The following is a 57,671-nucleotide window of genomic DNA, read 5'->3' as shown; positions in this document are numbered from 1 at the left end:
TTCATCTCGCTATGGGTAACAAATCCTCCCAGTTCCTGAACCGATTTTTCGATGGAAATGGTTGCCTCATAGACATTTTTTACTTCCATATTGACATGGGCAGTAGTAATGAACTGTTTGTCTTTAACTCTGATGGAAACTGCTGAGGAGATGCTGTCTGGTGCTACTGCTGTTGCAGAATCTGCTGTTGCGTATGCGTTGCGCTCTGCTTTTGAAGCTTCTCCTTTCTTGCAGGAGTAAACGGCTGAAAGGATGGATGCTGCAAAGATCAGTCTGATGTACGTTGTTTTCATAGAATTATTGTAAGGGTTTATATCTTTCAAAGTTCAGCCCGGATTTTTTGTAACGTTTGAAAATCTCCTATAAAGGTATTGTAAACAATAAATTCGGAATAACTGATTAACGATCAATGTTTTGTAAAACAAATCTCGGTAAAGACCTCTGTTTTCGGATTAATTTTTGCTACCATTCCATACAACAAGCACAACCTATTATTATGTCAAAAACTTTTTCTAAAATCAGAAATGCCATAGAATTATTCAGGTCAATTGATTTTGATCAGCTCAGCACCATCTCTCAGAAAGTCAATCTTCCTAAACTGATGGAAAATTTTTCAAAGCTTGATGATAAGCAGCTGAAAGGGATGATGAAGATGCTGGATCCTAACAAAGTAAAAAAAGAACTTCCGGCCATTGATGGAGATTTTTACGATATGTCACATAAGCTTTCCCCGGAGCACAGGGAAATCCAGCTCAGGGTGCGGGCGTTTATGGAAAAAGAGGTGAAGCCTTTGGTGAACCATTACTGGCTGCGGGATGAGTTTCCCCACGAACTGATCCCGAAATTCCAGAAACTGGGGATTTGCGGAGTTACCTATGAAGGGTACGGATGTCCGGGAATGCCCTTCCTGATGGAAGGCATTATCGCCATGGAGATGGCACGGATCGATGCTTCCATTGCTACTTTCTTTGGCGTACAGTCGGGCCTCTCCATGGGATCCATCTACATGTGCGGCTCGGAAGAGCAGAAACAGAAATGGCTGCCGCAGATGCAGAAGTTTGAAAAGATCGGGGCTTTTGGGCTTACGGAACCTGAAGTAGGCTCCGGTGCGGCAGGTGGTCTTACCGTAACCTGCAAGAGAACTCCGGAAGGCTGGATCCTGAACGGACAGAAAAAATGGATAGGAAATGCCACTTTTGCAGATGTTATCATCATCTGGGCCAGGGATCTTGATGATGGAGAAGTGAAGGGGTTTATCGTGGAAAAGGATAATCCGGGCTATGCTGTGGAAAAAATTAAAGGGAAAATGGCTTTACGGATTGTACAGAACGGACTTATTACGCTGAAAGACTGTGTGGTTACTGAAGAGAACCGCCTGCAAAATGCTCATACTTTCAAAGACACGGCAAAAGTGCTGCAGATGACGAGGGCAGGTGTCGCATGGATGGCTACCGGCTGCGCAAGGGGTGCCTATGAAAGCGCTTTGGATTATACCCGGAAAAGAGAGCAGTTCGGCAAACCGATTGCTTCTTTCCAGATGATCCAGGGACATCTGGTGGAAATGCTGTCTAATTTAACTGCCATGCAGACTATGGTTTTCAGGCTTTCAGAAATGCAGGATGAAGGCGTCCTGAAAGATGAGCATGCCTCGCTGGCCAAGGTATTCTGTACGCTCAGAACACGGGATATTGTATCAAGAGCACGTGAGGTATTGGGCGGCAACGGCATCCTGCTTGAATATGATGTGGCCAGATTTGTCGCTGATGCCGAAGCTATTTATTCCTACGAAGGCACCAAGGAAATCAATTCCCTGATTGTGGGAAGGTCAATTACAGGCTTTAGTGCTTTTGTGTAGAAATCATAGTAAGTTTTGCTTATAGCTTTAATACAGGTCAATATATGCCACAGCGCCTAGAGACATTCAGCGGTCTCAATGCAAATAATCTAATTATAGCTAATATTTTCGATAATGCAAATATTAGGTAATCAAATATTTAGTGTATTTCAAAAAATAAGTCATAAAAAGCAAATGATATAACGTGTTGATATTTAGTTTATTGATTGTTATTTTTCGTTGTGTTGTGAATTATAAAAATGGTGATTTATTTAATCTGAATTACATATATTTTATAATTATTCAATAATTTTAATAGAATTATTAAAATTTTAAATATATTTGTAAAAGATATTTAAAGTCTGAAAAGCCGAAACAGAGACTGAAAAAAACTGAAAGTAGGCAATAAATTAACTAAATCAATCATTATGAAAACAAAATTAATGTTTTATGGATTACTAGGCGCAATCGTTATAGGATCCTTTTCTTTTTCAAAAATGGACGATTCTAAAACATCGGATGTTTTAACTGCTGCACCAAATTTTGATGCATCGGATGAAATACGACCTCCTGCAGAATTGCGTGAAGAACGATATGAATTAATGGAAGCACAAGCGGAAGTTAACACACCCTAATTAAAATCAAGAGGCTGTCGAAAAAATTTGGGCAGCCTCTATTTTATAAATTTTGTTCATATCCCTCCCTATACGACAAGTATAGATAAATATTTTATTCCAAAGAGTATTGTCTTGCTTTCAAGATGTTCTCTTTTAAACTTTCAAACCATGAATACTCTTGTGAAAATAGTAGATAATTTTTTCATATGTTTTGTTTTAGTATTTGTTGCATTAGTTCAAATTTATGATTCCCAATTTGATCGATTAACCCCTTGGAAAGGTGGTGGATTTGGTATGTTTTCTACTAATAAAACTTCAAATATCACAGCTATTGGATATACAAAAGACGGAGATTCAGTATTGATAAAAGTGGAAGGTAGTAAATATGATATTCCTATTCCCAGAAATTTCTTAAATCAAACCAAACAGTTTCCGGATAAAAATAGACTGAATAAATTAGCAACTTTAATTGTAAATTCTTATTTGAAACCTTCTTCCCTTACGCTTCCTCAGCATCTAGATGAAAAAAGTACAAATTATATCAAAAACAATAAAAAATTTTATAGTAAAATATATACTCCTAAGTATTACCAAGGTTTGAAGAATGCTAATTTAGAAGGGGCAATCAATATAGAAAAGGTGAAAGTTATGTTGTATGAAACAGATTTTTATGAACAAGGTGTAAAAGTTCAGAAACATTATATAGGTAAAGAAGAGTCCGTTAAATTTTAAAACATGCACATTGACAAATAAAATTATTGCATTTATAAAACATTATAATGTTGTACCTCAAACTTTTCAAGAGAATCTCATATTAAAGTTTTCGCTGATACTATTGGTACTTGATGGGAGTACAGGATGGGGATTAGATGTTTTTATGCGCATAATATGCGTTATAATGCTTGCTTTTAATAATTATATAGCCAATAAATTACTCTGGTTATTAATATCATTTTTTCTGATTTTTTTCAATAGTTTACAATTTTACAGCTTAGATAATCATAAAATTCTCTTCACTTATTGGATATTGCTGATAACAGTTTATTTATGGACTGGGAAAAATATTGGGTATATTAAAAATAATGCAAGGCTGATGATAGGTCTCGTCATGTTTTTCGCAGTATTGCAAAAATTTCTGAATGGATTTCATACTCCAGGGTTTCTACACGGACGCTTCCTTATTGACGGAAGATTTATGTTGGTTACGAATTTTATTACTCAAACACCTTACGAAGAGTTATTTGAAAATCAGAAAGATGTCAGCTTACTAAATTATTTACCTATAGATAACAGCTATATAAACTTAACCAACTCTTTATATCTCAGTAGGATTCTTTATTGTTTCCAAATATTTGGATTGATATTCGAAGCAATTGTAGCCGCACTTTTTCTTTTTATAAAAAAAGAAAATACCATAAAAGATATTGCCTTGATTACCTTTTGTATTGGAACATATTTTATTTTTCCGGTTCTAGGTTTTTCCTCTATACTTTTATTGTTAGGAATAGGACAGACTAATGTCAAATATTCAATATATTATATAATAGCTTTTATTCTTCTTCAATTTATTATGGTTCCTTGGCAAGAATCTATTTTCTATTTTAAAAATTCTTTATAACTAATATTTATGAAATTAAAAATTAATAAAAGTCATCATATAATATATCTAGCCATATTTATAATTGCTATTTTTAGTTGCTCGGATAAAAATAACGATTGCCTTGTAAACAATACTGAAATTATATCTGAAATTGAGCATATTAAAAAGCTTCTTTTGGAAACATCTCCATATATAGACATAAAAAACTCAGGTGTTCTGGATTCATTAGATATATTGTCTTCCAAAGCTTTATCTGATAAGAATGGTAAGATAAAAAAAGAGGAATATTCAGACAATTTACGTAAAATATTATCAAATTTAGGAGATAGACATTTCCATTTAAATTATATAGGGAATTGTAAGGAAAATAGTAAATATTATTTACCATTTGGTTTGGCACCTTGGAAAAATAACCAGGCGGTTGCAGTTGTCAAAGCAGGAAAAGGAAAATTCTCTTTATTCATGAAAGATTTTCCATACCTGAGTCGTATTGACAATTATAGTTTAATAGACTTTATTCATAAATATGATCCGGAAAACAAAAAGGCACCTGAATATTCTTCCTTAGCGCATGGAGTGGATAAATTAAACGAACTATATAAAATAAAAAAAGGATTACGGATTGGAGATAAATTGAAGTTAACTTTTTTAAGTAAGGACCTCAAAAAAGACTCTGTTATTTTTATTAAAGTTGTTGCATCAAAAAATAAATGGCGTGACATTGATAACTATATAAACGATAATAAAGAGGAACCAATAATTAAGTTGGATGATAATAATATACTATACTTTAAAATTCCTAAAATGTATAGTTATTCAGAAAATCCGAAATATTTTCAATTATTAAAGGAAAAGTTAAAATTATTGAAAAACTCTGATGCCCTGATTATAGATGTTCGAAACAATTCTGGAGGAAGCAGAGATTTAATAGATTTTTTTTCAAGTTATTTTTTAAAACCAGATGAATATAAAGTTGTTAATATAGCTAAAAATAAAGGATCCCTAAATGCGGAAATTATTAAAGATTTAGAGGCGAAGTATCTTTATCCATATAGCAGATTTAAGAATGCAAAATCAAAAGAGGCAATTGATAATTTTCTAAAAACATTTCATCCTGATGTGCAGATTGATAATAAATTATATAGCGAATATTTCTATATGGTATTAAATAATAAAAATGCCAGGCAAACAGATAATTTTTATTTTGAAAAACCTGTTTATATATTAGCTAATGAGATGACTTTTAGCTCTGCCAGCATATTTGTTTCTGTTTTCAAGGGAATTGGGAATATCAAAATAGCAGGAAGCCCTACTGATGGATCCAGTGGCATGCCTATGACCTATAACTTAAATCAATCTCAAATACAATTTACCATTTCACAAATGATTTCATTTCAAAAAAATGGAAATTTATTTGACGGAATAGGAACCGATCCCGATATTCAACTGCCAAGAACAATATCTCAAATACTATGCAATAGCGATGATCAGATTCAGCAGCTTATAAAAATTGCAAAAAAAAGTGACTAGTTGAGTGCATCTACATTTTACTGTTGTTTAGGTTCTTGTATAAGTAAGAAAGATATGAAATCATCAAAATACGCAGATGGCCTTTCTGAAAAAATACTATTTCTTGTGAAGTTCATCAGAAAGGACTCGTGATTTAACACTTCGTTTTTTTACTTATTCAAATATGGATTTATCACTTTTTAAACCCGGAAATGTTTTGTTAGAATGGACTCGAAATCATATACATTATATTATACGACTGCCTGTTTAAAATTTATCCATGGCTGGAGGAATACCATTCTATCTATAAAATAAAACATTAAGTTCTTCTTTTTTCCTGTTATAATAGCTAATTTTTTTTAATTTTAAATATTAGGCATGTCTACAATTAACAATTAATTTGGATTAGCGAGAAAAGGACAGAATTCGGAATCTAAGATATTACATTTTTTTAATATACTTATTATATCTTTACATAGAAATAGGCTGGAAATTAAGGTAGCTTTTAACAATCAAAATACCTTGAATTACAGCCTGTTTCAGTAGAAAAATTAAAATAACTTAAATTTATATTTAACCTTATGAATCAATTTACTTGAATTTCAATAGGATTTTCATTTTTACGATTTTCCAGTCTGGTTTTTTGCGATTTTTCATAACTTGCCCTGTTTTCAGGTGTAATCTTTATTTGTCCGTTTGCTTCTGCTGTACGCAGTGTACGCATAGGGTCATCATTGTGCTGTTTTATAAGCTTAGCATATTGATTAACTGAAGCTTTTACTTCTTTATTATCTGCAATATTTTTTATTTCAAAATTTTCCGGCATATTCTTCACTTCTTTTAAAAGGAAAACGTGGCTTTTCGTCTCATCTTCCATTTTAACAATAAGTCCAGGCAAACCATAAAATTTATAAGGCCCTTCCTGCAAAGGAATTTCTGTTGTAAACCACGCTGTCCATTTTCTTCCAGCAAATTCCGTTTTTGCTTTTTGTGTTGACCATAACCCTATATTTTCTTTTTCATTAAGAATTTGCCATTTTATCGGTCTGCTTTCTTCTACTTTGAGCTTATCACGACCTATGGAGGTATGCGAAAAAATCTCAAATTTCGGATAAGTCTTCGATATTTTATCTTTAAAGTATCTTTTTCTTGAAGCTGCGTCTGCTTGGGATATGTTCAAATTTTGGGAAAATTCCAGTTGTTTTTCATACTGAATTCTTCTGATTGAATCATTATAAGCTGTTTCATAACTGTAAAAGGAAGAACCTTTTGGAGATGTTTCCAGACGCATAGTCTGTACAACAGTATCATTTGGTTTGGAAAAATCCGGCACTGAACGGTATTCATAGCTGAATCTTTGATTCTGAGCAAAAACAATAGATATTAATAAAAGAGAACCAAGGCTAAAGTATTTTTTCATGTTAATAATTTTAAACCAATTTACAAAAAAATGTATTATTAATAAACTTTTATTAACATCATTTTAATGATAATTGTATATAACACAATATATTGCATTATAACATTTTTATTATCTATAGAAAATTTGATGTGAAGCTCTACTGAATTGCTTTTTAATAACCTGATAACACAAAAAATATAAATATAGCAAGTATAGAATAGATTTTACTTTAATCCATTTCTTTGAGGGTAATATTTTTCGAAAGCTTGTAGGTCTTTTTTACTTTTCCGGGTTTCTCCTCTTCACCCAAAAGTTTTCCCCATGGCCTTAAACCGTCAACCCGCTCAAAAATTATTTTGATGATGGCAATAGCCGGGATGCAGAGAAACATGCCTGCAATTCCCCACAAATGTTCCCCGATGATAATGCCGAGGAAAGAAAATAAGGCATTGATCTTTACTTTCGACCCCACAACAAAGGGCAGAATGATATTCCCGTCAATGGCATGCACTCCAACATATCCGATCAGTACGTAGATACAGGTAGAGGGCACAGAGGTGGCAAAGGCGATGAAACAGGAAATTAACAGTGCGATGCAGATGCCCAGATAAGGGATTACATTCAGCAGACCGGTAAGTACACCCAGCAGGACCGCATACTTTACACCTAAAACCGTAAGCAGGATAGAAGTTAAAGTAGAGACGATCAATACCTGAAGGCAGAGCCCGATGATGTATTTTTTGGTCATTACCCTTACTTCACTGACTATTTCTAGCACGCTTGCTTTATGTTTTTCGTTAAAGACCGTGATGATGAAATTATTCAGTACCCTTCTGTAATTCAGGATGAAAATAAAAAACAGGATAAAAAAAGCAATAAACCCGAGTCCTGTAGAAAAAATGCCTAATGTGAAGCCCAGGATGACTCCTGAGGAAGAAAGCAGTTTATTCAGTCCCTGGTCAATATAAGTCAGTTGTTCATTGATCTTTACGTGGAATGTCTTGGAAACCCAGTGCTGGAGATCACCGAAAACTTTGGTAAACTGTATCCTGAGATGAGGGATGTCCTTGCTGAAATCTGAAAGCTGGGAACCGAAGAAATAAACCAGTCCGGTGAGAATCATCAGCATAATCATCAGTGAAGCAATTGTAGACATTGAGCGGGTGAACTTCGGTTTCTTTTCCATGAGGTTGGCGGCAGGCAGGAACAGCATAGCCATCAGGAAAGCAAAGAAAAAAGGCGCCAGAATACTCTGCCCTAATGAAAGGAGATAACCGAGACCCAGAATACAGATGATCACAAGCGTGAGCTTGACAAGGAAAGGAAGCTGAAGTAGATTCATAATGCTAAATATTGTATAAACAATTACCTTATAATAAATCACAAGATAAACTGCCGGCTGTTTCGTGGTATCAGAAAATTCCGTGCCATGTTTCCGGGTTAAGAATATGAAAAACACGCCGTATCTACAGCGTGTTTTACTAGATTCAAAGCAGATTTCTCTGCCATATTATTTTTCAAGCGCAAGTTCCAGTACTTCGTTCATCCAGCTGACGTAGTGGACTTCGAGGTTTTTAAGATAATCCTTCTTGATTTCCTCAACATCCTTACGGTTGGCCTCACAAAGGATGACTTCCTGGATTCCTGCTCTTGTAGCTGCCAGGAGCTTTTCTTTGATTCCTCCTACCGGCAGCACTTTTCCCCTCAGGGTTATCTCGCCGGTCATGGCAAGATGAGGTTTTACTTTCCTGTTCTTGAATGAAGAAACCATCGATGTCAGCATGGCAATACCGGCAGACGGTCCATCTTTAGGCGTAGCACCTTCAGGAACATGGACGTGGATATTTTTCTTTTCGATATCATCCTGCGAAATTCCCAGTTCGTCATGCTTTGCCTTGATATATTCCAGGGCAATGGTGGCAGATTCTTTCATTACCGTTCCCAGATTGCCGGTCATGGTAAGGGCACCTTTCCCGTTGCTGATAATGCTTTCGATAAACAGGATGTCTCCTCCTACGCTGGTCCATGCAAGACCTGTTACCACACCGGGAACATCTGTAAGTTCCGACAGGCTTTTCGGTCTCGGGACTCCTAAGATGTCATCTATCTTTTCAATGGAAATCTTGGCATCGTAATCTTTTACCAGGGCGGTCTGTAAGGCAACCCATCTGGCTATCGAAGCGATTCTTTTTTCCAGCGTCCTTACTCCGCTTTCCGAAGTATGGGCCTCAATGATATGTTTTAATTCCGCATGTCCGAGTTTGAAAGACTTTGAGTTCAGCCCATTTTCTTCCTGCTGCTTCTTAATCAGGTGCCTTCTGGCAATTTCAGACTTTTCTTCCAGCGTGTATCCTGCAATCTGAATGATTTCCATCCTGTCCAGTAAAGGGGTCTGAATGGTGGAAAGTGAATTGGCTGTCGCGATAAACATCACTTTAGACAAGTCATATCCCATTTCGAGGAAATTGTCATAAAAAGATTTATTCTGCTCGGGATCAAGGACTTCAAGGAGTGCTGAGCTTGGGTCGCCATGCATCCCTTTTCCTACTTTATCAATTTCGTCCAGTACGATGACCGGGTTTGAAGTGCCTGATTTTTTAATGGATTGGAGAATCCTCCCTGCCATGGCTCCGATATACGTCTTCCTGTGCCCGCGAATTTCGCTTTCATCATGCAGCCCGCCAAGAGAAACGCGTACATATTTTCTCCCTAATGCATCTGCTACCGATTTTCCGAGAGAGGTTTTCCCGACTCCCGGAGGGCCTACCAATAACAGAATCGGTGACTTCATATTGTTCTTCAGTTTCAGGACAGCCATATGTTCCAGGATCCTTTTCTTGATGTCCTCCAGTCCGAAATGGGCCTTGTCCAGGATTTTCTGGGCCTTTTCGATATCGAAAGTATCTTTGGTAAAGGTGTCCCAGGGAAGATCGGTGAAGAAATCCAGGTAATTCCTCTGGACATTATAATCCGGGGAATTCGGGTTTTGCCGCTGGAGTCTGTTGATTTCCTTCTGGAAGTGCTCTTCCACATCTTTATTCCACGTTTTTTTTGCGGCTTTGGCGATAAGGTCTTCCACATCGCTTTCCGGTCCGCCGCCGAGTTCTTCCTGAATGGTCCTGATCTGCTGGTTCAGGAAATATTCACGCTGCTGCTTATCCAGGTCCTTGGACGTTTTCTGGTGGATCTGGTTTCTGAGTTCCAGTTTCCTGAAATCCTCATGCATCATTTCATAACATTTATGCGCTCTTTCCATCAGGTTCTTCTCTTCCAGCAGCTTCTGCTTTTCCGAAGACGGGAAATTGGCATTCGTACAGATAAAATTCAGCAGGTCATCGTTGTTATTGATGTTCTTGATGGCAAAATTGGCTGCATTAGGAATGTTCGGATCAAGCTCGATGATTTTCAGTGCCAGATCCTTTACGTTTTCAAGCAGGGCTTCATACTCATCTGCATCTTTAGGTTTGGCATCTTTCAGCTTAGAGATCTCTGCTTTGAAATAAGGCTGGCTTTCAACCATTTTTTTTACTTTAAAGCGGTAAAAACCTTTGGTAATGGCAGTGATATTTCCTTCAGGAAGCTTAATGATTTTAATGATTTTCGCCATGGTACCGATCTGGTAAAGATCTTTTTCCTCCGGCTGTTCGAGATCAGATTTTTTCTGGCTTACGATTCCTATAAGATCGCCGTTGCTCTGGGCTTCTTCCAGCAGCTGAATGGATGTTTTCCTGCCTGCAGTAATGGGAATCACCACGTTAGGGAACATTACCATATTTCTTACAGGAAGGATGGGGAATATTTTCTGGCCGGAATTTTTTTCGCTCTCCGAAAGATCAGAAAGGCTGATCTCTTCTGCTACAATATCAAATCCGTCGCCTATCATTTCTTCTAAACTTATATCTTCAAACTCTGTCATAGTAGATTGAATGACAAATTGTCATTACCATTTTAATTCGTTAACGTGAAATTCCATAACATGTTGTATCCATGAAGAACACAGTATGGGTGGTAAAATGGCACAAGACTTATGCCATTCATTTTTTAGTAAAAAATACGGTCAAAATTTCCTTTTTCGTAAAATTTAAATTTTAAAAATTAAAAAAAGGCCTTCGATTTCCGTAATTTCTTAAAAATGTGTATTTTCGCAAACTGATAAAAAACTATAATATATATAATGGCAATTTTAGGACAAATTAGGAGTAGACCTTGGCTTTTGATGGGAGTAATTGCACTGGCGCTTTTGGCGTTCCTTGTAAACCCCGACAGTATTGAGAAGGTTTTCGGTAAAAATCCTGATGTTTTAGGAAAAGTGAATGGTGAGAAAATTACCCGTGAAGAGTTTAACGATCAGCTTTTCGTACTGCAGCAGCAGGCAGACCAGCAGGGCCAGCCTAAAACAGGCCTTGAAGAGCAGGCTTGGCAGTTGTTGGTACAGTCTAAACTGATCAAGCAGCAGTTTGAGAAGCTGGGCTTTGAAATGACAGAAGATTATTTCTGGAACCAGCTCCAGTACGATCAGATGTTTGCGCAGCAAAAGCAGTTCTTCGACGAAAAAGGCAACTTCAAAACCCAGGAGCTTAAAAAACAGATCGAAGACATGAAAGCGTCTTCTCCGGAAGGGTACAACCAATGGCTGAAAAGCCGTAAATCCATCGAATACAGGCTGATGGCCAGACAGGTGTTCGCCAATCTTTCGGCAGGGATTACTACCGGTAAAAAAGAAGCGGAGGAACTGATGAAAGAAAGGGATCAGCTGGCAGATATCGACTTTGTAAAAATTGATTATGCTGCTTATCTTCAGAAAAACAACATCAAAGTAACGACTGAAGATCTTGCCAATTATATCAAACAGCATCCGGTCATGTTCAAGGCGGAAGCCAGCAGGAACCTCGGGGTTGTCTATTTCCCTTCGCAGCCGAGTGCGGCAGATGATGCAGCAGCGCAGAAGGAAATCAACAAACTCTATTCAGGAGGGACCGATGCCAGCGGAGGAACCGAAAATTTCCAGAATACCAAAAACGACTCCATGTTCGTTATGGCCAATTCAGATATGCCTTTCAATGCGCAGTATGTAAAGCCGAATCAATTGCCTCAGACTATTCAGGCCCAGATTCCGGCAGCAGCCATCGGACAGACTTTCGGACCTTATAAAGAGCAGAATTTTTATGTGGTTTCCAAATTGTTGGACAAGAAAACTTCGGATTCCACTTTATCAAGGCATATTCTCATTGCATTCAAAGGCAGTCCTGCCGGAGAAGGGGTGACAAGATCCAAAGAAGCGGCTAAGAAGCTGGCAGACTCCATCGGAGCTGTCGTAAAGGCAAATCCTGCCAGGTTTACCGACTTCCTGAAACTGTCAAACGACCCGAGTTCTGCAGCACAGGGCGGAAGTTTAGGATGGACAACTCCTGAAACACCTTTCGTTCCTGAGTTCCTGACTTACTTAGCAAACAATCCTAAAGGAGCCACAGGTGTTGTGGAAACCCAGTTCGGGTACCATATCATCAATATTGAAGACAAAAAACCGGGAGCCATGAGCTATAAAGTAGCCAACCTGGTAAAAGCCATCAAGCCTTCCGATGCTACGGAAGCGGATAATGATAAAAAAGCAAGACGGTTCATTCAGCAGGTTCAGGGGAAATCTTTCAATGATTTCGTGAACATTGCCAAGAAAGGGAACTATCAGTTCTCCAATCCTAAGCAGGCGAAGAGATTCGACGGTCAGCTCCAGGGGCTAGGTACTGAGAAAGACGGCGACATCCTGGCATGGGCCTTCGATAAGAAAAGAGAAAAAGGAGATACCGAATTCTTTACTGTAGACGGTACCGGTGATAAGATTGTAGTTTATCTGAACGGGAAGCAGGAAAAAGGAAGCGCCGACCCGGAATCAGTAAGAGATCAGATTGAAGTGGTCGTAAAAAACAAACTTGCTGCTAAACAGATTTCTGAAAAGATCGGGAAGGCAGGAAGCCTGGATCAGATTGCAAAACAATTCGGTGTGACAAAACAATCCGCGCAGGTAAACATGCTGAATCCTTCGGTAGCCGGTTCCATGGAGCCAAAAGTAGCCGGAGCGGCATTCGGGGTTCAGAAAGGAAAACTTTCCAACCCTGTTGAGGGCGGTACCGGAGTATATGTTCTGATCAAAAAGAATGAAACCGTAAACAAACAGCCTGGAGACCTTAAGCAGTTCACGGAATCCGTAACCCAGAGAAATGCGGGAATGTTCGGACAGGCATGGTTAAAAAGCCTTCAGGACAATGCGGATATCGATGACTACAGAATCGAAATCTGGAATAAAGTCGGTGCTCAGCAGTAATACCCTATTATTTTCCATCAGGATAGAAAAGCGGCAAAGTTTTTGCCGCTTTTTTTACGTTTAACAAGGAGCGGTACAAAAAACACTCATAAATGTGTTATATTTGCTCATTAGAAAAATTTAGCAAGTGAAGTTCAGTAAAGAATTAAAAGCTGGTGTAATCGCACTGATAGCCATTGTAGGCTTTGTGGTGCTTTTTCAATTTATGAAAGGCAGAAGCCTTTTTACTACCGATAATATATTTTATGCACAATATGACAACGTTGAAGGATTGGCGCAATCTTCGCCTGTGTCCATCAATGGCCTGAAAGTCGGACAGGTAGATAAAATTATTCCTCATACCTCAAAAGATGGTAAAATCGATTTTCTGGTAAAAATTACCGTGGATAATAATTTCGAGTTTTCAAAAAATTCAACCCTTGAGATTTTTGAGCCGGGGATTATGTCCGGAAAGGAGATGAGGATCAACCTGATGTATGGCGGCCCTACTGCCAAGGATGGCGACACCTTGAAAGGAGCATTCAAGCTGGGAACACTGGGGAGCCTTTCTTCCCAGGTTGGACCGGTAAAAGATCAGTTGCAGACTGTTTTATATCGTGTAGATTCATTGATGTCAAGTGCCAATCAGGTGGTGAATGCCCAAAACCGGGAAGAGATCCGTTTGTTACTGGCTAATCTGAATAAAACCGTATCAGCACTTCAGACTACAGCCGGAAGCGTGAATTCCCTTGTAGGTCACAACGATCCTAAGCTTCAGAAAGTACTGGACGAGGCAAGCCTTACGATGCAGAGCGGAAAAACAACGCTTGATAAGTACGGAAACCTTGCAGAAAGCATTGATACCCAAAAACTGAATGCTACCATCGCCAATCTGGATGTTACCGTAGGTAAGCTGAATAATGTTGTTGACGGAATCAACAGCGGACAGGGAAGCTTGGGGAAAATCATGAAGGACGACCAGCTTTATAATAATCTGAACGCCGCTTCTACCAATCTTAATACTTTACTCGAAGATGTAAAAGCGAATCCGAAGCGATATGTAAATTTCTCCGTATTCGGTAAGAACACTAAAGACTAATCCATACCTTCGATATGCAATATATCAGTGCCATTATTTTTCTTATTCTATTGATCACAGGTTTCGGGCTATTTGCCAGGAGCTTGCAGAAAATTTACAGAAACATCAGACTGGGCCGGGAAATCAACCGCAGCGACAGAAAAGGGGAGCGTTGGGAAACCATGGCCAGGGTAGCAATGGGCCAGAGTAAGATGGTGAAACGCCCTATCGCTGCAACCCTGCACCTTTTTGTATACGTAGGATTTATTATCATTAATATAGAGCTGATCGAGATTATCATAGACGGGATCTTCGGAACCCACCGGTTCCTGTTTTCCGTTATCGGAAACGGAGGCTACAGCTTTTTTACTGCCACCTTGGAAGTCCTGGCTCTGCTGGTTATTATCGGTGTGGTTTTATTCTTTATCAGAAGGAATTTCTACGGTGTGAAGAGGCTGACGATGAAAGAACTTCTGGGATGGCCGAAAGAGGATGCCAACTGGATTCTCATTATTGAATTTGCTCTTATGATGGCTTTTTTCACCATGAATGCCTCAGATTCCATTCTGCAGATGAGAGGGGCGGAAGGTTTCCATCTGGCAGGGACATTCCCGGTAAGCCAGGCGATTTTCGTACCTTTCCTTGAAGTTTTCAGTTTCAGTGACGGTTTTCTGGTATTTGTTGAAAGGTTTGCCTGGTGGTTCCATTTTGTAGGAATTCTGTTTTTCATGAATTACCTGTATTATTCCAAGCATCTGCATATTATTCTGGCCTTTCCAAGCACATGGTACGCCAATCTTGAAAAGAAAGGGAAATTTAACAATCTTGAGTCCGTTACCAAAGAAATTAAACTGATGATGGATCCGAATGCAGATCCTTATGCAGCCCCTGCAGAAGTAGAAGCCGAAGCACCTTCAAAATTCGGAGCAGAAGATGTATTCGATCTGAATCAGGTTCAGCTCTTAAACGCTTATTCATGTACGGAATGCGGCCGGTGTACAGCCGTTTGCCCGGCGAATATTACAGGAAAAAAGCTTTCTCCGAGACTGATCCTGATGAAAACCAGAGACCGTCTTGAAGAAGTCGGAAGGAACATTGACCAGAATGGCAAGTTTGAAGATGATGGCAAAAAATTGCTGCACGATTATATTACGAAAGAAGAGCTGTGGGCGTGTACCACCTGTAATGCCTGTACGGAAGCATGTCCGGTATTGCTGGACCCGCTGTCGATCATCAATGACATGAGACGATTCCTAGTAATGGAACAATCAGCGGCACCACAGGAACTTAACCTGATGATGGCCAACATTGAGAACAATGCCGCTCCATGGCAATACAATCAGGCAGACCGTCTGAACTGGGCAAAAGATTAATTAATCAATTACGAGATTTAAAAATTTGAAAATTTATCGTATATTTTCAAATTTCCAAATTCTTACATTTTCAAATTGAATAAAGAATGGATTTCACTATAAAAACAATGGCAGATTATGCTGCCGAAGGAAAATCCCCGGAAGTCCTGTTTTGGGTAGGATGCGCCGGAAGCTTTGATGACCGTGCTAAAAAAATCACAAAGGCATTCTGTAAGATCCTTAACAAGATAGGCGTTGAATTTGCTGTTTTAGGACAGGAAGAAAGCTGTACGGGAGATCCTGCCAAACGTGCCGGAAACGAGTTTGTATTTCAGATGATGGCTTTAACGAATATTGAAGTACTGAATGCCTACGAAGTGAAAAAAATCGTTACGGCCTGCCCGCACTGTTTCAATACCCTTAAAAACGAATACCCAGGCCTTGGCGGAAATTATGAGGTGATTCACCATACCCAATTCCTCAGAAACCTGATGGAAGAAGGGCGTTTAAAAATTGAGGGTGGTGCTTTCAGCGGTAAAAAAATCACTTTTCATGATCCTTGTTACCTGGGAAGAGGGAATGGCGAGTACGAAGCACCGAGAATGCTCCTGGAAAAGCTGGATGCTGAACTGGTGGAAATGAAACGCTGCCGGACCAATGGCCTCTGCTGCGGAGCCGGTGGCGCGCAGATGTTCAAAGAGCCTGAAAAAGGAAGAAAAGATATCAATATCGAAAGAACGGAAGAAGCACTTTCCTTTGAGCCGAAGGTTATCGCTACCGGCTGCCCGTTCTGTAATACCATGCTGACGGACGGGGTAAAACATTTCAATAAAAATACCGAGGTTGCCGTTAAAGATATTGTGGAACTCCTGGCAGAAGCGGATGATCTCTGATGTCCCCGTCTTTTGTCTGTCCTAATGGATTGTTCCTTCTATGAAAATAAACTGGAAGATCTCATTCCTGCTCACGGTAATCTTTCTTTTCCTGTTAAGCTGCTGGAATTACAGAAACCGGGTTTTCGACTGGGATATGCCGGGCTATATCGGTTGTTTGTATTCCCTGAAATTTCCACAGCAGCCGGATAAAGTCCGTATACTTACTTACCGGGATATCCGGAAAGAAGCTCCGGAAATTCAATACCAAGATATTCTCGGACTTCAACCGGCCGATAAAGCACGGCAGGCCTTTGCTAACAATACGAAAGCATTCCGTGAACAGCTTCCCTATTACCAGATTAAAATAGGCTATACCAGTGCTGTTTTGATTTTATATGAACTCGGCTTTACTTCTCCGCAATCGGTCTTGCTGTTAAGCAGTATTTCCTATTTTGTCTCAGGAATCCTGTTTTTTTTTCTGATGAAGATCATCTTTCCCAAAAATGCAGTTCTGGCTGCATTTCTTACGGCAGCAGTCCTGTTATTACCGCCTATGATACATATGGCCAGGATTCCTACGCCGGATATGTTTCTTTTCCAGTTTATGCTTCTGTTTATGTTGGGTTTACTCAAAAAAGTGAATCAATGGGCTATTTTTGCCATTCTTATAATGATTGTTTTCGCCAGACCGGATTATATTCTGTTTGCCCTGACTTATCTTGCCGTGAGAATAGGGCTGCATTATTTTAACAATGGGAAATTAAACGGTTATTTTTTCCTGCAGGGATTAGTGCTTGTTCTTTTCTATATGGCGATTATCCGTTTGTGCCATTATCCGGGATGGAAAAGTCTTTTTTATGATTCCTTTATTTACAGAAGACCGGTAATTTCCGCACAATCTCCGGATTTCAGCTTTCATGATTATCTCGATATTCTCTTTCATAGAATTATCTATTTCAAAAGGGTATCCGTTATGTCGCTTACACTATTAATCCTTATCTTTTCTTGCTCAAAAGATCTTGAGAACAGGATTTTTGCCCTGTTGATTTTTGTTAATATCTATATTAAATTTTTATTTTTTCCGCATGCGGCCGGAATGAGATTCTTCTTCATATTTATCATCATGCTTCTTGTGATATTCCTTAACACAGTCAGTCATAAATATAATGGTTTCAGACTCAGGAAAATTGCGTAATTTTATACTTTAAATTTATTCCAATGAAGATTGAAGAATCAGATATCGTAGAAGCTAATGATTACAGGGTAATTATCTATCCGGCATCAAGACCTTTTACTACCAAAGAAGCCAAGACGATTACTGAAAGGCTTTATGATTTCCTTGCCGGATGGGCAGCCCATGGAAAACCGCTTTCATCATCTTTTAAGATAGAGAAAAACCAGTTTATTATTATCTGTGTGGATGAAGAAAAAGAAATGGCTTCCGGATGCAGCATCGACGCATTGGGAAAAGTAATGCGGGAGATAGACGAAGAATACCAGCTGGGACTTTTTGATCGTATGAAAGCCTCCTATGTTGAAGACGGACAAGTGAAAACCCTTAAGCTTATTGATTTTAAATCTAAAGTCAGAAGCGGTGAAATTGCTAAGGACGTTGAGGTTTTCGACTTTTCAAAAAATACCTACCTGGAATTTTTGGGTAACTTCCTGCTTCCTTTTGACAGAAGCTGGGCCGCAGGGATCAAATAATTTGAATGATCATTGATAAAACAGAAAAGCGGAGCAGTCCGCTTTTCTGTTTTTAGGTATATTTGCAATATTTTGATCCTGAGATTCCGGAACCTATGTCTGATATTCTTTTTTTAACCACTGCACACCATTATAATGATGACCGGATTTTTTTTCATCAGGCAAAAGCATTACAGGAATCGGGACATAGGGTGAAAATCTGCAGTCTCTCTTCTGCATTTCATGGGACCATTGACGGTATTGAAGTTGAATCCTACTCAGTACTTCAAAGGAGCACCGAAGATAAGAAGCGAATATTTGAGACTATCTGTGAAAAATTCCGGCCGGACTGTATTATCTGTTCTGAGCCCCTTGCTGTTATTGCCGCCCGGAAATACCGCAAAAAGAAAAAAACAGAAATCATCTATGATATCACGGAATGGTACCCTTCCATGCGGATGGTAGAAAATTTCAGGTTTCCGATGAATATATTCCACGCCTTTAAATTCTTTCTGGTACAGTTGTATGCCGGCTTTCTGAGTACCGGTTATATTTTCGGCGAGGACGCTAAAAAATTTCCGTTGGCCTATTTTTTTCCATTTACCAAATCCCTGCTTCTCCCTTATTATCCGGATGAGCAATACATCCATCCGCACCTGAAAAAACCGGAAAAAAATAAGATCACGCTCTGTTATACCGGACAGTTTTCTGAAGAGAAGGGAATCGGGAATTTCTTTGCCGCTGCAGATCAGGTGAGAAAGAAGAAGCCGGACCTTGTCGTTTCCCTGCTGCTGATCGGAGGCTGCCGGAAAGAAAAGGATGAGCAGTATTTCTCCGAATTACTCTCAGAATACCGGTTTGAAAGGATCACCATCAGGAAATCCGCTTCTTTTGAGACCTTTACCGAATCCTATGCAGAGGCCGATCTCTGTTTCGATCTCAGAACCCTGAACTTTGAAAATGACCACTGCCTGCCGATCAAGATTTTTTATTATGCGGCTTCCGGAAAACCGGTGATTTATACTGATCTTAAAGCAACAAGAAAGCATGTGAATGTTTCAGAATTCGGATATCTGGTGGATCCTGAGGATTCCGGGAAAATTGCAGACCTTATCATAAAGTATGCTGAAAACCCTGATTTATATGAGTGCCACTCCCGCAATGCAAGGCTTTCTTACGAACATAAATACAACTGGAAGAATATAAGAGAACCTTTTGTCCGCTTCATCCAAAATTCCTTGCCGTAAGATGAAGCAGAAAACTCTCCTTACAACTTTTTTCTCCCGTTTTTTTATTCTGTTCCTGAATTTCGGACTGGTTATCTACACAACCAACTTCTGGGGAAGCGAAGGAAAAGGATCGATTTCCATCGTGATCGCAGATCTTACCGTGATCAGCTTTTTTGCCAATATTTTTGTGGGCAGCAGCATGAGCTATTTTGCTTCCAGATACAAGATCGAAGAAATCCTGCCTTTTGCCTACTTATGGTCAGTAATCACAGGAATTTCCATCCCGTTGCTTTTCAGTTTCAGCCATGCAGTGCCATATTCAGGATATCTGATCTCCCTTTCGGTACTCACCTCACTGCTTACCGCCAATGTGAATCTCTTTGTAGGGCAAAAGAACATTACCATGTTCAATATATACACGATTCTGCAGCAACTTATCCATATCATTTTTATTATCATCATTGTTTATCTGATTAACATCAGTTCCATTGAAGCCTATTTTATGGCCCAGGCCGGTTGCTTAGGGCTTTTATTCCTGACCAGTATATTTCAGATCGTAAAGCCGGGAATGCTGAAGAGAATTTCCTTTTCAGGAGCTACCGGGAAAAAGCTGTTCAGCTATGGCTGGAAAACACAGCTGAGTGCATTTCTGCAGTTCCTGAATAACCGGCTTTCCTTTTATTTCCTGGAATATTTCAGGGGAATGGTAAGCGTAGGTGTTTTTTCAGTGGGAATTGCCGTTTCCGAAGCCGTCTGGACCATAAGCCGCAGCCTTTCCGTTATCCTGTATGCCGATGTCATCAATACCGCCAGCCCGCACCAGGCTATAGAAAAAACCAAGATTTCACTAAGAATCAGCTTCTTAATTACCTTATTATTCATAGCGGTCATGCTGATCATTCCTGCCCGTGTTTACTCTTTTATATTCGGTAAAGATTTCAGCCAGACCAAGGAAATCGTACTTCTGTTGGCTCCGGGAATCCTTGCTATTGCTGTCAGCAATATTATAGGATACTATTTTGCAGGCATCAATAAGCTTCGCATCCTGAATGTGAAAGCGCTGATCGGATTGATTTTTACTTTGGTTTCTTCATTCCTCATCATTCCGAAATGGGGAATCCGGGGAGCCTGTATCATAACATCACTTTCTTACTGTCTCTCTTCGGGGCTTCTGTTCTGGAGATTTTACCGGATTACTGAATTCCGGTTCCGGGATTATTTCCTTTCCAAAGCTGAAATGGGGATTTTGATGAAAAAGCTTCAGAAAAAGTAAACTTGCATGAACTTACCGGGGCTTTCTTCAATTTCAGCCGGCGAATCCATTTGAAAATTAAAATAAGTTTTTATCTTTGTTGGACATGAAGAATATTGTTTTTGGACTGCTGATTATTTTCTTTGCCTTGCTGAGCTGCCGGACAGGTGATGAAGACGTGCGGAGAATCGATCAGATTTTAAATATCTACATGAAAAATAAAGCCGGACGCGACGTTCTGCACAGCAGGAAAGACAATACCTATTTTACGTACTCGCTGAATGACGTCAATGGCGTTTCGGATATTGCCCCGGTAAACAGTACGCTCAGGGCAACTGCAGATTCCACACTCTTCATTGAATACATTGCGGGAGCTAAAAGAGTAGGACTCGATACACTGAACCCCGATGATAAGATTTACCATTCGGTCATTACGGTTTCGCTGATCAAGAGGCTGAACAATACGATTCTGGATACCATTAATGACAAGCTGGAGATCCAGTACCGGATGACGCCCCAGGTCTTCGAAGTCTCGAAAGTACTGTATAACGATACCCTGCGGTTTACCAAACAGGCCGGCGCACCGAATGTAGTGACGATCATAAAATAATGTATACCTTTGCACAACTGTTGACATGCTGATGCTCAACTTTCTAATAACTAACATCTAAATACAATGTTACAAGTCAATTTTTTACGCGATCACAAAGAGCGCGCTGTAGAAGGTCTTAAGAAAAGACAGTTCAAAAATCTTGAGTTGGTAGACGAAGCAATTGCTGCCGACGAAGAACGGAAAAAAATCCAGTTTGAACTGGATTCCCAGCTTTCGGAAATCAATAAGGTTTCCAAAGAGATCGGAATGCTCATGAAAGAAGGGAAGAAAGAAGAAGCGGAAGCTGCAAAATCTCAAACCTCCAGTCTTAAAGAATCGACATCAGCATTAAAATCGCAGCTGGAGGATAAAGAAAAAGAACTGATCAACATTTTATATCAGTTGCCTAATATTCCTTACGAAAAAGTAAAAAGCGGCGCTTCTGCAGAAGATAATGAGATCATTTACCAGTCCCACGATGTGGAAGGGCTTGGTGAAGGAGCAATTCCGCATTGGGAACTGGCTAAGAAATACAACCTGATCGATTTCGAGCTGGGGGTAAAAATTGCCGGTGCCGGATTTCCTGTCTATTTTGGAAAAGGTGCCAGGCTGCAGAGGGCATTGGTGCAGTACTTTTTAGATAAAAACGTTGAAAAAGGATATACTGAAGTCAATCCGCCTCATGTGGTGAACGAAGCTTCCGGATACGGAACCGGGCAGCTTCCGGATAAGGAAGGGCAGATGTACTATATCCAGGCAGACGAACTATATCTTATTCCAACCGCTGAAGTTCCGGTAACCAACCTGTACCGCGATGTTTTGCTTGATGAAAAGGACCTTCCGATTAAAAATACAGCCTTTTCCCAATGTTACAGAAGGGAAGCGGGAAGCTACGGAGCCCATGTAAGAGGGCTGAACCGTCTTCACCAGTTTGAAAAAGTGGAAATCGTAAGGATAGAAAAGCCTGAAAACTCCTATGCCGTGCTGGAAGAGATGGTAGAGCACATCAAAGAGATCCTGAGCGATCTTGAATTGCCTTACCGTGTACTGAGGCTTTGCGGCGGAGACACCGGCTTTGCTTCTGCTATGACCTACGATTTTGAGGTATGGAGTGCTGCCCAGGAAAAGTGGCTGGAAGTGAGTTCCGTTTCCAATTTCGAAACTTTCCAGGCCAACAGGCTGAAATGCCGTTACAAAACGGAAGGCAAATCCCAGCTGGTGCATACGCTGAACGGCTCTGCTATGGCCTTACCAAGAATTATGGCTGCCTTGCTGGAGAACAATCAGACAGCAGAAGGTATAAAGCTTCCGATGAAAATTGCGGAATATGCAAGATTTGATATAATTGATTAATATATAGAGAGATACCCTTGCAAGAGGGTATCTTCTTTTTAAAGTATATATTTAACTAAAAACAAATAATTATGAAAACACCACTCAGCATTTTTCTTTGCCTTTTCTGGGCTGTTATCTTTGGTATGCCGGCATCTGCAACTACCTGCAAACTTTCATTTCTAAGAACCGTTCATATTGCAGGAATCATTACCGATGCCTCATCTTTTTCTCCGATTGATAATGCCAAAGTATATGATGATAAAGGATTAGTTATTGCCAATACAGACGCTAAAGGGTATTTTAAAGGGACTTTCAGTATTGCCGACAAAGGAGAAGTCCGATTCAGGATAAAGATAGAGAAGAAAGGCTATTCTTCTTTTATACAAACCGAACACTGGCAGATTCCGGAAATTCCGTCAGCGGAATATATTATATTGGAATGAAAGCCGTTAAAAGTACATCCGGTATAAAAGCCTTTTCCGAAATGAGGCAAGGCAGGAACCTTTCATACGACGGTATGTACGAAGGATTACAACCTGTAAAAGATAAAATAAGGATGGAAAATATGCTGGAGGCTGCCAAGGCAGATAATCAAGATATCCTCTTTACAGTAAACGGTTCCTATTACCTGATGAGCGACACCGGCTGGCTGAAGATCAATTCTCCGGATGAACTGGTTTCAGTAGACGGGCAACAGCCTATGAAGGCTTCTGCTATCAATCCGTTATTAAAAAGAAAACAGATTAGACGGATGACGTCTTCCGGATCCGGAGCGCTTTTTTATGAGCTTTATACAAAGTAAGGAGTAGAAAGTTTAGTGCAACTTGCTCTGCACCAGATGTATACAACAATGAAGTTATTATTGATACATGATCTGAAATGTAACGCAAATAAAAACAGACCAGCATAGCTGGTCTGTTTTTATTGTTCTTATTAAATTATATTAATGGCAATTCTGATTTACATGCTCATGTGAGCTGTGATCTCCCGGTAAATGGCAGTCGCCCTGATTATCTTTGGAAACTGTCATTGCTTCAGCTCTCGGGGAAACATAAGGGATTCCCAGTTCCAGTCCGCGGATAATAAATAATCCTCCCAGAATGATCATAACAACCGGTATGACTTTGAGCACCTTTATCCTGAACGCCTGGTTCATGAGGTTTCCGGCCAGAACGACCGCAAACATGAACGGCAGGGTTCCTAATCCGAACAAAGCCATGTAAAGGCCTCCCTGCCATATCCCTCCGCTGGCCAGGCTGGCAGTTAATGCCATATAGACCATTCCGCAGGGCAGGAATCCGTTCAGGATGCCGGTGGTAAACCTTGACCGGTAATCCGACTTCTGCAAGAGCTTTCCCAGATTTGATTTTACCTTAAAAAGAAACCGGGATATAAAAGGAATCTTTGAAGCAAAATCTTTACCGCCGAAAGAGAAAACAGCCATTACAATCAACAGAATCCCTACTGCAATCGTCAGGTATTTCTGGAAACCGGCCATTTCAAAACCTTCACCGATAATTCCCAGCAGTGCTCCCAATAAGGAATAGGTAAAAATCCTTCCGAACTGGTAGGTGAGGTTCTGTAAGTAAAAGTTCGTCGCCTGCTTTTTCGTCAGTCCCATGGAAAGGGCAATCGGTCCACACATCCCCACGCAGTGGAAACCGGAAGCAAAGCCCAGCCCGATGGCCGACAAGATAAGTGCTACTTCCATATCACATCGTAATCCAGGCGGTAATCGGTCTTATCTTTAGTCCAGCTTAATCTCAGAGTATAATTTCCCATTTTCAGCACCTGTGCAGGAATGAGAAAAGATTTACGGGCATCCAGCTGGACGGCTTTATGCACATCCAGATTCTGGTCATCGGTTCTGTTCATCACAAACTTCACCGTGGTATTCGAATTATTATAATCCTGTGGGAAAGTAATCCTGATCCCTTCTTTATCCTGACTATACACAGGCTTTTCCTGCAATTCATCTGCCCTTTTCTTGGCATCGATGACATCCTGGTATTTCAGTTCTTCTTCATAATAATTATCTGTTACCATTTCCGAATTTTTCTGTCCGTTCGGAAAGAGAAACAGCATGGACAGGATAAAAATGATAAATGCGCCCAGTGCGATCACCATTCCATGTCCCCAATTAAAGTTTTTCATTATAAGATTAAAATTGTAGTTTAAACGGTCCCTCAAAATACGTCTGGTAAGAATCGATGAGATTTCCTTTCATGTCATACACCCCGATGGTAATATTCTGCTTGGAAAGGTTCATTTCGCTCTCAGGGAAACTGATATTGATGGTTCCTTTTGTTATTTTATCCCGGTCTACCGGAATTTTGCTGGATCCGCTGTAGATGATCTCTCCGTGTGTCGGTTCAATTACCTTGATGGTGACCAGCTTTTTATCATTTGTCTTGTTAAGGAAGGTATAATTATACGTATTGGTAATTTTTCCGTCCCTTACAAAGAAGGTGCTTCCTGCAGGCTTGATGAATTTTGCCTCCATTTCACCCCTGTTGTAGAGAAGATAACCCAGGAATCCCATGAGCAGGATAAGAATCAGGGCAAAGCCTTTCATTCTTCCCGTAAACTGGAACTGGCTCTGCCGCTCGATTTCATTCTCAGAGGCATAGCGGATCAGCCCTTTAGGAAGACCCACCTTTTCCATTACTTCATCACAGGCATCGATACACGCGGTACAGTTGACGCATTCCAGCTGCTGTCCGTCCCGGATATCGATTCCGGTAGGGCAGACTACCACACACTGGTGACAGTCAATACAGTCTCCTTTTCCTGCCGCTTTACGGTCTTCCCCTTTTCTCCATTTGGCTCTGTTTTCCCCTCTTTTAAAGTCATAGAAAACATTGATGGTATCTTTATCGATAAGAACGCCCTGCAGCCTTCCGTAAGGGCAGACTAATGTACATACCTGCTCCCTGAACCATGCAAATACAAAGTAAAAAGCAGAGGTAAAAAGTACCATGACGATAAAATTGGTAGGGTGGGCAAATGGCCCTTCGGAAATAATTCTGAATATTTCTTTGTATCCCACTACATACATCAGCATAAAGTGGGTGATAATTAATGAAATGATGACGTAAATCGTCCATTTCAATCCTCTTTTCCAGATCTTTTCAGTATTCCATTCCTGCCGGTCGAGTTTCATCTGTTTGTTTCTGTCTCCTTCAATGGCATATTCTATTTTACGGAAAATCATTTCAAGGAAAATTGTCTGCGGACAAATCCATCCGCAGAAAATTCTGCCGAAAGCAATCGTAAATACAATAATGAATATCAGCGAGGCAATAGCACCGAGGGTCAGGATAAAAAAATCCTGTGGAAAAAACGGCTGGCCAAGAATGTAAAATTCCCGGTTGATCACGTTAAATAAAAGAAACGGATTTCCATTAATGGTAATGAAGGGCACCGTAAAATAGAACAGGAGTAAACCTGCACTTACCAGATACCGGTAATTGGTGTATTTTCCTTTAGGCTTTCTGGGATATACCCATTTCCGCTTTCCGGACTGGTCCATAGTTCCTATAGAATCCCTGTATGTTTCAGGTTCTACCACCTGACCCTGTCCGCCGCGTACTTCTATTTCTTCTATGTCTGACATATCTATCAATATTTGAAAAAAGAAAAAACATAATTCGTTACTATCTTTTCATCTAATAACAAATTATGTTTTTTCATATGATTAATTTTTATTTAAAATTATTCTTTCTCCCAATTGGCTTCCGTTCCCTGAGGAGCGGCACCGCCCTGGGCTTCCGTTACCGGAGGCAGTTCCTGGTTGATGTGGTATACGTACGCTGCTATTTTTTCAATCTCAGCTCCCGAAACCTCTCCGTTTTTACCAAAGGCCCTCATCGCAGGATTATTTGGTGAACCGTTCCAGTCCATATGGAATACGTTTTTGAATAACGTTTTCTCAGGCTGGTTGATCCAGTATTTATCGGTAAGGTTAGGTCCGATACCCCCGCTACCGTCTTCTTTATGACAGGATGCACAATTGGTTTTAAACAATTCTTTACCTTCTGCAATGTTATCTGCTGAATATTTAGCAGTTTCAATCGTTACAGGAGGCTGGGTCTTGTTATAGATTTCAATAGCGGCAATCTGCTCTTTGTATTCCTGCTCATACTCATTAAGAGGATGGGCGAAATCAGTGAAAGAATACGCTGCTATATAAAGAATACAAAAAGCAGTCCCAAAATAGAACAAACCTACCCACCATTTCGGTAACTGGTTGTCCAGCTCCATGATTCCGTCGAAACCATGGTCGATAAGGATGTCTTTTTCTTCCGCTGCCGTCTGTTTTTTGAAAGCGGCATTGTATAATCTTTTGAAGTAAGGCACTCTCTTTTCGGCAAGATAAGCTGCTTTTTCCTCAGGAGATAATTTCTTGAATTTGTTGTTCTCCACCAAATCCCCGATGGCTCCGTGGATGTATGCCAGGATACCGGCGATCACCACGGTTCCCCAGAAATAAGGAGATCCCAAAAACGCATAGCTCTGTACAAACAGATAGTAAAAAACAATTAAGAGTCCTACTATGATTCCTATATTTACAACAACCGGTGTTCTTTGTTTCATAATAAATTAATTTTTTAAATTAAAATCATCGTCTTCGTCATCCTGCAGAGGGGCTTCTTCTTCTTCCTTGTAATATTTTTTAGGCCTGCTGAAAACATAGATCACAAGGGCAACGAAGAAAAGCATAAAGAAAATCAGAGCCAGGGTCTGGTAGAAGCCAGCATTGTCCGTATTGGATAATATATCTTTAAAATTCTGAGGTATCATAAGACAAATCTTTTACTATTAGTTATTACTTGCTGTTTTAATTTCAGTTGTCTTAATATCCGTTCCTAATCTCTGCAGATAAGAAATAAGCGCTACAATTTCTTTCTTCTCCAGTTCGCCTTTCGGTCTCTTGGCATAAGCTGCTTTAAGATCAGGTGCTTCAGACATGATATCTTTTACGATTTTCACGGCCTGATTATCTGCCCATGAATTGGCTGAGTCGATTTCAGATTTTGTATAAGGCACTTCAAATGCATTTTTCATCAGCTTCATTTTATCTACCATTTTAGAACGGTCTAAGTTGGTAGCAATCAGCCATGGGTAACGAGGCATGATAGAACCTGCAGACGTTGATCTTGGGTTATACATATGCTTATAATGCCATGAGCTTGGGTTTTTCCCTCCTTCTCTATGTAAATCCGGTCCGGTTCTTTTTGATCCCCAAAGGAAAGGTCTGTCGTAAACGAATTCTCCTGCTTTGGAGTACTGTCCGTTTTTACCGTTAAATCGTACGATCTCATCTCTGAATGGTCTTACCATCTGTGAATGGCAGGCATTACATCCTTCTCTGATATAGATGTCTCTACCTTCCAGTTCCAGCGGAGAATAAGGCTTCACTGCGGAAATGGTCGGTACACTTTTCTTCAATGAAAGCGTAGGAATGATTTCTACCATACTACCGATGGAAATGGCGAACAAAGACAGGATTCCCAGCAATACCGGCGTTCTTTCCAGCCAGAGGTGGGTTCCTTCCCCTTCTTTACGTTTTCCGGTGATATTAGCCAAAGCAGGTGCTTCAGCAGGCACATCTTTCTGGAAAGATCCTTTTCTTACCGTAGCGATAAGATTCACTACCATGAAGAGACCTCCGGTAAGATATAACAATCCGCCTACAAATCTCATTTTATAATAAGGGATGATGGCAGTTACCGTATCCAGCCAGTTTTTCCAAACCAGCGTTCCGTCCGGGTTGAATTGCTTCCACATCAGTCCTTGGGTAAATCCTGAGATATACATCGGCACGGCATAGAAGATAATCCCCAAAGTTCCTAACCAGAAATGCCAGTTAGCCATTTTTACGGAATATAATTTCGTTCTCCAAAGGATCGGGATCAGGTAATAGATTACCCCGAACGCCATGAAACCGTTCCATCCCAGTGCACCTACGTGTACGTGACCGATTACCCAGTCTGTAAAGTGACCGATTTTATTGATGTTCTTGGTTGCCAATAAAGGACCTTCGAAAGTAGCCATCCCGTAGCAGGTAACCGCTACAACGAAGAACTTAAGGATCGGGTTTTCCCTTACTTTATCCCACGCTCCCCTTAAAGTAAGGAGACCGTTAAGCATTCCTCCCCATGACGGGGCAATCAGCATGATGGAGAATCCTGTTCCCACTGCCTGAGCCCATGCCGGTAAGGCAGTATACTGAAGGTGGTGAGGACCAGCCCAGATATATACGAAAATTAATGACCAGAAGTGAATGATTGACAGCTTATAAGAGAATACCGGACGGTCTGCAGCTTTTGGTAAGAAGTAATACATCAAACCAAGAACCGGAGTCGTCAGTACGAAAGCTACCGCATTGTGGCCATACCACCATTGTACGATGGCATCTTTTACCCCTGCGTAAGCTGAATACGATTTCCAGCCGGTGAAGGATAAAGGAACTTCCAGATTGTTGAAAATGTGAAGCATGGCTACTGCAATCCATGTTCCGATATAGAACCATATGGCCACATACAAGTGTCTTACTCTTCTCTTGGCAATGGTAAGGAACATGTTGGCTCCGAAAATAATCCAGGAGAAAGCGATCAAAATATCAATCGGCCATTCGTGCTCTGCATATTCTTTGGAAGTGTTGATTCCCATAAAGAACGTAACATACGTCACTAAAATCATAATCTGCCAGGTCCAGAAATGGATCCATGACAGGGTGTCGCTGTACATTCTTGTCTTCAGAAGACGCTGCAGCGAGTAGTAAACCCCCACGTATACAACGTTCATTACAAAGGCAAAAATTACAGTTGTGGTGTGCAGCATCCTGATTCTACCGAAACCGAATGCCCCATGTGTGTTTATCAACCCCTGGATGCTGCCGCCCATACTGTTTATGGTAGAGTCATCCGTTCCGAATAAAAATTCCGGAAGTTCAGGGTAGAAAAGCATTAATGCAGCCGTAAGACCGAACAAAAACCCTATGATCCCGAAAACGACGGTCGCATAAAGGAAGGCCCGGACAATACTGTTGTCATAACTAAACTTCTGTGTTTCCATATCAACTATTCACTTTTTTCTTCAATTTTTTTATTATTTTCTCCTGTTTCATTCTTGTTTTCTTTGTCGTCTGCATCTTTATTTTCCCTGATTTCATCGGAGTCAAAGAGGATTCTTACAGCCGGAGATTCGTCATCTTCAAACTGTCCTTTCCGGGCGTAAATAATAAACACCACCAGGAAAACTGCAGCTAAGGAAACACTGCACAGGATCATTAAATAGAGAATATCCATTAGACAACAAAATTAACCTATTTTCGGGGTTCAAATTTAATGAAAAATAATGACATTCGTCACGAAATACGGCATTCAGCTAATTTAAAATCAGTCTAAATAAGTGGATTTACGGGCGGTTTTTGAAATATTTCCTCCCCAGGATCCAGGTCGAAAAAGTAGTGAACGAAACCACGGTAATGGAACTGGCAGGCATGATCAGTGCTGCGAAAAGCGGATGCATATGTCCGGTAACCGCGTAGCTCAATCCGACAATATTGTAAAGAAAACTGATTATAAATGTCATTTTCACAATTTTGATAGAGCTCTTGCAAACGTTCAGATACCGGTCCAGCGTCACTACCTTTTCGCCGTCCATAATGACATCCGAGGAAGGGGTGAAGCTATTGGTGTCATCGGCGATGGCAATGCCTACATTGCTCTGTTTCAGAGCGCCGGCATCGTTGAGGCCGTCACCCAGCATGGCAACTTTCAATCCTTTTTCCTGAAGTCCCCGGATATAATTCAGCTTGTCTTCCGGACTCTGGTTAAAAGCCATTCCGCTGTACTGAGGAATCAGTTCTCTCAGCTGGTTTTCTTCCGAAGCATTGTCACCGCTGAGGATAAAAACCTTATAGCCTGTAAGTTTCCTGAACAGGTTCTTCAGGTTTTCACGGTATTCGTTCTTAAAGATGAACTTTCCTGAAAATTCACCGTTCTTGCTGATGTATACTGCTGTTTCAAGGTTTCTGGGTTCCTGGTTGTTGTATTTTGCGGAACCGATTCTGTACACGTTTCCCCTTACGACCGCTTCGTAACCCTTTCCTGAAATTTCGCGGAAATTTTCAACGGTATAGTAATCATCTTTCAGCTCAATAAAATCATACAGTGATTTGGAAAGCGGATGATTGGAATTTTTCAGTAGTGTCTTGATATTCAGCAGGTCGAAATCTTCAATTCCGGAGCCTTCATACCGGATATTTGATTTTTTCCTATGGGTGATGGTGCCGGTTTTATCAAACACTACCGTGTCCAGTTTTGCAATTTTCTCAATGGTAATGGTGTCCTTTACATAGAACTTATTCCTCCCCAGGATCCTCATGATGTGTCCGAAAGTAAACGGTGCTGATAAAGCCAGTGCACAGGGGCAGGCAATAATCAGGATGGCAGAAATTACCTGGAACATCTTGTTCAGATCGATGAAATACCAGTAAGCACCGGCAATCAGGGCAATTCCCAGAATGATAAAGGTGAAGTACTTACTTACACTGTTCGTAAGAGTGTCCAGTCCGGTTTCATGTTTTTTGAAAGCCTCTTTATTCCACAATTGTGTCAGGTAACTCTGGTCTACATTTTTAATCACTTCAAGCTCCAGGGAAGATCCGATCTGTTTTCCGCCGGCAAAGATCTTATCGCCGGGCTGTTTGCTGATGGTGGCGCTTTCTCCCGTAATGAAGCTGTTGTCGATATTGCCTTCCCCGTTAATCAGAATGGCATCCACCGGGATGATTTCCTGATTTCGCACCAGGATGCGGTCCCCGATTTTTACTTCAGACAATAATATGTTGTCCTGCTTGCCTTCAAAATCTACTTTTGTTACTGCAATCGGATAGAATGATTTGTAATCCCTGTCGTAAGAAAGGGCGCTGTAGGTGCGTTTCTGGAAAATTTTTCCGAGCAGCATGAAAAAAAGCAGGCCGCACAGCGTATCAAAGTAACCCGGCCCATAATTGGTGGCTACTTCATAAAGGCTGCGTCCGAAAAGGACGATAATTCCCAGTACGATCGGGACATCAATGTTTACGATCCCGTTCTTCAGCCCGTACCAGGCGGATTTATAATAGTCCGAAGCGGAATAGGTGACTACAGGGATCGCCAGGAAGCACATCAGTGCCCTGAAAAGCCCTTTGTAATGTTCCATCCAGTAATCTTCTCCCCCGATATATTCAGGGAAAGCCAGAAACATACCGTTCCCGAAAGCGAAGGCGGCAATGGCAAACTTTACCAGCAGCGATTTGTCAAGGTGCTCTATATTCTTATCAGCAGTTTCAAGGCTGATGACAGGCTTATATCCGAGGTTGGTCAGGAAATACGCCAGTTCGCTCAGTTTGAAATCATTGTGGTTGAAAGATACCTGCAATGTTTTTCTGGTGAAATTCACCTGTGAATATTTAATGTCCGGGTTCAGGGTATGGAGGCTTTCAAGGAGCCAGATGCATGAAGAGCAGTGGATCACCGGAATTTTGAAGGTCACCAGGCTGGTGTTGCCCTCGGAGAAGTCGGTTACCTTTTCAAAAATTTCAGGCGTATCCAGGTAATCGAACTGACCGGATTGATCTTCTCCCGGACGGATTCCCGCCCTTTTATTCAATTCGTAGAAATTGGATAAATTATTGGCATTCAGAATCTCATAGACCGATTTGCAACCGTTGCAGCAGAAAATCTTCTCATCAAACGAAATTCTTTCCTTCTCGATCCCTTGACCACAATGAAAACAGTTCTCGCTCACCTCCATAAATTATTGAACTACAAAATTATAACAAATTTTTTTGTTTATCGGGTTTAAAAGTTCTATTTTTGTGATAAATATCATGTAAAATGTCGCAGGAACAACAGATTGCCATTGAAGACAGGTTCGCCAGGGTTTTTAATGATAAATCATTCAAAGAACGACTTTCCAGTACTGATTTTGAGAGATATATCAATGCTAAAAAGAAACTGAGTTTCCAGAAGCATGAAACCATTTTTGAAGATGGTGAAGCTCCGAAAGGTGTGTATGTTCTGGAAAAAGGGGCTGCAAAATTATCAAAATCAGGGGCCTTCGGTAAAGACCAGATTTTAAGATTTATTAAAGAAGGGGATATCATCGGCTATCGTTCTTTGCTTTGCGGGGAAAATTTCCAGGCAAAGGCAGAAGCAATGACCGATATTGAAGCTACTTTTCTGCCTGCCGACGTATTCATGTCACTGCTGGAGGTGGATCCCCAGCTTTCATTTGTCATGCTTCAGAAGATTTCCTATGAACTGGGAGAATCTTCCAATACCATTACCTTTCTTGCCCAAAAGACGGTACGGGAAAGACTGGCGGAAATCCTGTTGCTGCTGGAACAGAAACTTGGCGTAGACCCTGAAGGCTTTATCAAAATCTCTCTGACAAGGGAAGAGATCGCCAACATCATCGGAACCGCTACCGAAAGTGCCATCCGGCTGATTTCCGAATTCAAAGGTGACCAGCTGATTGAAGTAGACGGCAGAAACATCAAAATCCTCAACCACGATAAACTCATGAAACTCGGTCACGTAGTTTTATAAATCATAACAATTCCAAGTCGGCCCGGTGCCGACTTTTACCTTTTTAATACCTCAATACATTATGTCTGTTCACTCTGAAATTAAGAAAGTTACAACGGAAACCCTGCGTAAAATGAAGTTCGATAAGGAAAAGATCACCATGCTTACGGCGTATGACTATACAACGGCAAAGATGGTGGATGCTGGCGGAGTGGATGCCATCCTTATCGGTGATTCCGCTGCTAACGTAATGGCAGGCTTCGAAACCACGCTTCCCATTACCCTGGACCAGATGATCTACCATTCCCAGAGTGTGGTAAGAGGAACAGACCGGGCTTTGGTAGTAGCCGATCTTCCGTTCGGGACGTACCAGAGCAATCCTGAAAAGGCGCTGGAATCTGCGGTAAGAATGATGAAAGAAGGGGGTGCCCATGCCGTAAAGATTGAGGGCGGAAAAGAAATTTCAAAATCCATCAAAAAGATCATCAATGCCGGCATTCCGGTGATGGGGCATCTGGGCCTCACTCCCCAATCCATCTACAAATTCGGAACCTATAAAGTAAGAGCCAAGGAAGATGCAGAGGCTGAAAAACTGATTGCCGATGCGCAGCTGCTGGAAGAACTGGGATGCTTTGCTGTAGTCCTTGAGAAAATTCCTGCCGAACTGGCTAAGAAAGTAACGGAAGCCATCACCATTCCGACCATCGGAATCGGCGCTGGAGTAAACTGTGACGGGCAGGTACTGGTGTATCATGATATGGTGGGCATGAACCAGGGATTCAGCCCGAAATTCCTGAGAAGGTACCTGGATCTTTATACAGAAATCACAGGCGCCGTATCCCAATACGTTAAAGACGTGAAAAGTGCGGATTTCCCTAACGAAAAAGAAAGCTATTAATGAGAAACCAGCAATCCATACAGGGAATATTATCCATTGCTGCCTTGCTTTGCCTGCTGGTAGGGTGGTTCAACCTGTTTTCTCCTGAAGTCAACCGTTTACTCTCCGCAAAAGTATTTTATATTCTTATCGGAATCAGCTTCTTTCTGCAGGCGCCTTTCATGAAGAATAAAAATTTCACTTACGGCATGTATGCTGCAGCGGCAGTCTGCGTGGCCGGGGCACTGATTCCTGAAGAAGCAGGACTTTCAAAAATAAAAACACTGGGCCTGCTGGCAGGGATTATCCTGTCTTTTGCAAGCCGGCCTACCTACCGTCAGTAAGCTATGGAGGAGCAGATTGTATATGAAGACAACCATCTTCTGGTGATCAATAAAAAAGTCGGCCAGCTGGTGCAGGGCGATAAAACGGGGGACGAATCCTTACTGGAATCCATCAAAAATTTTATAAAAATAAGAGATAACAAACCGGGTAACGTCTTTCTGGGGCTCGTACACCGGATCGACCGCCCGACTTCAGGACTGGTGATTTACGCCAAGACCTCGAAATCATTATCACGGCTGACCCAGATGGTGAAGAACCGCGAGATCAAAAAAACATACTGGGCCGTGGTGGGGAAAGAAATGATCCCGCAGACCCAGAGGCTGGTTCATTACCTGAAGAAAAACGAAAAAAATAATAAAGCTATCGTTTTCCCGAAAGTGACGGACGGTGCAAAGGAAGCTGTTCTTACTTATCACGTAATCAAAACCCTGGACAATTATCTGCTGCTGGAAATCGACCTGGAAACTGGAAGGCACCACCAGATCCGTGCGCAGCTGTCCAAAACCGGAGTGCCGATCAAAGGAGACCTGAAATACGGCTCGCCACGGTCAAATCCGGACGGAGGCATTCATCTCCATGCCCGCAAACTGGAATTCATTCATCCCGTGACCAAAGATAATATCGAAATCACAGCGCCCGTTCCACAGCATGATGCCATCTGGAGGGCTTGTGAACAATAATTTGTTCTGCTTTATGCCTTCAGGAATACTAATGTCCTGAAGGCCTTACGGAAATCCCCCGCCCTGTTTTCTTTTTCCTTACCCACAAAAAATTTTGCCTGTTCCGGAAAAATAGCTACCTTCGCCTCAGACTTTAGGGGTGTCTGTTGAAAAACAGGCTGAGATTTACCCTTTGAACCTGATCCGGATCATACCGGCGTAGGGAAAAGTGCAATGACTTTGCCGTACATTCTCTTGTACTGTCATGGGCATTCCTAAAGTATGTAAAAATTTAGGAATGGAACTCACAATCAACCACACCCGGAAAATTTTTGATGTACTTCCCGCCACGCTGGAAGCATTATTGGCTATGGAACTTCCCCAAAAGCGGAAAGGCATCGCTGTAGCCCTCAACAACCATATTGTTCCGCAGCATTTCTGGGCGGAAACATTGCTCAATGACAAAGATTCAATTTTAATCATTACTGCCACTCAGGGCGGTTAATCCTCATAAAAACAAAATTGTATGGCTCATAACATCACCCGTTCGCCGTTTCCGAACTCAAAAAAGATCTATGTGGAAGGGAAAATCCACCCCATCCAGGTAGCGATGCGTGAAATAGAACTCAGTCCGACCAAGCTTTCCAACGGAACGCTGGAACACAACCCGCCGGTTACCGTCTACGATACCTCGGGACCGTATACCGATGAAAATTCTGAAATCAATATTGAAAAAGGGCTTCCGAGAATCCGCGAACAATGGATCCTGGACCGGAATGATGTAGAAATTTTAGATGGCATCACGTCCGAATATGGAAAAGCCAGGTTGGCCGATTCCAAACTGGATGAACTGCGGTTTTCGTATAACCACAAACCGAACGTGGCGAAAGAAGGAAAAGAAGTTACCCAGCTGTATTACGCCAAACAGGGGATCATTACCCCCGAAATGGAATACATCGCCATCAGGGAAAACCAAAGAATCGAGCAACTGGAGACCGTTTCCAAAGAAATGGCTTTCCAGCATCAAGGCAACAGCTTCGGGGCAAAGACGCCTAAAAATAAGATCACCCCCGAATTTGTAAGGGATGAAATTGCCGCGGGTCGAGCGATTATTCCCAACAACATTAACCATCCGGAAAGCGAACCGATGATCATCGGACGGAACTTTCTGGTGAAAATCAATGCCAATATCGGGAACAGCGCCGTTTCCTCAAGCATTGAGGAGGAAGTGGAAAAAGCAGTATGGGCCTGCCGTTGGGGAGCCGATACGATTATGGACCTGTCTACGGGAAAAAACATTCATGAAACAAGAGAATGGATCATCCGGAACAGCCCGGTTCCGATTGGTACCGTTCCGATTTACCAGGCACTTGAAAAAGTAAAAGGCGTTGCGGAAGATTTAACCTGGGAGATTTTTAAAGATACACTGATCGAACAGGCGGAGCAGGGCGTTTCCTATTTTACCATCCATGCCGGTGTTTTGCTGCGGTACATTCACCTTACGGCAAAAAGGGTAACGGGAATTGTTTCCAGGGGCGGCTCGATTATGGCGAAATGGTGCCTTTTCCATCACAAAGAAAATTTCCTGTATACCCATTTTGAAGAGATCTGCGAGATTATGAAAAAATACGATGTTGCCTTTTCCCTGGGAGACGGGCTGCGTCCGGGTTCCATTGCCGATGCCAATGATGAAGCCCAGTTTGCCGAGCTGGAAACTTTAGGAGAGCTGACAAAAATCGCATGGAAGCACAATGTTCAGGTAATGATTGAAGGTCCGGGCCATGTTCCGATGCATATGATCAAGGAAAATATGGACAAGCAATTAGAAGAATGTCACGAAGCTCCTTTTTATACGCTTGGTCCGCTGACAACCGATATTGCACCAGGGTATGATCATATCACTTCAGGAATCGGTGCGGCGATGATCGGCTGGTTCGGCTGTGCGATGCTGTGCTACGTCACCCCGAAAGAACATCTCGGACTTCCCAACAGAGATGATGTAAAAGTAGGAGTCATCACTTACAAGCTTGCGGCCCACGCAGCAGATTTAGCCAAAGGACATCCCGGTGCGCAGTACAGGGACAATGCACTGAGCAAGGCCAGGTTTGAATTCCGTTGGGAAGACCAGTTCAATCTTTCTCTCGATCCCGAAACGGCAAGATCGTATCATGATGAAACCCTTCCGGCTGACGGAGCAAAAGTCGCTCATTTCTGTTCCATGTGCGGGCCGAAATTCTGCTCGATGAAAATCACCCAGGAAATCCGGGAATCTGCTGAAAAAGGCATGCTGGATAAATCCCAGGAATTCATCGAAAAAGGGAAGGAGATTTATATATGATCATCGTCATCACGCCTGAACAATCCGTCCGGAATGAAAACGAAATCATTAATGAACTGTTTAAAGAAGGTCTTGAGCTGCTCCATATCAGAAAACCCGCAATGGAAGTAGAAACCATGAGGAAATATATACACAGCATCCAGTCTGATTACCATGAAAAGCTGGTTTTGCATAATCATTATGTACTGGCTGAAGAATTCAGTATTTCCGGGATCCATTGTAAAGAAACTAAAAGACCGGATATTCCGGATTATTTTCTTGACACATATAGAGTATCGACTTCGGTACACGGTATCAATGACTTCAATACGCTGGATTCCCGATGGGAATATGCTTTTATAAGTCCGGTATTTCCAAGTATTTCCAAAGCAGGGTACGGAACGGATACAAAGATTCTGGAAAGTATCCGGCAGAGAGAGAATGATCATTCAGGACTTATTGCTTTGGGAGGAATAAACCAATATAATATCAAAACGGTTTTTTCAGAAGATGTTGACGGAGCCGCTTTGTTGGGAGCCGTTTGGCAAAGTGAACAACCGGTAAAAACATATATCCAATGCAGGAAGAACGCCCTTACGTTATGACAGTTGCCGGTTTCGACCCAAGTGGCGGAGCCGGAATCCTGGCCGATATCAAAACTTTTGAACAGCTGAAAGTCCAGGGATTGGCGGTGTGTACAGCGATGACGATCCAGACCGGTTCCCAATGCCTGGGCCTGGAATGGCAGCCGTTGGATGAGATTGTATCAACAATGGAAGTGCTGATGAAAAGTTATCCTGTCCAGGCAGTAAAAATTGGGGTGGTAAAAGACGCTGCATTTTTAAATGAGATCTTAAAAGTAACTGCGATCAACGCTCCTCAGGCTAAAATAGTCTGGGATCCGGTGCTGAAAAGTACGTCTGAGTTTGCTTTTTTTGATTTGAATACGATTTCAAACGTAAAAAATATGTTAAACAGGTTTGATCTGATTACCCCCAATTATCATGAATATCAGGTTTTGCAAAAGAACGGACTGTTTGAAAACCCGGCGTCTTCATGCGCTGTGCTCATCAAAGGAGGACATCGGGAAGATCTTTTAGGAACGGATATTCTGGTCAATAACGGAGAAGAGATTTCCCTTCGGCCCGGTGATACGTCATCCGTCTATTATCCGAAACATGGTTCAGGTTGTGTGCTGTCATCTGCAGTGGCGGCGTATCTGGCGAAAGGAGAAGACCTTGAAACGGCCTGCCGAAAAGGAAAAGATTACATCGGGCATTTTTTAACGGGCACTCCCGGCTTACTGGGATTTCATTCCTGAAATAAGCGGTTGAGAAATCAGGTGCCTCTTTACAGTAAAAATAAAAAAATGGAAAAATTACAATACATATCCCAGGGCGTCACAAAAGCCGAACAGGAATTCAATATTAAAAAGGCCTTAAATAACGGTGTACAATGGGTACAGGTCCGCTGGAAAAATGCTTCTCAGGAAGAGCTGACAATTCTCTGTGAACAATCGATGAAACTCTGCTCAGAGTACAATGCCGTGTGCATCATCAACGATCATGTTCAAGTAGCAAAGGATATAGATGCGGATGGCGTCCATCTCGGGTTGAAAGACACTGCTGTGGAAAAGGCCAGGCAGATTCTGGGCGAAAATAAAATCATCGGCGGTACGGCTAACATGTTTTCGGATGTACTTCAGAGAATGGCAGAGTCCTGCGACTATATTGGCCTGGGACCTTTACGTTTTACCTCAACCAAAGAACATCTGAGCCCGATCCTGGGTTTCGAAGGCTATGAAAAAATCATTCGGGACCTTCGGGAAAAATCAATAGAAATTCCCAAAATATTTGCCATCGGCGGTGTTCTTTTAGAAGATACCGAACGGTTACAGCAATCCGGGATTTACGGAGTAGCGGTTTCGGGACTGATTACTTCCCGGCCATCCCTCGTCAGTGCATTCAGGACTGCATTGTACCAGGATTCCATGACTTTATAAAACAGATAAAATTTACCTATGAATAATCAGAATTTAATAATTGCCGGCCGGACTTTTGAATCGAGACTGTTTCTGGGAACGGGCAAATTCGGAAACCTTTCGGAAATGACGGATTCCATCATTGCTTCAGGGAGTGAAATGGTAACCATGGCTTTAAAAAGGATTGATTCCCAATCTCCGGAAGATGATCTTCTGAATGCCCTGAAACCGGCCGGAACCCATCTTTTACCGAATACTTCAGGCGCAAGGACAGCGAAAGAAGCAGTATTGGCCGCCCAATTAGCAAGGGAAGCCCTGGAAACCAACTGGGTGAAACTGGAGATCCATCCCGATCCGAAATACCTGCTGCCGGACCCGATTGAAACCTTGTATGCAACGGAAGAACTGGCTAAATTAGGATTCATTGTTATGCCTTACATTCATGCCGATCCGGTGTTGTGCAAACGTTTAGAAGATGTTGGTACAGCAGTCGTTATGCCGTTGGGAGCGCCGATTGGAACCAATAAAGGTTTGAAAACCCTGGATTTTTTAGAAATTATCATTGGCCAGAGCAATGTTCCCGTAGTGGTTGATGCAGGAATCGGGGCTCCGTCTGACGCAGCGAAAGCAATGGAAATGGGTGCTGATGCGGTACTGGTAAATACAGCGATTGCCGTGGCCGGAGATCCTGTGGGAATGGCCCTGGCTTTTAAGGAAGGCGTTATTGCCGGCAGAAGAGCGTATGAAGCGGGGTTGGGAGCAGTTTCAAAACATGCGGAAGCATCAAGTCCGCTGACTTCTTTTTTGTTTGATTAAATCTGAAGCATGAAAAGTTTTACAACTGTTTTTGAACAGTATCAATGGGATGAAATCAAATCAAGGCTGGAAAAAGTAACACGGGCTGATGTTGAAAAAAGCCTTCAGAAAAGCAACCGGACTATTGATGATTTTCTGAATCTTATTTCTCCCGTGGCTGCCGGAAAACTGGAAACTATGGCGCGGATGGCACAGCAGCTTACCCGGAAACGTTTCGGGAAAACGATCCAGCTGTATGCGCCGCTGTACCTCAGCAACGAATGCCAGAATATTTGTACTTACTGCGGCTTCAGCCTGGATAATTCTATTAAACGGAAAACCCTGTCAGATACGGAACTGATGATGGAAGCCTCGGTTTTGAAATCGATGGGCGTAAATCATCTACTGCTCGTGAGCGGAGAAGCCAATAGGACGGTTGGAATTAACTATTTTCTGAATGCCATCACATTATTAAAGCCGCACTTCGCGAATATTTCCATCGAAGTTCAGCCGTTGTCGGAAGAAGAATATAGCCAGCTTCATGACGCGGGAGTGCATGCCGTCCTGGTTTATCAGGAAACGTACCATCAGGAAGTATACAAAGAATACCATCCGAAAGGGAAAAAGTCAAACTTTGGTTTCCGCCTGGAAACCCCTGACCGGATCGGAAAGGCCGGAATCCATAAAATGGGGCTCGGCGTTCTGCTCGGATTGGAGGACTGGAGGGTCGACAGCTTTTTCAACGCGCTCCATATCGATTATCTTCAGAAGCAGTACTGGAAATCTAAGTTTTCCGTATCATTCCCAAGACTGCGGCCTGCGGAAGGAATCATCGAGCCTAATTTTATCATGTCCGACAGAGATCTGCTGCAGTTAATTTGTGCCTACCGTATCTGGAATGAAGATCTTGAAATTTCCATTTCTACCAGGGAAAACGAAACTTTTAGAAACCATATTGTTTCATTGGGAGCCACCGCAATGAGTGCGGCTTCAAAAACCAATCCCGGCGGATATGCCGTTGATAAAGAATCGCTGGAACAGTTTGAAACCAGTGATGAAAGAAGCATGGAAGAAATAAAAAATGTGATCAGGAAGGCAGGCTACGATCCTGTCATGAAAGACTGGGATGTAGTGTATAGCAGAATAGACAACAAATGAAACCATCAATGTATTATGAAATACTTAAGCTTATCAATGTGAGTTAAGTGTAAGTGTATGTACAAATGCAAATATCAATAGAAATAGGCTTGAGTCCATCTGCTACATGTCGGATAATAATTGGATGAGTCAAAATCACAATAAGTTTTGGCTGAAGCCAATTTGAAATTACAATTTTTTATGTCGGGCTAAAGCCCGACGCAATTGATAAGATGGTAATAATTGAATACCAGTTCAGCTGATTTTTACTTCGAATTCATAGTTAATAATGGAGTAAGCTTAATTTGTTCGCTTGCGAAGACTTACTATTTCTTTCATCCTGAAGTCAATTCTAAAGGTTTAAAATTATAAAAAATGAAAGGTGAAGATATTTTTGAACGCTACAGCCGTCAGATTTTCATCGAGGAAATCGGGCTGGAAGGCCAGCGGAAAATCATGAATGCCAAAGTCCTGGTTATCGGAGCAGGTGGTTTGGGCAGTCCGGTCATCCAGTATCTGTCAGCGGCAGGTGTCGGTACAATAGGCGTGGTGGATTTTGATGAGGTGGAACTGCATAATTTGAACCGGCAGGTCATCCATAATGAATATTCAGTCGGCATTTCCAAAGTGGAAAGTGCGGGAGAATTCGTTAAAAACCTTAATCATCAGGTCAGTTTTATTAAGCATCATGTAAAAATAGATGCTTCAAATGCAGAAGAGCTGATTTCAGGCTATGATATTATTGTTGACGGTTCCGATAATTTCACAACACGATATCTGGTAAATGACACTTGTGTAAAATTAGAAAAACCTTTGGTCTACGGAAGCATTCTCGGGTTTTCCGGCCAGGTTGCCGTTTTTAATATTCACGGAAGTAAAAACCTCAGGGATATTTTCCCGGAGCCGCCTTCAGATGAAAATCTTCCTGACTGTGACAGCCTGGGGGTACTGGGTGCTTTGCCGGGAATGGTCGGAAGCATGATGGCCAATTTAGCATTAAATATCATCACAGATCTGCCTGTGCCCATGAACAAGCTGACTTTGGTTGATACATTTAACTGGAATTTTCAGACGATTGATTTTTAGACAGAATATAAGGGGCTGGAAGAGGGAAGCTGGATGCTGGAGGTTCTGTTTATCAGACCAAGCGCTCTGGTTCCAGATTTACTTGTAATTCTATTCTTATTCGATTTTTTAACGCAAAGTTTACTTTTCCTAATGCTGAGATGAGAAGGCAAAGAAAGATCAGCGAGCTGATCTGATGAAGCGCGCGCATAATCTATCCGCTTCATCAGCGGCTTTGCCGCTTCGCTTTGCTCACTTTATAAATAATAAGAACAATTATCAGCTTTGCGTCAATCTTATTCGAGTAAAATGTTGGAAGATTTGGACTGGAGCTTTTGCCAGGTAATTACAACCAAACGGCTTAATTAACAAACCTTATTTTTTTTGCTCCAAAGGAGCAATATCTGTTTAGCAGATTTCCTTATCCGTTAAGCCCGGCAACCAGGTTGATGGTCAGTGCCACGACAAAAGTATTCATGAAAAACGCAAGCAGCCCGTGGAGCATGGTTATTTTTCTTAAATTCCTGGAAGTAATGCTCACGTCGGAAACCTGAAAAGTACAGCCCATGCAGAAAGAATAATATGCAAAATCCATATAATCCGGATGGTAGACTTCGTTTTCGTCTTCGGTCGGAAATTTAAGGCCGCCGGTCTCCTCTTTTTTGCCGGAAGGATCTTCATCATAATATTCCCGGGCATAATGGAAGATGTATTGGGTCTGTACCATAATCCAGGAAAGGATCATTGCGCCCAGAATAGCCGGGAGGAAGTAGATTTCTTTCTGCACGCCTTTGTCTTTGGAGGTAACCAGGAAAAATATGGCAAACATACTCGCAAAGCAGGCAACGATAATGGTCGTAAAAACAAAAACGGCATTGCCGTCATCGTCTCTGGCTTTTTTACGGATCTTATCCACTTTCCGGTGCAGAATCACCTGCCAGTCCAGGAAAAGAAAAACGAGGGAAAAGGCCAGCCAGCAAAAAATAAGCATAATCAGCGGTTTCAGGTCCAGCCTGAAAATCAAAAAGAAAACCAACGTTGCAGCCAGCAGGCTGATGATGCCTCTCTTCACCGGATTAAGTTTTAAGAAAAAGCTTTCTTGTGTTTTCATTTTTGCCATGCTGAATTTTCTTTAAAAATAGAGAAAAATGTTTTTTCTCAGGTACGCTAAAAGTGAAATTAAGTTTTTTTTAATGACGGAAATAAGATCCTGCGTGATACAATAAACCCCTTTAATTATATACATTAAAAGGGTTCATTATTTATCTGTTCAAACCGGATTACTGTCCTTGCGGCACCATTCCGCCATTGTCATCCTTTTTACTTTCTTTCAGGATGCTCTGGTCTTCCTTCGCCAGCTTGTTCCGGGTCGGGATTTTATAGTTTACCGATACTCCGAAGTTTCTCGTATCGTATTTATTGTACATATACACCGATTGGCCTAGAGGCGGATTGGATCGTACCTGCATTACCTGTCCGTTAAAAATATCATTCGCAAATACGGAAACCGTTAAGCGGTTATCCATAAATTTCTTCGTCAGCGTCAGATCAAATGAGTTGTTGAACGGTTTTTCTGCCGTAAAATAGAAATATCCGGCTTTTGGCGTCAGATAGCTGTAATTGGCGGTCAGCTTGATTTCCTTTGGCAGGATAATCTGTGTCATGATGTTGAAAATCCAGAAACCTTTATTGTCCAGATTGGCAATGTCATGTTTCTGATAGCCGGCGTAGAGATACATAAAGTTGATCTTGTCCGGATTGAAATTAAACTTCATAATCTCGCTCAACGGTTTGCTGAAAATCATGAACGGTACCGGCAGCCCGACATTGAAATTATGGATTTTCATATCGGCAATATTGATCTGTTCATTGAAGATATTCTTTCCTTCTCTTCGGATAATCTGGGCCACCTGGTTCTTCGCAGAACTCACACTATATCCGATGAAGGCGTAATCGAAAGCTGAAATTTTCAATTCATAATTGTCAAAGATTGTCGGCTGTAGGTTCGGATTACCCGTAACCTGGGTATTCGGACCCTGGAAGGTAACGTTATTCGGGTTCAGGGCGGAAATACTCGGCAGGCTGATCTTTTTATTGTAATTAGCCGTCACATGTACCTGTTCCATCAGGTTATACTGAACGCTGGCATTCGGGAACAGCTTGAACCGGTTGAAAGGCCGTAAATCTGCTTCTGTAAGCCTGTTGTTATTTTTCTGGTCATAATACCGGGTAATTCCCGAAATGTCATAATTCTCCGCACGGGTTCCCAGAATGAAATCAAACTTCTTCAGCTTGGCCTGCAATTCCAGGTAGGTGGCGGTGGTTTGTCTCGTGTATTCGAGATTCGTTAATCCTTTGCTTTCCGTGTCAAACTGCTGGTGCTCGTACAATCCTCCAAAGCTTACTTTACCACCGTCCATCAGCTTGATAGGCTGGGAATAATCAACTTTGAAGTTGGCGATTCTCATGTCCGAGGTATTGTTCAAAAGATTTCCCAGAGAAGTTCTTATTGTCTGGTCAGGATTATCCAGAAAAGTAATGTCTCTGAAAACATTGTTCTGGTCAAACTTACTGTCAGATTTTGTAAATCCGAACTGGAAATCCAGTTTCTGTGCTTTGTCAGAAAACCGTTTCTGATAAGTTACTACAGCTTCCTGGCGGACATTGTTGGTGTTGGCAGCATCATATGAATCATACTTTCCTTCTTTATAAATATCAGGATTTCTTTGGGTCAGGATATCTGCTAAACCATCACTTAAAGTATAATTGTCATTATTGTTATGGTAAATATCATAGTTCAAAAGCAGCCGGTCCTGTCCCAGATCAAAAGTGATTCCCGATTTTGCAAAATAGCCTCTGCCGTAACGGTCGGTATTGCTGTGAAGCAAGTTATCCTGATCAGTGCTCAGCATGCTTTCGCGGTAATTCTGGCCGATGTTCAGCTGCCAGCCGAAGATTTTGTTTCTGGCATTTAAATTTAAGGAATTGCTCGTTCTGCTTCTGAACTTGTCATAATTTGTGAACGAGTAATTTCCGGAATAAGTAGCGGTTAAATATTTATTGGCATTTTTGTTGGTGATGATGTTCATGATTGCACCGCCGGAAGTTGCCGGGAATTCCGCGCCGGGCTGGGTGATGACTTCGATCCGGTCTACCGAATTGGCAGGCATTCCTTCCAGAAAAGAATTCAGCTCGTTGGAGGTAATATTCAGAGGCCTGCCGTTGAGATAAACATCCAGTAATTTTCCCTGGTACATCATTCCCGCGATATCGGTTGATATCAGCCCCGGAAGCTTCTTGATTCCTTCTAGAACATTACCGTTATTCAGTTGGGGCTGTTCCGAAAAATCAAAAATCGTACGGTCTGCCTTTTGCTCAACGGCTTTTTTAGTTTTGGTGATTACGACGCCTTCAATCTGCTTTTCCTTAGTTGTCGGATTATTATTTTTCTCCTGGGCGGAAGCAAAAGCCACACTCAGAAAAGATAAAGTAATAATTGTTTTTTTCATATTGTTTTTTAAGTATAATAATTAGACACTGGAAAACAGATTTTGTTACAGGCGATCCGGGAAATTTATAACTGATTAAGGTCAAATAAATAAGTATCAGCATCTTCAATCTAAAAGCAGGTCATGAAACCATTCTTACAGGTATTTATCTCCTGCGGAATGGAATCAGCGATTTTTAAAACTTTTGCAGACTCTTTATTCCCAAATGGTTCATCTTCGGTAAGTATTATATTGATCTCTTATGACTTTTGACTTCGTTGGACCTTTGGGATATGGTTAATAATTCATACCCTGTCTTTTTCCTCGAACCTGATCGCTTTTTTCTGGATTTTCTTCTTCCGGCCTCCAAAGGTATAGTTTACGCTCAGGCGGAAACTTCTGCCGTCCCAATAATTGTTCATATACTGTACGCTGCCGGTGAAGTAAATTTCTCCCCGGTACCGCTGGGCAAGGATATTGGTAACCGTTGTATTAACCTGAAGCTGCTTATCCATCAGCGAAATTTTAAATCCTGAAGCAAGATCGGAGAAATTATGAAAATAATAATTGACGTTTCTGTAAGGGAGGCTTTGTTCGTAGTTCAGGAAAAAAGCAAAGGTTTTAGCTTTATTTAAAGTAATGGTATTATTGATCGAATAGCTGAATGAAGTTCCTTTCTGAGGTTGTGCATCCAACCCGAAAATTTCAGAGGCCTGTTTGCTTGCATTTACCGCAATCGCAGATTCCCAGCGTTTGAAAAAAGTATCGGTATAAGAAATATTCAGACCCAGCGAATTGGTGTTGTAATAATTAAGATACGTCGAGATCTGCGAAAGGCCGTCCTGGAAAGAAACCTGTCCGAATGCATTTTTCAGCCTGAGATAATAAAGACTTGCTGTCAGCTTATTGTTGAAGGTATAGCCCAGTTCCAGATTATTGATATAAGACGGCGTAAGCAAAGGATTTCCGGAAGAATAGGAATAAGGATTGGAATACCAGCGGAACGGATTAAGGCTGCTCATTCCCGGACGGTTGATCCTTCTGGAATACGCCAGGCTGAAAATATTTTTATCTTTCTTATACGAGACATAGGCGGACGGAAACCATTGGCCATACCGATACTGATTGCCGGAACCTGTGGAAGGGGTGTAGCTTTCTGCCCGGGTATTTTCATAACGAAGTCCGGCTTTGGTTTCCCAGTGTTCGCCGAAATTTTTGGCATAACTGAAATAGGCGGCATAATTTTCCTCTTTATATTCAAAAAGATTGGCTCTGGCTGCATCAGCGATGTATCCGCTATCGGTCAGATTGAAATATTTTAAATCGGAATTGTTTTTAAACTGGTTAAACTTTGCCCCGGTCTCGATGGTCCCGAAGGAAAAAGGAAGCTCCAGGTCTGCCTGTACGGAAAATACCTGAGGCGCTACCAGGGAAAGGGTTTTTACGTCCTGAACGGTAGTATCGGAGAATTTTTGCGTAGAAAAATTCACTTCCGTATCGGAATTGTTTTTATAGAAATTTCCCATAATACTTAATTTTTTACCTAATGAATCAAGTTTGCGATCATAATAGGCGCTTAGCGTGTGAGTCGGTTCCTTCTCGCGGTGGAATGTGTTCGTCAGAAGCATTTCTTCAGTAAGGTCTGGACTGATGTTCCGGGTGGTGTTAACGATGTCCATTCCCGATCTTTGGTGGGCATAAATATACTCAAACCCGGCTTCGGAATTTTTACTGATTTTGTAAGACATATTGATGGCGGGGGTCAGTTCGTTCCACATATCTTTTCTGATGGAGTTGCTGTAATTCTGTGTAGCTCCGATGATGCTGTAGTTTTCATTTGTACGTTTGGCGGAATCGTAATAGACAAGCTTCAGGCTGGTGCTGAACTTTTCGGTCTGGTAATTCAGCATCCCGGTGTTTCCGAATCCGGAATAGGTTCGCTGGATCAGGTTGGAGGTAAGGCTGCCGCTGAATCCCAGGTTTGGATTTTTTTTAAGGATGATATTGATCAGTCCACTGTTTCCCTGGGCTTCGTATTTTGCCGGAGGTGTGGTAATGACTTCTATTTTGGCGATGTTTTCCGAGCGGATCGATTTCAGGTAATTCAAAAGGGCCTGTCCGGAAAGATTCAGCATCCTGCCGTTAATCATTACGCCAACGCTGCTTTTTCCTGTAATCGAAATGGTGCCGAGGGTTTCATCCACCCTGATCATGGGAACATTGGCCAGGGTTTCCGAACCGTCCATCCCCTGGGAAGCAATGGAAGCTTCCACGTTAAAGATCATCCGGTCTGCTTTCCTTTCCAGCAGCTTTTTCTTAACAAGGATTTCTACTTTTTCAATAGTACGGATGCTGTCTTTCTTTACCTGAGACCAAAGTAAAGAGGAGACCAGCAGGGCAGCCAAAACAGGAATGTTTTTCATTGTCTTCTTTTTGGCAAATGTATTCTGATGAAAAGAAGCATAAAACAGCATTTAGGTTTTCAACGGTTTTCATCCGATAAAAAATATTTCGTCGATAATTTTCGGGTGTTTGCAGATTCAGTATGAATAATGCCATTGTCCTTGACTATTTTTGAGCTATGAAAAACCTTATTCTTATCTTCAGCCTGATCTTTACATCATCTTTTATACCGGCTCAACGGGTCGATGTATGGAAGACAATTACCATACCTCCGGGAGAAAGCCTCTTTATACATGAGGTAAAAGCACCGGTAACTTTGGAACTGAAAAACCTTTCGGATAAAGAAATCAATCTGTCTTCAAAACTTACTATGCCCCGCAGCATAGCGGCTGCATCCGGATTCACATACCGGCTGCCTAAAAAAGCAAGTCTTTCAATAGAAAACCGGAATACTGATGCTGTTTCATTATATTTACATTATACCTCCTCGAAAAGTATTTTGATCAATAACAAAGAAGTACGATGAAGACGCATAAGCTTGTTTGGTTTCATATTTTTTTCTGGACGATTTATATTATCGGATCGGTGGTGATTCCTTATTTCGTATTTGATTCTGAAAAATCCCTTACGTTTAAAATCACCTTTTTTCTTACCAGCTTTATATCCTTTTACGTCAACTATTTTTTTATCGTTCCCCGGTTTTATGAGCCGGATAAGATCTACAAATCCGTTATTGCCTTTTTGCTGAGCGTAACCTGCTTTGTTATCGTGCGCTATTCTATAGAAGAAGTGTTGCTGCCTGCGACATTGGGATTCAGGAATTACGATCCGGATACGGGAATTGCCTATTATTTTTTCGATAACATTTTTTTTAGCAGCACGGCCATTTTCATCAGTACGACATTCTGGTTTCTTCAATATTTTATCCGGACGGAAGCTGAAAAAGCCGAACTCATCGAAGCCAGAAAGACCGCAGAACTGCAGGCCTTAAAAACCCAGATTAATCCGCATTTTATTTTTAATTCGCTAAACAATATTTATTCGCTGGTGTATCAGAATTCCGAAAAAGCTTTACCGGCCATTGAAGAATTAAGCAGGCTGCTGAGGTACAGCACAAAAGACCTTACTGAAGATGCCATTACTTTAGATAAGGAAATCGGGTATATCGACAGCCTGACCGCGCTGGAAAAACTGCGGATTAAGAAACCTGAGTTGCTGATCATAGAAAAACACATCAGCCATTCCGGGCTGAAAATCTCCCCGATGATTTTGGTTCCGTTTGTAGAAAATGCTTTTAAACACGGAGACTTCCGGGATAAGGGTTTTGAAATGAAGATTTCCGAAAGCCATAAAATTCTGCATTTTTATCTGTTGAATTATAAAAATGAAAGGATGAAAGATGAGGTTTCCGGCATCGGAATTGAAAATGTAAAGAAAAGGCTGTCCATTCTTTATCCCGGTAAGCATGAACTGAATATAAAAAATTCCGAAACCGAATTCGCGGTAGACCTGAAAATAGATTTGCGGAATGAATAAGATTAAATGTGTCATTGTCGACGATGAGCCGCTGGCCGTTTCGCTGCTGAAAAGCTACGTGAATAAAGTGCCGTTTCTGGAACTGGTTTTCTCCACCGAAAATCCGATTGAGGCAATGGAATATGTCCAGAACAATGCATCCGACCTGATTTTTCTGGACATTCAGATGCCGGAGCTGTCCGGAATCAATTTTATGAAAATCCTCGGCGACCGGAAGAAGTATATTTTAACAACGGCTTATTCGGAATATGCTTTGGAAGGATATGATCATCACGTCATCGACTATCTGCTGAAGCCTGTTACGTTTGAAAGATTTTATAGAAGCACACTGAAAGCACAGGAACGTTTTATGCCGGCCGGTTCTGCAGGGCCTACTCACTTTTTTGTAAAGTCTTCGGGGCAGCAGCACCGGATTAATTTTAAAGATATCCTGTATGTGGAAAGCATCAGGGACTATATTAATATCAAAACACGGGAGCAGGAATACATTGTATTGGATACCCTGAAATCGATGGAGCAACAGCTTCCGGAAGCTTTTTTTGTGAGAATACACAAATCCTTCATCGTGAATTTAAATCAGATCAGGAACGTGGCCGCAAGGAAAATAATGCTTGTTACCGGTCATGAGATTCCGGTAGGAGAGAGCTACCGCATGCACCTTTTAGCGAGGATAAAATAAAAAGCAGTTTCATTTGAAACTGCTTTTTCTATGGTTAATTAATTCTTAGAATTAATTTTTCTCCTGCTGCTTGATCAGGTTTAAGGCAGAACCTGCTTTGAACCAGTCAATCTGCTGGGCATTGTAAGTATGGTTCGCCATGACCGTATCTTTGGATCCGTCTTTATGAACGAATTCTAGGGTCAGCTGTTTTCCTGGAGCAAACTGTTCGAGATCAAGGAAATTCACAGTGTCATCTTCCTGTACTTTGTCGTAGTCTGCTTCATCGGCAAATGTCAGCCCAAGCATTCCCTGTTTTTTCAGATTGGTCTCATGGATTCTCGCAAAAGATTTCACCAGGACTGCTTTTACACCAAGGTGCCTCGGTTCCATCGCTGCATGCTCTCTGGAAGATCCTTCACCGTAATTCTGGTCTCCTACCACAATCGACGGGATATTGGCAGCTTTATAAGCCCGTTGTACAGCCGGTACTTCCCCGTATTCACCGGTTAGCTGGTTTTTAACGTGGTTGGTCTCCATGTTATACGCATTTACGGCACCGATCAGCATATTATTGGATATATTATCCAGGTGGCCTCTGTACTTCAGCCATGGACCGGCCATAGAAATATGGTCAGTAGTACATTTCCCGAAAGCTTTGATCAGTACTTTGGCACCGGTAATGTTCTTACCGTCCCATGCCGGGAATTCTTCAAGGATCTGAAGCCTGTCTGAAGTCGGACTTACGTCTACAACAACGCCCGAACCATCTTCAGAAGGGGCCTGATATCCGTTATCTTCTACGGCAAAACCTTTTGAAGGAAGCTCAGAACCTTTCGGCTCATCCAGTTTTACCTGTTCCCCGCTTTCAGTGGTCAGGGTATCGGTAATCGGGTTGAAATCCAGTCTTCCCGAAATAGCTACGGCAGCCACCATCTCAGGTGAAGCCACAAAAGCATGGGTATTGGGGTTACCATCCGCTCTTTTTGCAAAGTTTCTGTTAAAAGAGTGGATAATGGAATTCTTTTCACCTTTTTCAGCACCTTCCCTGTCCCATTGTCCGATACAAGGTCCGCATGCATTGGTAAAAATCCTTGCATTTTCGAATTTCCTGAACGAATCCAGGAAGCCGTCTCTTTCAGCCGTATATTTTACCTGTTCCGAGCCCGGGTTAATTCCTAAAATCGCTTTAGGCTTAACCCCCTTAGCTACTGCATTCTCTACAATGGAGGCCGCTCTCGACAAATCTTCATATGAAGAGTTGGTACATGAACCGATCAGTGCCCATTCTACTTCAATAGGCCATCCGTTAGCTTCTGCCTTGGCTCTGAATTCAGAAACCGGTGTTGCTAAGTCCGGAGTGAAAGGCCCGTTCAAATGCGGGGTAAGTTCTGAAAGATTGATTTCGATCAACTGATCAAAATACTGTTCCGGATTGGCATATACTTCAGGATCTCCTGTCAGATGTTCGGCAATCTGGTCTGCTGCATCCACGATGTCCTGTCGTCCGGTAGCAGAAAGGTATCTCCTCATGGAATCGTCATACCCGAAAGTAGAAGTGGTAGCCCCTACTTCAGCTCCCATATTACAAATGGTTCCTTTACCGGTAGCAGAAAGGGATTCTGCTCCTTCCCCGAAATATTCCACGATACATCCGGTTCCTCCTTTCACGGTCAGGATTCCGGCTACTTTAAGGATAACATCTTTGGCAGAAGTCCATCCGGACATCTTACCGGTTAATTTTACCCCGATCAGTCTTGGCATTTTAAGTTCCCAGGCCATTCCTGCCATTACATCTACTGCATCAGCACCTCCTACACCAATGGCTACCATGCCCAGCCCTCCGGCATTTACCGTATGGGAATCGGTACCGATCATCATTCCTCCCGGAAAAGCATAGTTTTCAAGCACTACCTGGTGGATAATCCCTGCGCCTGGCTTCCAGAATCCGATTCCGTACTTATCGCAGACGGAACTTAAAAAGTTGAAAACCTCCGAGTTTTTATTGATTCCTTCCTGCAAATCCTTGTCTGCACCCACTTTCGCCTGGATCAGGTGATCGGCATGTACAGTGGAAGGAACCGCTACCTTTGGCTTTCCGGCCTGCATAAACTGCAGCAGGGCCATTTGTGCGGTAGCATCCTGCATCGCAACTCTGTCCGGCGCGAAATCTACATAAGAATTTCCTCTTTCATATTCCTGGGTTGCATTTCCTTCCCACAAGTGCGTGTAAAGGATTTTCTCTGAAAGTGTCAGTGGCTTTCCTGTAATCTGTCTTGCCGCAGCAATTCTTTCAGGGTAGCGCTCATACACTTTTTTGATCATGTCAATATCAAAAGTCATATCTAATTTATTTTTTCTTTTATAATAAAATATTTTTCAGCCGGAGCAGGGCCGGATGAAAAAATCTCCTTTTGTTATCCATCAAAATCCGTTCCTCCAATGTCTAAAAAAGAGTTAAGATCATAAAGATAGAGAGGATTAATCAAAGTTCAAGGTAGGGAAAAATAATAGGGTAACTGTTGATTTACGGTAAAATAATGGGAGAGGATACTTAAATAGAAATGTTCTAAACAAAAAAAAGTTCCCTTCCGTAAGGAGGGGAACTTTTTATATTCAGATTTTATTGTCCGATGAGGATATCCTAATGTGCACTTGTACTGGTCAGTTCCTTGATGGAAGGAACAAAAGTGGTAAGGTCTATACCTTCTACCGCTGCTTTGTATTCATCGATATTCGGGATTCTTCCGAAGATGGCTGATAAGACAACTACCGGAGTGGAAGCCAGTAAAGATTCTCCTTTTTTACGTTCGGAATCTTCTACCACTCTCCCCTGGAAAAGACGGGTAGAAGTAGCCAGTACGGTATCTCCTTTCGCTGCTTTTTCCTGGTTACCCATGCAGAGGTTACATCCGGGACGCTCAAGGTACATCATGTTTTTATAGTCCACACGGGCTTCACCTTTCGGAGCATTGTCATCAAATTCAAATCCGGAATATTTTTCCAGGAATTCCCAGTCTCCTTCAGCCTTTAGTTCATCAATGATGTTATAGGTTGGGGCGGCTACTACCAGCGGAGCTTTGAATTCTACTGTTCCGTTTTTCCTTTCAATGTTCTTAAGCATCTGGGAAACAATCTTGAGGTCGCCTTTATGAACCATGCATGATCCTACAAAGCCCAGATCCACTTTCTTATCACCACCGTAATAGGTAAGGTCTCTGATCGTGTCATGGGTATATCTTTTGGAAACGTCATCATTATTTACGTCCGGGTCAGCAATCATCGGTTCTGTGATGGCATCCAGATCTACTACAACTTCAGCATAATATTTGGCATTGGCATCCGGAGTCAGCGCAGGCTTATCGCCGGATCTGATTTCCGTAATCCTTTTGTCCGCTTTATTGATCAATCCCTGAAGAACCTGGTTATGGTTATCCATTCCTTTGTCGATCATGATCTGGATTCTGCTTTTTGCAATTTCAAGGGATTCGATCAGCGTGTCGTCTTCCGAAATATTAATGGAGGCTTTCGCTTTCATTTCAGCAGTCCAGTCTGTAAAAGTAAATGCCTGGTCTGCCGGAAGGGTCCCGATATGGACCTCAATGATTCTTCCCTGGAATACGTTTTCGCCGCCGAATTGTTTCAGCATCTGTGCCTGGGTGGCATGAACCACATCCCGGAAATCCATATGCTCTTTCATGCTTCCTCTGAAAATCACTTTTACAGATTCAGGGATCGGCATGGAAGCCTCACCCGTAGCCAGCGCCAGCGCCACCGTTCCGGAATCAGCTCCGAAAGCGACCCCTTTGGACATTCTCGTATGGGAATCTCCCCCGATGATAATCGCCCATTCATCGATGGTGATGTCATTCAGTACTTTATGGATAACGTCGGTCATGGAATGGTATTCCCCTTTTGGGTCGCGGGCGGTAATGAGCCCGAAATCATTCATGAATTTCATCAATTTCGGAATATTGGCCTGTGCTTTTTTATCCCATACGGAAGCGGTATGGCATCCTGACTGGTATGCTCCGTCTACTACCGGAGAAATTACCGTAGCTGCCATGGACTCCAGTTCCTGAGCGGTCATAAGACCGGTCGTATCCTGGGAACCTACGATGTTTACCTGTACCCGTACATCAGATCCTGCATGTAGAACTTTCCCCGGTGTTACCCCTACGGCATTCCGGTTGAAGATTTTTTCAACGGCCGTCAATCCCTGCCCCTCATAGGAAATTTCCTTGGATGGAGCAAAAACCTGAGGTGCCTCAATATCCAGTGTTTTCGCCGCAAAAGTTTGCAGTTTTTTACCGAAGACAATAGCATATGAACCGCCTGCTTTGATGAATTCCATCTTCTGCGGAGTAAACGATCTTGAAAGATCAATAAGTTCCTGATCTCCGTTATAGAGTTTCTTTTCTTTGGTATTGATGGTTAAGACAGTTCCCGTTGCTACCGAGTATGCTTCTTCAAGAACAATTTCGCCGTTTTCATTGCGGACCGGATCGCCGTTTTCGTCTGTTTTCTTTACCCAGTTTTTAAGGTCGATCCCGATTCCTCCGGTAACGTCTACCGTAGTCAGGAAAATCGGGGAGATCCCGTTGGTTCCTCCAACAATCGGAGCGATATTCACGAAAGGCACATAAGGGCTGGCCTGTCTGCCGGTCCAGAGGGCAACGTTGTTTACTCCCGACATACGGGAAGACCCTACGCCCATGGTTCCTTTTTCCGCTACCAGCATGACGCTGGCATCAGGATGCTGTGCCTGCAAAGCTTTTATTTCTTCCTGTGCCTGAGGCGTAATCATACATTTACCGTGAAGTTCGCGGTCTGATCTTGAATGCGCTTGATTTCCCGGAGACAACAGGTCGGTGGAAATGTCACCTTCACCGGCGATAAAGGTAACCACTTTTATTTCTTCGGCCACTTCCGGAAGCTTAGTAAAGAATTCTGCGTTGGCATAGCTTTCCAGGATCTCTTTTGCAATGGCATTACCATTCTGATAAGCTTCTTTCAGACGCGTAGTGTCCGCTTCATAAAGGAAAACCTGGGTCTTAAGAACCTCTGCCGCCTGTTGAGCTACAGCTGCATCGTTGCCGAGCGCAAGATCCAGTAACACTTCAATGGATTTTCCACCTTTCATATGGGACAGTAATTCAAAGGCAAAAGCCGGTGAGATTTCTTCTACTACGGATTCACCGAGGATAATTTCTTTTAAAAATGTTGCTTTTGCAGCGGCAGCGCTGGTTGTTCCCGGTAATGTATTGTAAATAAAAAATGTAAGGGAGTCTGCCCTGTACGGGTGAGCAGTGTCTTTGATCTGTGCGATGATCTCGCTTAATAATGCTGCACTGTCAATAGGTTTTGGATGAAGCCCCTGGCTTTTTCTTTCTTCAATTTCTTGGATGTAATCCTGATAAATGTTCATAATAATAGAAGTCTTTTCAATCTTATAGGGAATACGGCATTGTTATCGATGAATTCTTCCCTGAAATGAGAAGAAAAACAAGCTGTACTCTGTAATTTTTTTCAGGTACTGATCTGTTTCCTTAAGAAAAATACTGCAGATCCGCAGCGAATCATTTCTCTTACAGGCCAATTTTTGTATTTAACCTCAAAAAAATATTTTCAAATTTACGATTTTTTACTATTTTATATAGTTGAAATTATTTAGATTCTTTATAAATATAAATTTTATATTTTCTATTTTTGTCCGTAATTTTTTGAATGTATGATGATTATGAAAAATGCAGTCCGGTTTTTATGCCTTTTTATTTCAGCTTCAGTTTGTTCACAGGCTGCAGCCACCCGGAAAATACCGGTGAAAAAGAACGGTACCCATGCGTTAAGTACAGTCCGGAAGAAGACGGAAAGCAACCGTACTCTTCCGGTGCTGCATGAAGATCTTCCGCTTCTGATTCCGAAAAAGAAAGACGGGAACTTCGGTTATGTCAGCCAGAAAGGGAATTTTATCATTCAGCCGGAATATCATATTGCCGTATTTTTCTATGAAGACTGCAATCTCCTGAATTCCCCCAATGAAAAGCTGAGAAAATTCGGGACTGCCGATTATGCCACTGTAGAGAAAGATGAAATTTCCTACAGGGTGGACCGCCAGGGGAAACGGGTCTACCGTTTTAAAAAAGAAGACCTGGGACAATGTATCCATAAAGAATATGTACAGCAGCTGTTTCAGGGTTATATTATGAATGGATTTTACGGCATTATCGAAAAATCAGTCTTTAAGGATGCAAATGATTACCGGCAGTTCAAAATGTATCCCCAATATGAATACCTGTACATCCTTGAAGGGGATGATGTCGCAAATCCTATGATCATTGCTTCGAGGAATAATACTTTTGGAGTGATTGATGTGGAGGGCAATACCGTAATCCCATTTGAATATGCCGACATCAAGAGAAATTTCAGCTGGAAACTGGGCAGGATGTTCGAAGTCTCAAAAGACGGGAAAAACTATTTTTATATAGACCGGCGGAATAAAACGTATTGATTTTCATTTTATCCGCGGGGTGTATGACTTTAAATGATCTGAACCATCGGGTTGCACCCGATGCTATTGTAAGCCGCCCCGTTAGGGCTTGTTGTTGGTATTCCGTTGATACGGATTCGTGACTTTTGAACGGTCTGAACCATCGGGTTGCACCCGATGCTGTTGTAAATCGCCCCGTTGGGGCTTGTTGTTGGTGCTCTGTTGATACAGATTGCGGACGTTTGAACGGTCTGAACCATCAGGTTTCACCCGATGCTGTTGTAAATCGTCCCGTTGGGGCTTGTTGTTGGTGCTCTGTTGATACGGATTGCGGACGTTTGAACGGTCTGAACCATTGGGTTGCACCCGATGCTGTTGTAAGCCGCCCCGTTAGGGCTTGCTGTTGGTGCTCCGTAGATATGGATTCCGGACTTTTGAATGATCTGAACCATCGGGTTTTACCCGGTGCTGTTGTAAATCGTCCCGTTGGGGCTTGCCATCTTTCATGATAATAAACAGTAAAAATAATTTCAAAAATTCACCAATTTTTTTTCTTCTGCTTTATAATACCGTAACTTTAAGCCATAAGCCATAAGCCATAAGCCATAAGCCATAAGCCATAAGCCATAAGCCATAAGCCATAAGCCATAAGCCATAAGCCATAAGCCATAAGCCATA

51 protein-coding genes and 1 riboswitch (1 of these 52 running past the window's edge) are annotated in these 57,671 nt (G+C 41.8%); of the genes, 33 read left to right on the top strand and 18 right to left on the bottom strand.

From position 1 onward, the window contains the following. On the bottom strand, positions 1-293 hold the 5' portion of the coding sequence (locus QZ735_RS01395; RefSeq protein WP_294243501.1) for a DUF4349 domain-containing protein. It extends 619 nt beyond the left edge of the window; the window shows 293 of its 912 coding nt (coding positions 1-293); the start codon lies at positions 291-293; the stop codon falls past the left edge of the window. 203 nt (positions 294-496) lie between these two features. Between QZ735_RS01395 and QZ735_RS01390 the strand changes: the two genes are divergently transcribed. The 5 genes from QZ735_RS01390 (at position 497) to QZ735_RS01370 (ending at position 5,581) form a co-directional block, all read left to right on the top strand. Continuing rightward, positions 497-1,855 (top strand): acyl-CoA dehydrogenase family protein, encoded by a 1,359-nt coding sequence (locus QZ735_RS01390; protein ID WP_294243499.1) that lies wholly within the window; start codon positions 497-499, stop codon positions 1,853-1,855. 407 nt (positions 1,856-2,262) lie between these two features. Then, positions 2,263-2,469: a hypothetical protein gene (locus QZ735_RS01385; RefSeq protein WP_294243497.1), complete on the top strand. Its 207-nt coding sequence runs from the start codon at positions 2,263-2,265 to the stop codon at positions 2,467-2,469. 150 nt (positions 2,470-2,619) lie between these two features. Beyond that, positions 2,620-3,183 (top strand): hypothetical protein, encoded by a 564-nt coding sequence (locus tag QZ735_RS01380; protein ID WP_294243495.1) that lies wholly within the window; start codon positions 2,620-2,622, stop codon positions 3,181-3,183. Between the two features lie 10 nt (positions 3,184-3,193). Next, on the top strand, positions 3,194-4,069 hold the full coding sequence (locus QZ735_RS01375; protein WP_294243494.1) for a hypothetical protein: 876 nt from the start codon (positions 3,194-3,196) through the stop codon (positions 4,067-4,069). 9 nt (positions 4,070-4,078) lie between these two features. Next, the gene (locus QZ735_RS01370) at positions 4,079-5,581 is read left to right on the top strand and encodes a S41 family peptidase (RefSeq protein ID WP_294243492.1); all 1,503 of its coding nucleotides are present in this window, start codon (positions 4,079-4,081) and stop codon (positions 5,579-5,581) included. A 565-nt stretch (positions 5,582-6,146) separates the two neighbouring features. On the opposite strand, the gene QZ735_RS01365 is transcribed toward QZ735_RS01370, so the two are convergent. The 3 genes from QZ735_RS01365 to lon form a co-directional block, all read right to left on the bottom strand. Next, entirely contained in the window at positions 6,147-6,980 is an 834-nt protein-coding gene (locus QZ735_RS01365) for a GLPGLI family protein (RefSeq protein WP_294243490.1), read from the bottom strand. Between the two features lie 211 nt (positions 6,981-7,191). After that, positions 7,192-8,304, bottom strand: coding sequence for an AI-2E family transporter (locus tag QZ735_RS01360; RefSeq protein WP_294243487.1), 1,113 nt, complete (start codon positions 8,302-8,304; stop codon positions 7,192-7,194). A gap of 168 nt (positions 8,305-8,472) precedes the next feature. Continuing rightward, entirely contained in the window at positions 8,473-10,878 is a 2,406-nt protein-coding gene (gene lon / locus QZ735_RS01355; RefSeq protein ID WP_294243485.1) for an endopeptidase La, read from the bottom strand. A gap of 258 nt (positions 10,879-11,136) precedes the next feature. Here lon and QZ735_RS01350 point away from each other — a divergent pair, with 258 nt between their 5' ends. The 12 genes from QZ735_RS01350 (at position 11,137) to QZ735_RS01295 (ending at position 23,461) form a co-directional block, all read left to right on the top strand. After that, on the top strand, positions 11,137-13,281 hold the full coding sequence (locus QZ735_RS01350; RefSeq protein WP_294243483.1) for a SurA N-terminal domain-containing protein: 2,145 nt from the start codon (positions 11,137-11,139) through the stop codon (positions 13,279-13,281). A gap of 127 nt (positions 13,282-13,408) precedes the next feature. Continuing rightward, entirely contained in the window at positions 13,409-14,359 is a 951-nt protein-coding gene (locus QZ735_RS01345; protein WP_294243481.1) for an MlaD family protein, read from the top strand. A 14-nt stretch (positions 14,360-14,373) separates the two neighbouring features. Then, a complete protein-coding gene (locus QZ735_RS01340) occupies positions 14,374-15,711 on the top strand; it encodes a (Fe-S)-binding protein (RefSeq protein ID WP_294243479.1) in 1,338 nt (445 codons plus the stop codon). A gap of 86 nt (positions 15,712-15,797) precedes the next feature. Then, a complete protein-coding gene (locus tag QZ735_RS01335) occupies positions 15,798-16,583 on the top strand; it encodes a (Fe-S)-binding protein (RefSeq protein WP_294243478.1) in 786 nt (261 codons plus the stop codon). Positions 16,584-16,623: 40 nt separating this feature from the next. Beyond that, positions 16,624-17,760: a hypothetical protein gene (locus tag QZ735_RS01330; protein WP_294243476.1), complete on the top strand. Its 1,137-nt coding sequence runs from the start codon at positions 16,624-16,626 to the stop codon at positions 17,758-17,760. A 23-nt stretch (positions 17,761-17,783) separates the two neighbouring features. Next, a complete protein-coding gene (locus QZ735_RS01325; RefSeq protein WP_294243474.1) occupies positions 17,784-18,272 on the top strand; it encodes a hypothetical protein in 489 nt (162 codons plus the stop codon). Between the two features lie 95 nt (positions 18,273-18,367). Beyond that, on the top strand, positions 18,368-19,498 hold the full coding sequence (locus QZ735_RS01320; RefSeq protein ID WP_294243472.1) for a glycosyltransferase: 1,131 nt from the start codon (positions 18,368-18,370) through the stop codon (positions 19,496-19,498). 1 nt (position 19,499) lies between these two features. Next, positions 19,500-20,753 carry a polysaccharide biosynthesis C-terminal domain-containing protein gene (locus tag QZ735_RS01315; protein WP_294243470.1) on the top strand — a complete coding sequence of 418 codons (1,254 nt, stop codon included), beginning with the start codon at positions 19,500-19,502 and terminating at the stop codon, positions 20,751-20,753. Positions 20,754-20,838: 85 nt separating this feature from the next. After that, positions 20,839-21,342, top strand: coding sequence for a hypothetical protein (locus QZ735_RS01310; protein WP_294243468.1), 504 nt, complete (start codon positions 20,839-20,841; stop codon positions 21,340-21,342). Between the two features lie 66 nt (positions 21,343-21,408). Then, complete coding sequence (serS, locus tag QZ735_RS01305; RefSeq protein ID WP_294243467.1) at positions 21,409-22,677, top strand: serine--tRNA ligase; 1,269 nt, start codon at positions 21,409-21,411, stop codon at positions 22,675-22,677. Between the two features lie 71 nt (positions 22,678-22,748). Beyond that, positions 22,749-23,102, top strand: coding sequence for a hypothetical protein (locus QZ735_RS01300; protein ID WP_294243466.1), 354 nt, complete (start codon positions 22,749-22,751; stop codon positions 23,100-23,102). Beyond that, positions 23,099-23,461, top strand: a complete 363-nt coding sequence (locus QZ735_RS01295) for a hypothetical protein (protein ID WP_294243464.1) — start codon at positions 23,099-23,101, stop codon at positions 23,459-23,461. Before QZ735_RS01300 ends, QZ735_RS01295 begins: the two co-directional genes overlap by 4 nt. Before the next feature lie 141 nt (positions 23,462-23,602). Here QZ735_RS01295 and QZ735_RS01290 read toward each other — a convergent pair whose 3' ends face one another. The 8 genes from QZ735_RS01290 to QZ735_RS01255 all read right to left on the bottom strand — a co-directional run bounded on the left by QZ735_RS01290 (position 23,603) and on the right by QZ735_RS01255 (position 32,460). Next, positions 23,603-24,370, bottom strand: coding sequence for a sulfite exporter TauE/SafE family protein (locus QZ735_RS01290; RefSeq protein ID WP_294243462.1), 768 nt, complete (start codon positions 24,368-24,370; stop codon positions 23,603-23,605). Further along, positions 24,361-24,813 carry a FixH family protein gene (locus QZ735_RS01285; protein WP_294243460.1) on the bottom strand — a complete coding sequence of 151 codons (453 nt, stop codon included), beginning with the start codon at positions 24,811-24,813 and terminating at the stop codon, positions 24,361-24,363. The genes QZ735_RS01290 and QZ735_RS01285 overlap by 10 nt, the downstream gene beginning before the upstream one ends. Positions 24,814-24,820: 7 nt before the next feature. Then, positions 24,821-26,275, bottom strand: a complete 1,455-nt coding sequence (ccoG, locus tag QZ735_RS01280; protein WP_294243458.1) for a cytochrome c oxidase accessory protein CcoG — start codon at positions 26,273-26,275, stop codon at positions 24,821-24,823. Positions 26,276-26,373: 98 nt separating this feature from the next. Beyond that, positions 26,374-27,255 (bottom strand): cbb3-type cytochrome c oxidase N-terminal domain-containing protein, encoded by an 882-nt coding sequence (locus tag QZ735_RS01275; protein ID WP_294243456.1) that lies wholly within the window; start codon positions 27,253-27,255, stop codon positions 26,374-26,376. A gap of 6 nt (positions 27,256-27,261) precedes the next feature. Next, on the bottom strand, positions 27,262-27,462 hold the full coding sequence (locus QZ735_RS01270; protein ID WP_062163294.1) for a cbb3-type cytochrome c oxidase subunit 3: 201 nt from the start codon (positions 27,460-27,462) through the stop codon (positions 27,262-27,264). Between the two features lie 18 nt (positions 27,463-27,480). Then, positions 27,481-29,739 (bottom strand): cytochrome-c oxidase, cbb3-type subunit I, encoded by a 2,259-nt coding sequence (gene ccoN / locus QZ735_RS01265; RefSeq protein ID WP_294243449.1) that lies wholly within the window; start codon positions 29,737-29,739, stop codon positions 27,481-27,483. Positions 29,740-29,744: 5 nt separating this feature from the next. Beyond that, positions 29,745-29,972 carry a cbb3-type cytochrome oxidase assembly protein CcoS gene (gene ccoS / locus QZ735_RS01260; RefSeq protein WP_294243447.1) on the bottom strand — a complete coding sequence of 76 codons (228 nt, stop codon included), beginning with the start codon at positions 29,970-29,972 and terminating at the stop codon, positions 29,745-29,747. A gap of 109 nt (positions 29,973-30,081) precedes the next feature. Further along, entirely contained in the window at positions 30,082-32,460 is a 2,379-nt protein-coding gene (locus QZ735_RS01255; RefSeq protein ID WP_294243446.1) for a heavy metal translocating P-type ATPase metal-binding domain-containing protein, read from the bottom strand. Positions 32,461-32,549: 89 nt separating this feature from the next. On the opposite strand from QZ735_RS01255, the gene QZ735_RS01250 reads away from it, so the two are divergent. From QZ735_RS01250 to QZ735_RS01195, 12 genes are all read left to right on the top strand, one after another. Next, positions 32,550-33,263, top strand: a complete 714-nt coding sequence (locus QZ735_RS01250; RefSeq protein ID WP_294243444.1) for a Crp/Fnr family transcriptional regulator — start codon at positions 32,550-32,552, stop codon at positions 33,261-33,263. Positions 33,264-33,324: 61 nt separating this feature from the next. Next, entirely contained in the window at positions 33,325-34,140 is an 816-nt protein-coding gene (panB, locus tag QZ735_RS01245; protein ID WP_294243442.1) for a 3-methyl-2-oxobutanoate hydroxymethyltransferase, read from the top strand. Next, complete coding sequence (locus QZ735_RS01240; protein WP_294243440.1) at positions 34,140-34,463, top strand: hypothetical protein; 324 nt, start codon at positions 34,140-34,142, stop codon at positions 34,461-34,463. Before panB ends, QZ735_RS01240 begins: the two co-directional genes overlap by 1 nt. 3 nt (positions 34,464-34,466) lie before the next feature. Next, positions 34,467-35,144 carry an RluA family pseudouridine synthase gene (locus tag QZ735_RS01235; RefSeq protein ID WP_294243438.1) on the top strand — a complete coding sequence of 226 codons (678 nt, stop codon included), beginning with the start codon at positions 34,467-34,469 and terminating at the stop codon, positions 35,142-35,144. Positions 35,145-35,269: 125 nt separating this feature from the next. After that, positions 35,270-35,366, top strand: a riboswitch (TPP riboswitch). 55 nt (positions 35,367-35,421) lie between these two features. Next, complete coding sequence (thiS, locus tag QZ735_RS01230; RefSeq protein WP_294243436.1) at positions 35,422-35,628, top strand: sulfur carrier protein ThiS; 207 nt, start codon at positions 35,422-35,424, stop codon at positions 35,626-35,628. Between the two features lie 21 nt (positions 35,629-35,649). Then, on the top strand, positions 35,650-37,461 hold the full coding sequence (gene thiC, locus QZ735_RS01225; protein ID WP_294243434.1) for a phosphomethylpyrimidine synthase ThiC: 1,812 nt from the start codon (positions 35,650-35,652) through the stop codon (positions 37,459-37,461). Continuing rightward, positions 37,458-38,045 (top strand): thiamine phosphate synthase, encoded by a 588-nt coding sequence (locus tag QZ735_RS01220; protein ID WP_294243432.1) that lies wholly within the window; start codon positions 37,458-37,460, stop codon positions 38,043-38,045. The genes thiC and QZ735_RS01220 overlap by 4 nt, the downstream gene beginning before the upstream one ends. Further along, positions 38,018-38,761, top strand: a complete 744-nt coding sequence (locus tag QZ735_RS01215; protein ID WP_294243431.1) for a hydroxymethylpyrimidine/phosphomethylpyrimidine kinase — start codon at positions 38,018-38,020, stop codon at positions 38,759-38,761. Before QZ735_RS01220 ends, QZ735_RS01215 begins: the two co-directional genes overlap by 28 nt. Positions 38,762-38,809: 48 nt before the next feature. Further along, the gene (gene thiE, locus QZ735_RS01210; protein WP_294243429.1) at positions 38,810-39,442 is read left to right on the top strand and encodes a thiamine phosphate synthase; all 633 of its coding nucleotides are present in this window, start codon (positions 38,810-38,812) and stop codon (positions 39,440-39,442) included. Positions 39,443-39,460: 18 nt separating this feature from the next. Further along, entirely contained in the window at positions 39,461-40,237 is a 777-nt protein-coding gene (locus QZ735_RS01205) for a thiazole synthase (RefSeq protein ID WP_294243427.1), read from the top strand. A gap of 9 nt (positions 40,238-40,246) precedes the next feature. Beyond that, complete coding sequence (gene thiH / locus QZ735_RS01200; RefSeq protein WP_294243425.1) at positions 40,247-41,374, top strand: 2-iminoacetate synthase ThiH; 1,128 nt, start codon at positions 40,247-40,249, stop codon at positions 41,372-41,374. A gap of 354 nt (positions 41,375-41,728) precedes the next feature. Then, positions 41,729-42,439 carry a HesA/MoeB/ThiF family protein gene (locus QZ735_RS01195; protein ID WP_294243424.1) on the top strand — a complete coding sequence of 237 codons (711 nt, stop codon included), beginning with the start codon at positions 41,729-41,731 and terminating at the stop codon, positions 42,437-42,439. Positions 42,440-42,839: 400 nt separating this feature from the next. Here QZ735_RS01195 and QZ735_RS01190 read toward each other — a convergent pair whose 3' ends face one another. The 3 genes from QZ735_RS01190 to QZ735_RS01180 all read right to left on the bottom strand — a co-directional run bounded on the left by QZ735_RS01190 (position 42,840) and on the right by QZ735_RS01180 (position 48,329). Continuing rightward, complete coding sequence (locus QZ735_RS01190) at positions 42,840-43,529, bottom strand: DUF1345 domain-containing protein (RefSeq protein WP_294243422.1); 690 nt, start codon at positions 43,527-43,529, stop codon at positions 42,840-42,842. 169 nt (positions 43,530-43,698) lie between these two features. Beyond that, complete coding sequence (locus QZ735_RS01185; protein ID WP_294243419.1) at positions 43,699-45,927, bottom strand: TonB-dependent receptor; 2,229 nt, start codon at positions 45,925-45,927, stop codon at positions 43,699-43,701. 284 nt (positions 45,928-46,211) lie between these two features. Beyond that, positions 46,212-48,329 carry an outer membrane beta-barrel family protein gene (locus QZ735_RS01180; RefSeq protein ID WP_294243418.1) on the bottom strand — a complete coding sequence of 706 codons (2,118 nt, stop codon included), beginning with the start codon at positions 48,327-48,329 and terminating at the stop codon, positions 46,212-46,214. Positions 48,330-48,487: 158 nt separating this feature from the next. Between QZ735_RS01180 and QZ735_RS01175 the strand changes: the two genes are divergently transcribed. Genes QZ735_RS01175 through QZ735_RS01165 form a run of 3 tightly spaced genes read left to right on the top strand, consistent with a single transcriptional unit; the run spans position 48,488 to position 50,524 of the window. Then, positions 48,488-48,835, top strand: coding sequence for a hypothetical protein (locus QZ735_RS01175; protein ID WP_294243416.1), 348 nt, complete (start codon positions 48,488-48,490; stop codon positions 48,833-48,835). Then, positions 48,832-49,845 (top strand): sensor histidine kinase, encoded by a 1,014-nt coding sequence (locus QZ735_RS01170; protein ID WP_294243414.1) that lies wholly within the window; start codon positions 48,832-48,834, stop codon positions 49,843-49,845. The genes QZ735_RS01175 and QZ735_RS01170 overlap by 4 nt, the downstream gene beginning before the upstream one ends. Further along, complete coding sequence (locus QZ735_RS01165) at positions 49,838-50,524, top strand: LytTR family DNA-binding domain-containing protein (RefSeq protein WP_294243413.1); 687 nt, start codon at positions 49,838-49,840, stop codon at positions 50,522-50,524. Before QZ735_RS01170 ends, QZ735_RS01165 begins: the two co-directional genes overlap by 8 nt. 51 nt (positions 50,525-50,575) lie before the next feature. Here QZ735_RS01165 and QZ735_RS01160 read toward each other — a convergent pair whose 3' ends face one another. After that, complete coding sequence (locus QZ735_RS01160; RefSeq protein ID WP_294243412.1) at positions 50,576-52,846, bottom strand: aconitate hydratase; 2,271 nt, start codon at positions 52,844-52,846, stop codon at positions 50,576-50,578. Positions 52,847-53,147: 301 nt separating this feature from the next. Further along, a complete protein-coding gene (locus QZ735_RS01155) occupies positions 53,148-55,931 on the bottom strand; it encodes a bifunctional aconitate hydratase 2/2-methylisocitrate dehydratase (protein ID WP_294243411.1) in 2,784 nt (927 codons plus the stop codon). Between the two features lie 393 nt (positions 55,932-56,324). Between QZ735_RS01155 and QZ735_RS01150 the strand changes: the two genes are divergently transcribed. Next, positions 56,325-57,014, top strand: a complete 690-nt coding sequence (locus tag QZ735_RS01150; RefSeq protein WP_294243409.1) for a WG repeat-containing protein — start codon at positions 56,325-56,327, stop codon at positions 57,012-57,014. 245 nt (positions 57,015-57,259) lie between these two features. Here QZ735_RS01150 and QZ735_RS01145 read toward each other — a convergent pair whose 3' ends face one another. Further along, on the bottom strand, positions 57,260-57,445 hold the full coding sequence (locus tag QZ735_RS01145) for a hypothetical protein (protein ID WP_294243407.1): 186 nt from the start codon (positions 57,443-57,445) through the stop codon (positions 57,260-57,262). Positions 57,446-57,671 lie beyond the last annotated feature (226 nt).

Origin of the sequence: uncultured Chryseobacterium sp. (assembly GCF_913776365.1) — a bacterium.
Taxonomy (GTDB): Bacteria; Bacteroidota; Bacteroidia; order Flavobacteriales; family Weeksellaceae; genus Chryseobacterium.
This window is presented reverse-complemented; position numbering and strand designations above follow the sequence as displayed.

What these genes read in the sequence shown, in the direction of transcription:
- QZ735_RS01325 (WP_294243474.1), top strand. Translation starts at nt 17,784, where the DNA reads ATGAAGATTGAAGAATCAGATATCGTAGAAGCTAATGATTACAGGGTA.
- QZ735_RS01360 (WP_294243487.1), bottom strand. Translation starts at nt 8,304, where the DNA reads ATGAATCTACTTCAGCTTCCTTTCCTTGTCAAGCTCACGCTTGTGATC.
- QZ735_RS01220 (WP_294243432.1), top strand. Translation starts at nt 37,458, where the DNA reads ATGATCATCGTCATCACGCCTGAACAATCCGTCCGGAATGAAAACGAA.
- QZ735_RS01300 (WP_294243466.1), top strand. Translation starts at nt 22,749, where the DNA reads ATGAAAACACCACTCAGCATTTTTCTTTGCCTTTTCTGGGCTGTTATC.
- QZ735_RS01390 (WP_294243499.1), top strand. Translation starts at nt 497, where the DNA reads ATGTCAAAAACTTTTTCTAAAATCAGAAATGCCATAGAATTATTCAGG.
- thiH (WP_294243425.1), top strand. Translation starts at nt 40,247, where the DNA reads ATGAAAAGTTTTACAACTGTTTTTGAACAGTATCAATGGGATGAAATC.
- thiE (WP_294243429.1), top strand. Translation starts at nt 38,810, where the DNA reads ATGGAAAAATTACAATACATATCCCAGGGCGTCACAAAAGCCGAACAG.
- QZ735_RS01170 (WP_294243414.1), top strand. Translation starts at nt 48,832, where the DNA reads ATGAAGACGCATAAGCTTGTTTGGTTTCATATTTTTTTCTGGACGATT.
- QZ735_RS01275 (WP_294243456.1), bottom strand. Translation starts at nt 27,255, where the DNA reads ATGAAACAAAGAACACCGGTTGTTGTAAATATAGGAATCATAGTAGGA.
- QZ735_RS01235 (WP_294243438.1), top strand. Translation starts at nt 34,467, where the DNA reads ATGGAGGAGCAGATTGTATATGAAGACAACCATCTTCTGGTGATCAAT.
- serS (WP_294243467.1), top strand. Translation starts at nt 21,409, where the DNA reads ATGTTACAAGTCAATTTTTTACGCGATCACAAAGAGCGCGCTGTAGAA.
- lon (WP_294243485.1), bottom strand. Translation starts at nt 10,878, where the DNA reads ATGACAGAGTTTGAAGATATAAGTTTAGAAGAAATGATAGGCGACGGA.
- thiC (WP_294243434.1), top strand. Translation starts at nt 35,650, where the DNA reads ATGGCTCATAACATCACCCGTTCGCCGTTTCCGAACTCAAAAAAGATC.
- QZ735_RS01155 (WP_294243411.1), bottom strand. Translation starts at nt 55,931, where the DNA reads ATGAACATTTATCAGGATTACATCCAAGAAATTGAAGAAAGAAAAAGC.
- QZ735_RS01310 (WP_294243468.1), top strand. Translation starts at nt 20,839, where the DNA reads ATGAAGAATATTGTTTTTGGACTGCTGATTATTTTCTTTGCCTTGCTG.
- panB (WP_294243442.1), top strand. Translation starts at nt 33,325, where the DNA reads ATGTCTGTTCACTCTGAAATTAAGAAAGTTACAACGGAAACCCTGCGT.
- QZ735_RS01315 (WP_294243470.1), top strand. Translation starts at nt 19,500, where the DNA reads ATGAAGCAGAAAACTCTCCTTACAACTTTTTTCTCCCGTTTTTTTATT.
- QZ735_RS01320 (WP_294243472.1), top strand. Translation starts at nt 18,368, where the DNA reads ATGTCTGATATTCTTTTTTTAACCACTGCACACCATTATAATGATGAC.
- QZ735_RS01335 (WP_294243478.1), top strand. Translation starts at nt 15,798, where the DNA reads ATGGATTTCACTATAAAAACAATGGCAGATTATGCTGCCGAAGGAAAA.
- QZ735_RS01365 (WP_294243490.1), bottom strand. Translation starts at nt 6,980, where the DNA reads ATGAAAAAATACTTTAGCCTTGGTTCTCTTTTATTAATATCTATTGTT.
- QZ735_RS01290 (WP_294243462.1), bottom strand. Translation starts at nt 24,370, where the DNA reads ATGGAAGTAGCACTTATCTTGTCGGCCATCGGGCTGGGCTTTGCTTCC.
- QZ735_RS01370 (WP_294243492.1), top strand. Translation starts at nt 4,079, where the DNA reads ATGAAATTAAAAATTAATAAAAGTCATCATATAATATATCTAGCCATA.
- QZ735_RS01330 (WP_294243476.1), top strand. Translation starts at nt 16,624, where the DNA reads ATGAAAATAAACTGGAAGATCTCATTCCTGCTCACGGTAATCTTTCTT.
- QZ735_RS01350 (WP_294243483.1), top strand. Translation starts at nt 11,137, where the DNA reads ATGGCAATTTTAGGACAAATTAGGAGTAGACCTTGGCTTTTGATGGGA.
- QZ735_RS01285 (WP_294243460.1), bottom strand. Translation starts at nt 24,813, where the DNA reads ATGAAAAACTTTAATTGGGGACATGGAATGGTGATCGCACTGGGCGCA.
- QZ735_RS01250 (WP_294243444.1), top strand. Translation starts at nt 32,550, where the DNA reads ATGTCGCAGGAACAACAGATTGCCATTGAAGACAGGTTCGCCAGGGTT.
- QZ735_RS01340 (WP_294243479.1), top strand. Translation starts at nt 14,374, where the DNA reads ATGCAATATATCAGTGCCATTATTTTTCTTATTCTATTGATCACAGGT.
- QZ735_RS01165 (WP_294243413.1), top strand. Translation starts at nt 49,838, where the DNA reads ATGAATAAGATTAAATGTGTCATTGTCGACGATGAGCCGCTGGCCGTT.
- QZ735_RS01380 (WP_294243495.1), top strand. Translation starts at nt 2,620, where the DNA reads ATGAATACTCTTGTGAAAATAGTAGATAATTTTTTCATATGTTTTGTT.
- QZ735_RS01295 (WP_294243464.1), top strand. Translation starts at nt 23,099, where the DNA reads ATGAAAGCCGTTAAAAGTACATCCGGTATAAAAGCCTTTTCCGAAATG.
- QZ735_RS01175 (WP_294243416.1), top strand. Translation starts at nt 48,488, where the DNA reads ATGAAAAACCTTATTCTTATCTTCAGCCTGATCTTTACATCATCTTTT.
- ccoN (WP_294243449.1), bottom strand. Translation starts at nt 29,739, where the DNA reads ATGGAAACACAGAAGTTTAGTTATGACAACAGTATTGTCCGGGCCTTC.
- QZ735_RS01145 (WP_294243407.1), bottom strand. Translation starts at nt 57,445, where the DNA reads ATGGTTCAGATCATTCAAAAGTCCGGAATCCATATCTACGGAGCACCA.
- QZ735_RS01270 (WP_062163294.1), bottom strand. Translation starts at nt 27,462, where the DNA reads ATGATACCTCAGAATTTTAAAGATATATTATCCAATACGGACAATGCT.
- ccoG (WP_294243458.1), bottom strand. Translation starts at nt 26,275, where the DNA reads ATGTCAGACATAGAAGAAATAGAAGTACGCGGCGGACAGGGTCAGGTG.
- QZ735_RS01195 (WP_294243424.1), top strand. Translation starts at nt 41,729, where the DNA reads ATGAAAGGTGAAGATATTTTTGAACGCTACAGCCGTCAGATTTTCATC.
- thiS (WP_294243436.1), top strand. Translation starts at nt 35,422, where the DNA reads ATGGAACTCACAATCAACCACACCCGGAAAATTTTTGATGTACTTCCC.
- QZ735_RS01190 (WP_294243422.1), bottom strand. Translation starts at nt 43,529, where the DNA reads ATGAAAACACAAGAAAGCTTTTTCTTAAAACTTAATCCGGTGAAGAGA.
- QZ735_RS01385 (WP_294243497.1), top strand. Translation starts at nt 2,263, where the DNA reads ATGAAAACAAAATTAATGTTTTATGGATTACTAGGCGCAATCGTTATA.
- QZ735_RS01160 (WP_294243412.1), bottom strand. Translation starts at nt 52,846, where the DNA reads ATGACTTTTGATATTGACATGATCAAAAAAGTGTATGAGCGCTACCCT.
- QZ735_RS01180 (WP_294243418.1), bottom strand. Translation starts at nt 48,329, where the DNA reads ATGAAAAACATTCCTGTTTTGGCTGCCCTGCTGGTCTCCTCTTTACTT.
- QZ735_RS01205 (WP_294243427.1), top strand. Translation starts at nt 39,461, where the DNA reads ATGAATAATCAGAATTTAATAATTGCCGGCCGGACTTTTGAATCGAGA.
- QZ735_RS01215 (WP_294243431.1), top strand. Translation starts at nt 38,018, where the DNA reads ATGCAGGAAGAACGCCCTTACGTTATGACAGTTGCCGGTTTCGACCCA.
- QZ735_RS01185 (WP_294243419.1), bottom strand. Translation starts at nt 45,927, where the DNA reads ATGAAAAAAACAATTATTACTTTATCTTTTCTGAGTGTGGCTTTTGCT.
- QZ735_RS01240 (WP_294243440.1), top strand. Translation starts at nt 34,140, where the DNA reads ATGAGAAACCAGCAATCCATACAGGGAATATTATCCATTGCTGCCTTG.
- ccoS (WP_294243447.1), bottom strand. Translation starts at nt 29,972, where the DNA reads ATGGATATTCTCTATTTAATGATCCTGTGCAGTGTTTCCTTAGCTGCA.